Origin of the sequence: Corynebacterium sp. 5QC2CO, from assembly GCF_024580435.1 — a bacterium.
GTDB classification, from domain to species: Bacteria; Actinomycetota; Actinomycetes; order Mycobacteriales; family Mycobacteriaceae; genus Corynebacterium; species Corynebacterium jeikeium_D.
In genome coordinates this window covers 171,061-228,731 of sequence record NZ_JANIKI010000003.1, presented here as the reverse complement: position 1 = coordinate 228,731, position 57,671 = coordinate 171,061, and the positions used below count along the sequence as shown (strand labels likewise).

Annotated in this window: 51 protein-coding genes and 1 tRNA gene (2 of these 52 only partly in view); 21 read left to right on the top strand and 31 right to left on the bottom strand. The window is 59.3% G+C overall.

Features of this window, described 5'->3' with window-relative positions:
* On the bottom strand, window positions 1-343 hold the 5' end (the start) of the coding sequence (locus tag NQ014_RS04660) for an ABC transporter ATP-binding protein (protein ID WP_257073959.1). Its footprint begins 374 nt before the window's first position; the window shows 343 of its 717 coding nt (coding positions 1-343); its start codon is at window positions 341-343; the stop codon falls past the left edge of the window.
* A 126-nt stretch (window positions 344-469) separates the two neighbouring features.
* Here NQ014_RS04660 and NQ014_RS04655 point away from each other — a divergent pair, with 126 nt between their 5' ends.
* From NQ014_RS04655 to NQ014_RS04645, 3 genes are all read left to right on the top strand, one after another.
* Window positions 470-1,264, top strand: a complete 795-nt coding sequence (locus NQ014_RS04655; protein WP_257073958.1) for a sensor histidine kinase — start codon at window positions 470-472, stop codon at window positions 1,262-1,264.
* On the top strand, window positions 1,261-1,986 hold the full coding sequence (locus NQ014_RS04650) for a response regulator transcription factor (RefSeq protein WP_257073957.1): 726 nt from the start codon (window positions 1,261-1,263) through the stop codon (window positions 1,984-1,986). The genes NQ014_RS04655 and NQ014_RS04650 overlap by 4 nt, the downstream gene beginning before the upstream one ends.
* Window positions 1,987-2,107: 121 nt before the next feature.
* The gene (locus tag NQ014_RS04645) at window positions 2,108-3,628 is read left to right on the top strand and encodes an aldehyde dehydrogenase family protein (RefSeq protein WP_257073956.1); all 1,521 of its coding nucleotides are present in this window, start codon (window positions 2,108-2,110) and stop codon (window positions 3,626-3,628) included.
* 183 nt (window positions 3,629-3,811) lie between these two features.
* On the opposite strand, the gene NQ014_RS04640 is transcribed toward NQ014_RS04645, so the two are convergent.
* Window positions 3,812-4,249, bottom strand: a complete 438-nt coding sequence (locus NQ014_RS04640) for a hypothetical protein (RefSeq protein WP_257073955.1) — start codon at window positions 4,247-4,249, stop codon at window positions 3,812-3,814.
* A gap of 431 nt (window positions 4,250-4,680) precedes the next feature.
* Window positions 4,681-4,752, bottom strand: a tRNA-Asn gene (locus tag NQ014_RS04635).
* 295 nt (window positions 4,753-5,047) lie between these two features.
* Between NQ014_RS04635 and NQ014_RS04630 the strand changes: the two genes are divergently transcribed.
* Both NQ014_RS04630 and NQ014_RS04625 read left to right on the top strand, forming a co-directional pair.
* Window positions 5,048-6,205 (top strand): S-(hydroxymethyl)mycothiol dehydrogenase, encoded by a 1,158-nt coding sequence (locus NQ014_RS04630; protein WP_257073954.1) that lies wholly within the window; start codon window positions 5,048-5,050, stop codon window positions 6,203-6,205.
* Window positions 6,202-6,834, top strand: coding sequence for an MBL fold metallo-hydrolase (locus tag NQ014_RS04625; protein WP_257073953.1), 633 nt, complete (start codon window positions 6,202-6,204; stop codon window positions 6,832-6,834). Before NQ014_RS04630 ends, NQ014_RS04625 begins: the two co-directional genes overlap by 4 nt.
* 14 nt (window positions 6,835-6,848) lie before the next feature.
* On the opposite strand, the gene dnaG is transcribed toward NQ014_RS04625, so the two are convergent.
* Window positions 6,849-8,780, bottom strand: coding sequence for a DNA primase (gene dnaG, locus NQ014_RS04620; RefSeq protein WP_257073952.1), 1,932 nt, complete (start codon window positions 8,778-8,780; stop codon window positions 6,849-6,851).
* A gap of 120 nt (window positions 8,781-8,900) precedes the next feature.
* On the opposite strand from dnaG, the gene NQ014_RS04615 reads away from it, so the two are divergent.
* Window positions 8,901-9,407 carry a ribonuclease domain-containing protein gene (locus NQ014_RS04615; RefSeq protein ID WP_257073951.1) on the top strand — a complete coding sequence of 169 codons (507 nt, stop codon included), beginning with the start codon at window positions 8,901-8,903 and terminating at the stop codon, window positions 9,405-9,407.
* A gap of 27 nt (window positions 9,408-9,434) precedes the next feature.
* Here NQ014_RS04615 and NQ014_RS04610 read toward each other — a convergent pair whose 3' ends face one another.
* Window positions 9,435-10,124, bottom strand: a complete 690-nt coding sequence (locus NQ014_RS04610; protein WP_236658601.1) for a GAP family protein — start codon at window positions 10,122-10,124, stop codon at window positions 9,435-9,437.
* 90 nt (window positions 10,125-10,214) lie between these two features.
* Between NQ014_RS04610 and NQ014_RS04605 the strand changes: the two genes are divergently transcribed.
* Window positions 10,215-10,793 carry a TetR/AcrR family transcriptional regulator gene (locus NQ014_RS04605; protein WP_257073950.1) on the top strand — a complete coding sequence of 193 codons (579 nt, stop codon included), beginning with the start codon at window positions 10,215-10,217 and terminating at the stop codon, window positions 10,791-10,793.
* Window positions 10,794-10,805: 12 nt separating this feature from the next.
* Here NQ014_RS04605 and NQ014_RS04600 read toward each other — a convergent pair whose 3' ends face one another.
* A complete protein-coding gene (locus NQ014_RS04600; protein WP_076772228.1) occupies window positions 10,806-12,098 on the bottom strand; it encodes a deoxyguanosinetriphosphate triphosphohydrolase in 1,293 nt (430 codons plus the stop codon).
* Between the two features lie 28 nt (window positions 12,099-12,126).
* Here NQ014_RS04600 and NQ014_RS04595 point away from each other — a divergent pair, with 28 nt between their 5' ends.
* Complete coding sequence (locus NQ014_RS04595; protein WP_257073949.1) at window positions 12,127-14,160, top strand: TPM domain-containing protein; 2,034 nt, start codon at window positions 12,127-12,129, stop codon at window positions 14,158-14,160.
* A gap of 8 nt (window positions 14,161-14,168) precedes the next feature.
* Here NQ014_RS04595 and NQ014_RS04590 read toward each other — a convergent pair whose 3' ends face one another.
* Genes NQ014_RS04590 through NQ014_RS04580 form a run of 3 tightly spaced genes read right to left on the bottom strand, consistent with a single transcriptional unit; the run spans window position 14,169 to window position 16,527 of the window.
* Window positions 14,169-14,585 carry a hypothetical protein gene (locus NQ014_RS04590; protein ID WP_257073948.1) on the bottom strand — a complete coding sequence of 139 codons (417 nt, stop codon included), beginning with the start codon at window positions 14,583-14,585 and terminating at the stop codon, window positions 14,169-14,171.
* A complete protein-coding gene (locus NQ014_RS04585) occupies window positions 14,573-15,142 on the bottom strand; it encodes a hypothetical protein (protein ID WP_005511064.1) in 570 nt (189 codons plus the stop codon). Before NQ014_RS04585 ends, NQ014_RS04590 begins: the two co-directional genes overlap by 13 nt.
* Complete coding sequence (locus NQ014_RS04580; RefSeq protein WP_257073947.1) at window positions 15,142-16,527, bottom strand: glycine--tRNA ligase; 1,386 nt, start codon at window positions 16,525-16,527, stop codon at window positions 15,142-15,144. Before NQ014_RS04580 ends, NQ014_RS04585 begins: the two co-directional genes overlap by 1 nt.
* A 190-nt stretch (window positions 16,528-16,717) precedes the next feature.
* Here NQ014_RS04580 and NQ014_RS04575 point away from each other — a divergent pair, with 190 nt between their 5' ends.
* On the top strand, window positions 16,718-17,212 hold the full coding sequence (locus NQ014_RS04575; protein ID WP_257073946.1) for a Fur family transcriptional regulator: 495 nt from the start codon (window positions 16,718-16,720) through the stop codon (window positions 17,210-17,212).
* Between the two features lie 31 nt (window positions 17,213-17,243).
* Here NQ014_RS04575 and NQ014_RS04570 read toward each other — a convergent pair whose 3' ends face one another.
* The 12 genes from NQ014_RS04570 to NQ014_RS04515 form a co-directional block, all read right to left on the bottom strand.
* On the bottom strand, window positions 17,244-17,966 hold the full coding sequence (locus NQ014_RS04570; protein WP_016423112.1) for an isoprenyl transferase: 723 nt from the start codon (window positions 17,964-17,966) through the stop codon (window positions 17,244-17,246).
* A gap of 28 nt (window positions 17,967-17,994) precedes the next feature.
* Window positions 17,995-18,744 (bottom strand): DNA repair protein RecO, encoded by a 750-nt coding sequence (gene recO / locus NQ014_RS04565; protein WP_016423113.1) that lies wholly within the window; start codon window positions 18,742-18,744, stop codon window positions 17,995-17,997.
* 4 nt (window positions 18,745-18,748) lie between these two features.
* The gene (gene era / locus NQ014_RS04560; RefSeq protein WP_042389423.1) at window positions 18,749-19,690 is read right to left on the bottom strand and encodes a GTPase Era; all 942 of its coding nucleotides are present in this window, start codon (window positions 19,688-19,690) and stop codon (window positions 18,749-18,751) included.
* A gap of 4 nt (window positions 19,691-19,694) precedes the next feature.
* Window positions 19,695-21,023, bottom strand: coding sequence for a hemolysin family protein (locus NQ014_RS04555; protein ID WP_257073945.1), 1,329 nt, complete (start codon window positions 21,021-21,023; stop codon window positions 19,695-19,697).
* Window positions 21,020-21,553, bottom strand: coding sequence for an rRNA maturation RNase YbeY (gene ybeY, locus NQ014_RS04550; protein WP_005511056.1), 534 nt, complete (start codon window positions 21,551-21,553; stop codon window positions 21,020-21,022). The genes NQ014_RS04555 and ybeY overlap by 4 nt, the downstream gene beginning before the upstream one ends.
* A gap of 16 nt (window positions 21,554-21,569) precedes the next feature.
* Entirely contained in the window at window positions 21,570-22,598 is a 1,029-nt protein-coding gene (locus tag NQ014_RS04545; RefSeq protein WP_257073944.1) for a PhoH family protein, read from the bottom strand.
* 12 nt (window positions 22,599-22,610) lie between these two features.
* On the bottom strand, window positions 22,611-23,390 hold the full coding sequence (locus tag NQ014_RS04540) for a 16S rRNA (uracil(1498)-N(3))-methyltransferase (protein WP_257073943.1): 780 nt from the start codon (window positions 23,388-23,390) through the stop codon (window positions 22,611-22,613).
* A 44-nt stretch (window positions 23,391-23,434) separates the two neighbouring features.
* Window positions 23,435-24,565 carry a molecular chaperone DnaJ gene (gene dnaJ, locus NQ014_RS04535; RefSeq protein ID WP_257073942.1) on the bottom strand — a complete coding sequence of 377 codons (1,131 nt, stop codon included), beginning with the start codon at window positions 24,563-24,565 and terminating at the stop codon, window positions 23,435-23,437.
* Window positions 24,566-24,567: 2 nt separating this feature from the next.
* On the bottom strand, window positions 24,568-25,605 hold the full coding sequence (gene hrcA / locus NQ014_RS04530) for a heat-inducible transcriptional repressor HrcA (RefSeq protein WP_016423119.1): 1,038 nt from the start codon (window positions 25,603-25,605) through the stop codon (window positions 24,568-24,570).
* Between the two features lie 9 nt (window positions 25,606-25,614).
* On the bottom strand, window positions 25,615-26,778 hold the full coding sequence (gene hemW, locus NQ014_RS04525) for a radical SAM family heme chaperone HemW (RefSeq protein ID WP_257073941.1): 1,164 nt from the start codon (window positions 26,776-26,778) through the stop codon (window positions 25,615-25,617).
* Complete coding sequence (locus tag NQ014_RS04520) at window positions 26,775-27,461, bottom strand: hypothetical protein (RefSeq protein WP_257073940.1); 687 nt, start codon at window positions 27,459-27,461, stop codon at window positions 26,775-26,777. The genes hemW and NQ014_RS04520 overlap by 4 nt, the downstream gene beginning before the upstream one ends.
* A 205-nt stretch (window positions 27,462-27,666) precedes the next feature.
* Window positions 27,667-29,499: a long-chain fatty acid--CoA ligase gene (locus tag NQ014_RS04515; RefSeq protein ID WP_257073939.1), complete on the bottom strand. Its 1,833-nt coding sequence runs from the start codon at window positions 29,497-29,499 to the stop codon at window positions 27,667-27,669.
* Between the two features lie 154 nt (window positions 29,500-29,653).
* Here NQ014_RS04515 and malQ point away from each other — a divergent pair, with 154 nt between their 5' ends.
* The gene (gene malQ / locus NQ014_RS04510; protein ID WP_257073938.1) at window positions 29,654-31,873 is read left to right on the top strand and encodes a 4-alpha-glucanotransferase; all 2,220 of its coding nucleotides are present in this window, start codon (window positions 29,654-29,656) and stop codon (window positions 31,871-31,873) included.
* A 359-nt stretch (window positions 31,874-32,232) separates the two neighbouring features.
* On the opposite strand, the gene NQ014_RS04505 is transcribed toward malQ, so the two are convergent.
* Both NQ014_RS04505 and NQ014_RS04500 read right to left on the bottom strand, forming a co-directional pair.
* Entirely contained in the window at window positions 32,233-32,448 is a 216-nt protein-coding gene (locus NQ014_RS04505; RefSeq protein WP_257073936.1) for a hypothetical protein, read from the bottom strand.
* A 75-nt stretch (window positions 32,449-32,523) separates the two neighbouring features.
* Window positions 32,524-34,578, bottom strand: a complete 2,055-nt coding sequence (locus NQ014_RS04500; protein ID WP_257073935.1) for a M3 family metallopeptidase — start codon at window positions 34,576-34,578, stop codon at window positions 32,524-32,526.
* 108 nt (window positions 34,579-34,686) lie between these two features.
* On the opposite strand from NQ014_RS04500, the gene NQ014_RS04495 reads away from it, so the two are divergent.
* From NQ014_RS04495 to NQ014_RS04470, 6 genes are all read left to right on the top strand, one after another.
* The gene (locus NQ014_RS04495) at window positions 34,687-35,961 is read left to right on the top strand and encodes a carboxylesterase family protein (RefSeq protein ID WP_257073934.1); all 1,275 of its coding nucleotides are present in this window, start codon (window positions 34,687-34,689) and stop codon (window positions 35,959-35,961) included.
* A 231-nt stretch (window positions 35,962-36,192) separates the two neighbouring features.
* Window positions 36,193-36,681: a PH domain-containing protein gene (locus tag NQ014_RS04490; protein WP_257073933.1), complete on the top strand. Its 489-nt coding sequence runs from the start codon at window positions 36,193-36,195 to the stop codon at window positions 36,679-36,681.
* 60 nt (window positions 36,682-36,741) lie between these two features.
* On the top strand, window positions 36,742-38,061 hold the full coding sequence (locus NQ014_RS04485; protein WP_257073932.1) for a PH domain-containing protein: 1,320 nt from the start codon (window positions 36,742-36,744) through the stop codon (window positions 38,059-38,061).
* Window positions 38,062-38,168: 107 nt separating this feature from the next.
* A complete protein-coding gene (treS, locus tag NQ014_RS04480; protein WP_257073929.1) occupies window positions 38,169-39,980 on the top strand; it encodes a maltose alpha-D-glucosyltransferase in 1,812 nt (603 codons plus the stop codon).
* A gap of 32 nt (window positions 39,981-40,012) precedes the next feature.
* Window positions 40,013-41,365, top strand: coding sequence for a hypothetical protein (locus NQ014_RS04475; protein WP_257073927.1), 1,353 nt, complete (start codon window positions 40,013-40,015; stop codon window positions 41,363-41,365).
* Between the two features lie 58 nt (window positions 41,366-41,423).
* On the top strand, window positions 41,424-43,340 hold the full coding sequence (locus NQ014_RS04470) for an ABC transporter ATP-binding protein (protein ID WP_257073926.1): 1,917 nt from the start codon (window positions 41,424-41,426) through the stop codon (window positions 43,338-43,340).
* 56 nt (window positions 43,341-43,396) lie between these two features.
* Here NQ014_RS04470 and NQ014_RS04465 read toward each other — a convergent pair whose 3' ends face one another.
* Window positions 43,397-44,356, bottom strand: a complete 960-nt coding sequence (locus NQ014_RS04465; RefSeq protein WP_257073925.1) for a diacylglycerol kinase — start codon at window positions 44,354-44,356, stop codon at window positions 43,397-43,399.
* A gap of 224 nt (window positions 44,357-44,580) precedes the next feature.
* Here NQ014_RS04465 and NQ014_RS04460 point away from each other — a divergent pair, with 224 nt between their 5' ends.
* The 3 genes from NQ014_RS04460 to NQ014_RS04450 all read left to right on the top strand — a co-directional run bounded on the left by NQ014_RS04460 (window position 44,581) and on the right by NQ014_RS04450 (window position 49,730).
* Entirely contained in the window at window positions 44,581-46,275 is a 1,695-nt protein-coding gene (locus NQ014_RS04460; protein WP_257073924.1) for an FAD-binding oxidoreductase, read from the top strand.
* 622 nt (window positions 46,276-46,897) lie between these two features.
* On the top strand, window positions 46,898-48,481 hold the full coding sequence (locus tag NQ014_RS04455; protein WP_257073923.1) for a glycerol-3-phosphate dehydrogenase/oxidase: 1,584 nt from the start codon (window positions 46,898-46,900) through the stop codon (window positions 48,479-48,481).
* A gap of 97 nt (window positions 48,482-48,578) precedes the next feature.
* The gene (locus NQ014_RS04450; RefSeq protein ID WP_257073921.1) at window positions 48,579-49,730 is read left to right on the top strand and encodes a MalY/PatB family protein; all 1,152 of its coding nucleotides are present in this window, start codon (window positions 48,579-48,581) and stop codon (window positions 49,728-49,730) included.
* Window positions 49,731-49,738: 8 nt separating this feature from the next.
* Here the strand turns inward: NQ014_RS04450 and NQ014_RS04445 are convergent, their stop codons facing one another.
* From NQ014_RS04445 to NQ014_RS04430, 4 genes are all read right to left on the bottom strand, one after another.
* A complete protein-coding gene (locus NQ014_RS04445) occupies window positions 49,739-51,097 on the bottom strand; it encodes a phosphatase PAP2 family protein (protein WP_257073920.1) in 1,359 nt (452 codons plus the stop codon).
* A gap of 280 nt (window positions 51,098-51,377) precedes the next feature.
* A complete protein-coding gene (locus NQ014_RS04440; RefSeq protein ID WP_016423138.1) occupies window positions 51,378-52,244 on the bottom strand; it encodes a 3-hydroxybutyryl-CoA dehydrogenase in 867 nt (288 codons plus the stop codon).
* Window positions 52,245-52,429: 185 nt separating this feature from the next.
* Complete coding sequence (locus NQ014_RS04435) at window positions 52,430-53,047, bottom strand: hypothetical protein (RefSeq protein ID WP_257073919.1); 618 nt, start codon at window positions 53,045-53,047, stop codon at window positions 52,430-52,432.
* Window positions 53,047-53,370, bottom strand: a complete 324-nt coding sequence (locus NQ014_RS04430; RefSeq protein ID WP_257073918.1) for a putative quinol monooxygenase — start codon at window positions 53,368-53,370, stop codon at window positions 53,047-53,049. Before NQ014_RS04430 ends, NQ014_RS04435 begins: the two co-directional genes overlap by 1 nt.
* A 106-nt stretch (window positions 53,371-53,476) precedes the next feature.
* On the opposite strand from NQ014_RS04430, the gene NQ014_RS04425 reads away from it, so the two are divergent.
* Window positions 53,477-54,031 carry a gamma carbonic anhydrase family protein gene (locus tag NQ014_RS04425; protein ID WP_005510604.1) on the top strand — a complete coding sequence of 185 codons (555 nt, stop codon included), beginning with the start codon at window positions 53,477-53,479 and terminating at the stop codon, window positions 54,029-54,031.
* Between the two features lie 62 nt (window positions 54,032-54,093).
* On the opposite strand, the gene NQ014_RS04420 is transcribed toward NQ014_RS04425, so the two are convergent.
* A complete protein-coding gene (locus NQ014_RS04420) occupies window positions 54,094-54,801 on the bottom strand; it encodes an isochorismatase family protein (RefSeq protein WP_257073917.1) in 708 nt (235 codons plus the stop codon).
* 171 nt (window positions 54,802-54,972) lie between these two features.
* On the opposite strand from NQ014_RS04420, the gene NQ014_RS04415 reads away from it, so the two are divergent.
* Complete coding sequence (locus NQ014_RS04415) at window positions 54,973-55,950, top strand: DUF808 domain-containing protein (RefSeq protein ID WP_257073915.1); 978 nt, start codon at window positions 54,973-54,975, stop codon at window positions 55,948-55,950.
* 12 nt (window positions 55,951-55,962) lie between these two features.
* Here the strand turns inward: NQ014_RS04415 and NQ014_RS04410 are convergent, their stop codons facing one another.
* Together NQ014_RS04410 and NQ014_RS04405 are read right to left on the bottom strand one after the other, a co-directional pair.
* A complete protein-coding gene (locus NQ014_RS04410; RefSeq protein WP_257073914.1) occupies window positions 55,963-56,412 on the bottom strand; it encodes a YchJ family protein in 450 nt (149 codons plus the stop codon).
* Between the two features lie 167 nt (window positions 56,413-56,579).
* A protein-coding gene (locus NQ014_RS04405) for a GuaB1 family IMP dehydrogenase-related protein (RefSeq protein WP_257073913.1) crosses the window boundary here: on the bottom strand, window positions 56,580-57,671 show its 3' portion. The gene runs 342 nt beyond the window's last position; only the last 1,092 of its 1,434 coding nucleotides appear in the window; its start codon lies beyond the right edge, outside the window; the stop codon is at window positions 56,580-56,582.

Sequence of the window (57,671 nt, the reverse complement as noted above, 5' to 3'; positions counted from 1 at the left end):
TCATTGGCAGAGCAACGTTTTCCCTGGCAGTCAGTTCGGGCAGGAGCTGGCCATCCTGGAAAACGAAGCCGAAGTCGTGCAGACGGAGGGCGGAGCGGTCGGCGTCGGAAAGCGAATTGATCTTTGTTTCACCGAAGATGACGTCGCCGTCGTCCGGTAGCAAAACGCCGGACATGCAGTGCAGCAGTGTCGACTTACCAGAACCTGACGGTCCCATGACTGCAACGGTTTCGCCGGGCTCAATGTTCAGCGAAATGCCGGTGAGAACGGGAGCGGAATTGTAGGACTTAGTGATGTCACGAATACAAAGTCGTGCGTTTCTTGGGCTGTTGTTGTCTGTCATGGCACTCATTTCACTCGCACGGAGGCGATTTCAACACCGTGCCCACTTTCCTTTTGCGGTAGTGCTAGGTCTACTATGCCGGAAATTAATTCCTCCGCACACAGAGCTTTCGTACCATAGGAAACTATGGAGCTGAAGGATTATTTCCGCAAATATATCGGCGCGAACCGCCGCGAAAAATCGCATAAACGCAGCTACGAGGAATCCGCCGCCGCTCGCATCGCCGAACTTACCGCTTCACGACGAACAATTGCCGAAGCCTTTGAGATTGAACGTCGCCGCATTGAAAATGACCTCCACGACGGAGCTCAGCAATACATTGTTGCGGCTTCAATGAAATTGGGACTTGCAGAATTGGAGGCATCCAATACTGGCAATGAGGAATTAATGCAGCTCCTGGCGGAAACTCGCGGCCTTTTGGAGGATGGATTACGCGCTTTGCGGCGAACAGTCCACGGAATTCACCCACAGGTGTTGCGTGATCGCGGTCTGCAAGCAGCTGTTGAAGAGATTGCTGAAGGGTACGGCCCTCACGTTGTTGTGCACACTCCCCATCCCCTGCCGGAATTGGAAGAAAGTGTGCTCGCCGCGGCATATTTTTTCTGTGCAGAAGTGCTGACTAATGCGGCGAAATATGCGCCGAATGCTCCTGTTTCTGTGTTGCTCACCTCAGATCAAACACTGAATATTTCAATTACGGACCAAGGCCCTGGCGGGGCAAAATTGGGGCGCGGATTGCGGGGCATGAAAGAGCGACTGGCTACTTTCGACGGTGCGATGACCATGCACTCTCCCGAAGGTGGGCCAACGCAGGTAATAGCCAGAATTCCTCTGATGTTGAACCGCTGGGAATCGGGCATTGGAGAAATGAAAAGCGTGGAAATGAAGGGTGTGAAAAAGAAAGGTGCGGAGAAGAAATGAAAATTGTCATTGCGGATGACTCGGCACTCCTGCGGGAGGGGGTCGCCGGGCTCGTCGAAAAGCGTGGACATGAAGTGATTGCGATGGTCGACACTGCCCACGGCCTGGTGGCGGACATCGATGACCGATTTGATGACACGGGCGAGCTGCCAGACTTGGTGATTACCGATGTGCGCATGCCTCCAAAGATGAGCGATGACGGTCTGCGGGCGGCGGTCGAGTTGCGGGAGCGTTATCCGCAGCTGAATGTGATGGTGCTGTCGCAGTATGTGGCGCCGGCGTATGCGCGTGAGTTGTTCTCGCCGGTCGGTGCTGGAGGTAGTGCTGGGGTCGGTACTGGGGTCGGTTCGAGTGGCAGCAGCTCGAGTGGCGGGACCGGGTATCTGCTCAAAGACCGCGTTGGCCAGGTGCTGGACTTCTTGGGCTCGCTCGAAGTCGTCGCCGGTGGTGGCGTGGTGATTGACCCTGATGTGGCGACGGCATTGATGCAGTCGGGCAAATCGGGACTAGCCAGTTTGACGGCGCGCGAGCGCGAAGTGCTCGAGCTGATGGCACGCGGCAAGTCCAATAAGCAGATTGCCGATGACCTCGTGCTTTCTGGGGCGGCAGTGGCGAAACACGTGTCCAATATCTTTATGAAGCTGCATCTGGAGCCCGGCGAGGAAAACCGCCGTGTGCGGGCAATTCTGGAATTTCTCACGGCGACGTCGGGGCAGATTTAGGGTCGGCAGCAATCGCATCTCTCGCAAAGGCGATGAAAAAATAAGTGTTGATTGTGGCACGAGTCACAAATTAAAGTTGGCTCGTACGTTTGTTGTTTCCCTATCGAAAGGACGTGTCTACATGACTGTTTACGCCAACCCCGGCACCCCCGATGCAGTCTTCACGTACAAGGAGCAGTACGAGAATTTCATCGACGGTAAGTGGACACCTCCAGTAGACGGGCAATACATGGACAACTCCACCCCGGTTACGGGCGAGGTTTTCTGCCGGGTTCCGCGGTCTAACGAGAAAGACATTGAGCTCGCCCTCGATGCCGCACACAATGCGAAGGACTCCTGGGCCTCGGTTCCTGCGGCCGAGCGGGCGCTGATCCTCCACCGCATCGCGGACCGTCTGGAGGAAAACCTTGAGAAGATTGCCGTCGCCGAGACCTGGGAGAACGGCAAGGCCATCCGCGAGACCCTCGCCGCTGACATCCCGCTCGCAATCGACCACTTCCGCTACTTCGCCGGCGCCACCCGCACACAGGAGGGGCGCATCTCGCAGATTGACGACAACACGGTCGCCTACCACTTCCACGAGCCACTTGGCGTCGTCGGCCAAATCATCCCGTGGAACTTCCCCCTCCTGATGGCCGCATGGAAGATCGCCCCGGCCCTCGCTGCCGGCAACTGCATCGTGCTCAAGCCTGCAGAGCAGACCCCCGCGTCGATCCTCATGCTCACCGAGATCATCGCCGATTTGCTTCCGGACGGCGTCCTCAACATCGTCAATGGCCTCGGCACCGAAGCCGGTGCTGCGCTGACCGCAAGCGACCGGATCTCCAAGATTGCGTTCACCGGATCGACTGCCGTTGGCCAGGTGATTAACAAGGCAGTGTCCGACAAGATTATTCCAATTACGCTGGAGCTCGGCGGCAAGTCCCCATCCATCTTCTTCCCCGATGTCATGGATGCCGACGACGCGTTCCGCGAGAAGTGCATCGAGGGCCTGGCCATGTTCGCGCTTAATCAGGGCGAGGTCTGCACCTGCCCGTCGCGAGCCCTGGTCCACGAAGACATCGCTGATGAGTTCCTGAAACTCGCGGTCGAGCGCGTCAAGCAGATTAAGACCGGCAACCCGCTGGATACGTCGGTACAGATGGGTGCCCAGGCCTCCCAGGAGCAGCTGGACAAAATCTCCGGCTACTTGGAGTCCGGGCCGACGGAGGGCGCGGAGGTTCTCACCGGCGGCAACGTCGCCAAGCTCGAAGGGTTGGAGGGAGGCTACTACGTCGAGCCGACGATCTTTAAGGGCAACAACTCGATGCGCTTCTTCCGCGAGGAGATCTTCGGCCCGGTTCTGGCCGTGACAACCTTCAAGACTCTGGACGAGGCTCTCGCGATCGCCAACGACACTATTTACGGTCTTGGCGCCGGCGTCTGGAGCCGCAACCAGAACAACGCCTACCGCGCTGCCCGCGGTATCCAGGCCGGCCGCGTGTGGGTGAATAACTACCACAGCTACCCTGCTCACGCAGCCTTCGGCGGTTACAAGCAGTCCGGTATCGGCCGCGAGAATCACTTGATGATGCTCGAGCACTACCAGGAGACCAAGTGCATGCTCGTCTCTTACGACGAGAACCCGACTGGCCTGTTCTAAGAATCCGTCCCCCTCGGGGCTGGGCAATCTTTCGATTCCGATTCACGCCCGACGAGGGGGCCGACAATTGCCTCTGCCCCCTAAAAACGCCCTCCGCGCCTGGCAGGTTACGATGGTCGGCCTTAACCTGACACACCAGGCGCTGGCGACTCCAAAGGTAGAGGCCTAGCTCACGGCCGACGGCTAGGCCTCTCTTCCTTTCTTCACTTGCCGGTACCACCTACGCATCCGATTAATCGCAGCACTGGCGGCCCATCCGCCTAGAAATAGTAGCGGGACGTAGAAGAACACGACATATGCGACGACCAGGCCGTCCTGCCCGTCGGGCGGCGTGGTGAGAAATAGGAATGTCAGATCGCCAAGCGCGGCAATTCCTGCGCCGGTAGCTGCTGCGACAATGCTCTGCGCGCTGGTCATCCCCCGAGCCAACGACCCATCACCGGCGAAAACGGCAATTGCTCCAACCAACATTACTGAGACCAGCATGGACACAATCCACGACGCAATTCCTTCGTCGTAGGCGAGATTGGGCTCCGGCAAGATTAGCCCACCTAAAACGCTCCACGCGACCGCGGCGAAAAAGGACGCCAGCAAGGGGCGGGTTATATTGTCGAGCCTCATGCGTCCCAGGTTACGTGAGATGACCTCCAAAAATGCTGAATCTCCCCTCCCCAGTGGAGAATCGAGTCACGCCCACAAGAGCAATAATCCTCCGAGCATAAAGTGGGTTAAGTAGAAAAACTGACAACCCGAAAACTTACGGGCTGCAGATGTGAAACTGTGTGAGTTTATGACACTTTCAGGCCATTTTCCGGGCCATTTTTGACATAAACGCAGTCAGTAACTCGGATCGACCGAACGTCACCAGACATAAACGCAGTCAGTAACTCGCACTGGGGTAAGTGGCTAAAGGTGCCCACCGGCGATGCACCGGCCAGACACGCTTTTCCAGCTTTCCTAGGGCTTGGATTATTTTCTGTCCGTTTTTGTCTTCTTCGTCTTCTTAAACGAAAAACCAGGCCAGAGAAAAACTCTCTGACCTGGCCTATTTGCTCCTCCAGCTGGACTCGAACCAGCAACCCTTCGATTAACAGTCGAATGCTCTGCCATTGAGCTATGGAGGAATATCCACCGCGCAGAACCAGCTAAACCAATCTTCGGAATGCCGTTCCTTGCGACGGATAGATACTTTACCCAGACCCCTTGAAACTCACAAATCGCCAGGTCAAAGGTTAATTTAGACCTCTTTTACCCACACGCCATGACATCGCTGTGAGTTCTCGGAGCCACGCAATCCACGCAATCCGCGCAATCCGCGCAACCTCACACAGCCCCCCCACAGCGCCCACAAAGCTCCTACCAGTACTGAAAACGCTTTCCATCATGCACTTTTCATACCGCGTTCATACGATGGGGCTTATGTCTGAACAAACCAACGGAACCGAAAACACCGAGCAAACCGCACGCGTTGTTCGCGGCGTTATCGCACGCGAAAAAGGCGCACCTGTAGAACTTACTGATATCCACATCCCGTCCCCGGGCCCGAACGATGTCATTGTTGACATCCAGGCCTGCGGCGTCTGCCATACGGACCTGGCTTACCGCGACGGCGATATCACCGACGAGTACCCGTTCTTCCTCGGCCACGAGGCCGCAGGCGTGGTCTCCGTGGTTGGCGAAGAGGTCACGCATGTCGCCGTCGGCGATTTCGTCGTCCTCAATTGGCGCGCCGTCTGTGGCGAGTGCCGCGCCTGTAAGCGTGGTAAGCCGCAGTACTGCTTTAGCACTTTCAACGCCTCCAAGCCCATGACGCTTGACGACGGCACCGTCCTCACCCCAGCACTGGGAATCGGTGCTTTTGCGGATGCCACCCTCGTCCACGAGGGCCAGTGCACCAAGGTCGATTCGGCAGCCGATCCGGCCGTTGCGGGCCTGCTGGGCTGCGGTGTCATGGCCGGTATCGGTGCGGCTATTAACACCGGCGAGGTTAAGCGCGGTGAATCGGTAGCCGTCATCGGCTGCGGTGGCGTTGGTACCGCCGCTATCGCCGGTGCCAAGCTGGCCGGCGCTAGCAAGATTATTGCCATCGATATCTCGGCTGAGAAGCTGGACACCGCCCGCGAATTCGGCGCGACCGAGACCATTAACTCTGCGGAGCTGGCTAAGAGCGATAAGAGCACCGGGGAAGAGGATCCCGTCGTTAAGCGAGTGCGTGAGCTGACCGACGGTTTCGGTGCTGACGTCGTGATTGATGCGGTCGGCCGCCCGGAAACCTACAAGCAGGCGTTCTACGCCCGTGACCTGGCTGGACGCGTTGTTCTGGTCGGCGTTCCGGCACCGACAATGGAGCTGGACATCCCGCTGGCGGATGTGTTTAGCCGCGGTGGTGCGCTGAAGTCGTCCTGGTACGGCGACTGCCTGCCGGAGCGCGACTTCCCGATGCTGGTGGATCTGTCGTTGCAGAACCGCCTGCCACTGGAGGGCTTCGTAACGGAACGCATTGGCATTGAGGATGTTGATGAGGCCTTCGAAACTATGAAGGCCGGTAAGGTACTGCGATCGGTGGTGACGCTGTGAACAAGGATTTGAGGGTCGAACACGTTCTCACGTCGGGCACGTTCTCGCTCGATGGTGGCACGTGGGATGTAGACAACAACGTATGGGTGCTCGGCGATGACCGTGAGGTCATTGTCATCGACGCGGCGCATGAGGCGCAGCCGATTATCGATGCGGTGGATGGCCGCAAGGTAAAAGCCATCGTGTGCACCCACGCACACAACGACCACATCACTGTGGCCCCTGAACTGCAGGAGAAGCTCGACGCTCCCCTGCTCGTCCACCCGGGCGACCAGATGCTGTGGGAGCAGTCCTGGCCGGATCTGGCGCACGAGGATCTCGCGCATGGTCAGCGCCTGGAGATTGCGGGCACGGAGGTTGTCATTATTAACACTCCGGGCCACTCCCCTGGCTCGTGCTGTCTGTACGTGCCGGAGGCCGCTGAGCTGTTCTCTGGTGACACGCTGTTTTCCGGCGGTCCTGGAGCGACCGGTCGGTCCTACTCGGATTTCGACACGATCATTAACTCCATCCGCGACAACCTGCTGACTCTGCCTGCGGAAACGACTGTCCGCACGGGTCATGGCGACCACACGACGATTGGTCGCGAGGCTCCGCACTTGGAAGAGTGGATTCGCCGCGGCTACTAGTCGCTAGTCACTAGCTACTCAAACACGACCTTGACCGCCTCTGCTTGCAGTTCGCGGCGGTACTGCTCCATCGCGAGCAGGTCCGCGAACAGCGAGTTGTAGGCGGTTTCGTCGTCTGAGGGGCGCATTCGCGAGAGCATCGCTTTCAGCTGTGCAATCTGGTCACCGACCCACACTTCCTGCAGTCGCGCCAGAATCGCCTGCGCATACGGGCGCAGCGTCTCCGCATCGACGGCGATTTGCTCCACTCCCAGCTCAGTCACGAGATGCTTGACGACGTCCTCCCGCGCCTGATCCATAATTGCGGTCGCCCAACTATGTGGCTGTGTGGCCGCTTCCCCGCAGGCACCACCTGCAGCCATGATGGCGTCGAATACCGCTCGGTAGGTCGGATGCCCAAAGGTCTCGGGTGCGAGCGCATCGAATACCGGGCCGGTGGTGGCGGGCTCTTGAATTGCCAGCTTGAGGGCCTCACGCTGCGCATAGAGCACAGGGTCCCGCGGGTTTGGATACGGCAGTGCCGGGTTGCGCCGGCGCCGCGCTTCCTCCTCCTCTTCGCGGGCACGGGCCTTTTCTTGGCGACGCTGGTAAGGAGTGCGCTTTTCATTCTGTGGCCGGTTGGCCTCCTCGCGGACGCGCTGCACCAGCTCGGCTTCATCATTCCAGCCAATCCAGCCGGCAACTTCGCGGGCATACTCATCGCGCAGCGCCGCGTCCTTGAGCTGGGCCAGGACAGGCACCACGCGGCGCAGCCCGGAAACCCTGCCATTAGCGGTGGTCAGGTCATAGTCGGCCAGAAGTGTGCGGAGGACAAATTCGATCAATGGCCGTCGTGAAGCGACGAGATCGCGCACTGCGGCCTCGCCCTTCTTCTGACGCAGATCACACGGATCCATGCCGTCCGGCGCGACCGCGACGTAGGACTGGCCGGTGAAGTTCTGCTCCCCCTCGAAGGCGCGCATAGCGGCTTTCTGCCCTGCCTCGTCGCCGTCGAAGGTGTAGATGAGTTCGCCGCGGAAGAAGCTATCGTCGAGCATGAGACGGCGCAGCAGCTGGAGGTGTTCCTCGCCGAAAGCGGTACCACAGGACGCGACGGCTGTGGTCACACCTGAGGCATGCATGGCCATGACGTCGGTGTAGCCCTCCACAATTACAGCCTGATGACCAGCGGCAATGTCCTTCTTTGCCAGATTCAGGCCGAAGAGCACCTTGGACTTCTTGTACAGCATGGTCTCGGGCGTGTTCATGTACTTGCCCAGATTGTCATCGTCGAAAAGCTTGCGGGCACCAAAGCCGATGACATCGCCGGACATATTGCGAATCGGCCACATGAGACGGCGGTGGAATCGGTCGATTGGCCCCATGCGCCCCATCTTGGAAAGCCCTGCCTTGTCCAGCTCCTCGAAGCTAAAGCCCAGGCGCTGCAGGTGCTTGGTCAGGGTGTCCCAGCCGGCCGGCGAGTAGCCACAGCCGAAGTGGGCCGCGTGCTCGGCGGTGAAGCCGCGGTTTTCCAGAAACTCGCGCGCGGGCGCTGCCGCTGGCGTGGAGAACTGTTCGCGGTAGAACTTCTGTGCCTCTCGGTTTGCGGCGATGAGACGCTGGCGGGTTCCCGGTTCCTCGCGACGGCCCGCGCCACCGCCTTCATAGTTAATGTGGAAGCCAATTTTCTCCGCACAGGCTTCGACAGCCTCCGGGAAAGACAGGTGTTCCATCTCCATGAGGAAGCTGAATACATCACCGCCCTTGCCGGTGGAAAAGCAGTGGTAGTAGCCATGATTGGGGCGTACGTGGAACGACGGCGTGCGCTCGTCTTTAAAAGGCGAAAGCCCTTTCAGAGAATCAGCGCCAGCCGGTTTGAGGTTCACGTATTCTGCAACGATCTCCTCAATCGGAGTCCGTTCGCGGATTGCCGCGATATCGGAGTCCGGAATTCTTCCCCTAGCCATGAAAATAACCTTACCCAACCCGTCCAATCGACTCCGCCGTAGAGGTTTCGCTTGCCGACGAGCCTCCCGCGCCCAACCCAAAAACGTGCCGGCGGCGACAGATATGGAAAGATACTAGCCATGGCTGAGTGGAAGAAGATTGCGAGCGGCGTAGGCGCTGCCGCCCTGGTGCTGGCTGGTAGCTATCTGGGGCTCGATGGCGGAGATCAGAACTCTACGGCATCCGAGGACTCACAGGGGTCGCAGAATTCCGAATCGCAGAGTTCCACTGCCTCCAGCGCTAAACCTGGACCCAACTCGGGCAGCAACAAGGCTGGTGCCAAGGGTGCCACCTGCGCAGTAGATACCCTGCCAGAGGAGGCCGACGATGTTATCGACCGCATCCTGACCGACCAGGACCACATCTATTCGCAGCACGACGGCAAGCACTTCGGCAACTACGAGGGACGCCTGCCGAAGGAGCGCGGTGACTACTACCGCGAATACACCGTGACCACCCCGGGCAATTCCAGCCGCGGTGCACGTCGCATTGTTGTCGGCGGCGGTTCCGAAAATGACCCGGATATCTGGTACTACACCGACGACCACTACGAGAGCTTCTGCGAAATTCCAGACGCGGAGGACTGAGCCAAGGTAGTACGGCGGCGATTAGCGCTAGCCGATAAAACCGAGTTGATTCGCGCTCCGGGCAATAAGAACGATGCCAATTATTGCTGCCACCCACAAAACAGTGACCTTTGTTTCATATTCCAACCGGGGGATAACGCTCACTACCTGGTTATAGACCTTGTCTCCAAAGGTCGCGAAGAGCACTCCAACAATCACTGCAGGCGCAATCATCACTACGCAGTAGAGCGCGAGGATAAGCAGTTGCACTACGAAAGGCACTGCCATCGTCTCAATGATTCCGATTGCCGCCAAGTACGGCAACATCGTACCGACCTCGACAACTGCTGCCGCTAAGGCTAAACCCACCATCGCAGGGAGGCCGGCAGAACCTTTCTTAGTGTCCTCCGATCGAGATTCAAGTACCTCTTCGACGGTCCGTTTCTTGGGATTCGGTGCCAGGATTCCATAAGCAGCTAACAAAATACCCAAAATCATCATCACCCAACTGAACCAAGTGTTGGATGCAATGCCTGAGACTGCGTCTAAAGCCTGACGCAAGCCGAAAAAGAGCGCGATGCCAACTGCAAAGTAGGACAAGACAATTGTCCCTAAATAGGTAACGTATGCGGCACCCCTCATTCTCCGCCAGACGATTAGCAGAACTACTGGAATCAGCAGGGTTCCAGCACTGAGGCTGTCAAGAAGCGCAAGCCCCACAAGAACAAGATAGTCCATCTCCGTCACTCCCTCGTACATTCGTACAGTAAACTACCATACAGTCGTACGGGAAGTAGCGCGAATGAATCCCCAAAGGAGTTTTAGGACATGAGCACGATGTCACCTCAAGAAAAATCGATTTCCGATGCAGCAATCAAAGTAATTGTTAACCAGGGATTCGACGTCGTAAGCGTTCGAAAAGTGGCTCAACAGGCGGGCGTAGCCCCTGGAACAGTGCAGTATTTTATGGGCACGAAAGACGAACTACTCAGCAGGGCACTCCTGCGCTCGGCAGCACGACAACATGAAAGAGTCTCGTCGCTACGCTTTCCATCAAATACCCCGCCGTTAGAACAGCTCACCCAATCACTGCTCGAACTGCTCCCCATCGGCCCAATACAGCGCGAAGACGCAGCACTGTGGGTTATCCTCGGTGCCGCTGCATCAACACGCAAAGTCCTGGCCCAGGAGTACCAGAACGAACTCAGTAGATTCCAGGACCGTCTCATTTCAGCACTGTCCGCCGCAGACGTCCCTGGAGATACAACTCAGACGGCCCGCCTCGTCACCGCCCTCGTTAATGGCCTAACCCTCGATTACATGCATGCAAAGCCCGACGCAGAAACTACAAAGGCGCTTTCCGCTGACCTCAGCAATGGCCTTCAGCGGATACTGCAAAAATGGTAATCGCCGACCGCACTATCCCCACGCCGCGGCCACACCAGCAATCTGGCGATCAAGCCGTTCTACACGCGACTCCGTCATCGACGCTAGCTGATCAACGATAACCCGCAGCCGCGCTTGGTCACTCTCCGCCCGGGAGTAGAGCCACTGGAACATCGGATCAAGCGTTCCCGGAGCCCCCTCCTGCAGATACTCGGCCACCCGGAAAAGGCGATCGCGCTCACGCTCCTGACGGCGAATATGACGCGGAAGATCCATCACATACAGCACGGCGATGGTCTTCAGCATGGTGACCTCCGCCAAAATAGAGCTGGGCACGGCGAGGTCCGCGTCGTAACGCCCGAGCGGAAGCGTCGATCCGGAGGCAGCACGCGTACCCGCGACGGAAGCAGTGACAAAACGGCCGACCAACTCCGAGGTCATACGTTTCAGCGCAACCAGCGAGCGCAGCGAACCATCATAGGACGCCGCAGCTGATACCACCGGCAAGCTGGCAAGACGCCCGGCAGCTTCGACGAGCTCCGCTGGATCGCCACCAAATGCGGCAGCACCCTTATCAGCGAGCGCGGCCAGTTCCACCGTGTCCCACAAAACGCCCAGATCAACGCGGCCAGAGACGATGCCATCCTCGACATCGTGGACAGAATAGGCGACATCGTCAGACCAGTCCATAATCTGTGCCTCAAGACACTGCTTGCCGTGCGGAACGCCCTGGCGAATCCACTGCAAAATCGCGGCATCCTCCTGGTAGGCCCCGTACTTGCGGCGGAGCTGACCATCGGGACCGATTGGTGTCCACGGGTACTTACAAGCCGCATCGAGCGCCGCCCGAGTGAGATTGAGTCCACAGGGCTCACCCGTACCATCGAGCACCTTCGGCTCAAGGCGAGTGAGAATACGCAGCGTCTGCGCGTTGCCCTCGAACCCGCCGCAACCAGCAGCAATCTCGTTGAGGGCGCGCTCGCCGTTGTGGCCATACGGCGGATGCCCGATGTCATGCGTCAGGCCGGCCAGCTCTGCGAGATCCTCATCCGCACCCAACTCGCTGGCGATTCCACGGGAAATCTGCGCGACCTCCAGCGAGTGAGTCAGGCGTGTGCGCGGAGTATCGCCCTCCCCTGGCCCCACAACCTGAGTTTTGTCAGCCAGCCTGCGCAGCGCTGCGGAGTGCAGGACGCGGGCGCGATCTCGTGCAAACGCCGCCCGGTGAGATTCCAAGGACTGCACCCCGGGCAGCAATGACTGCTTCGGAGACTCCTCGACAATACGAGCGAGTTCAAAAGATGAATACGAAAATTTACCGGCCACGTAATTATTGTTACGTATCCTTGTAGATATGTCTGACAGGAATCGCGTGTTTCGCCCCCTTTACCTTGCCGCATCGGGTGCTTTCCTCGGCCTGAGCATGCCGCTCATCACAGCTGCGCTTCCCACACAGCCGCCAGTTCATGCACCCGTATCGCTGCTGGCACTCGCACCGTCAGCATCCCTAGCGCACGCCGAGGCACCGACAGATGTGTCGGGCGAGGTGGCTGATCTCGCAGGTGTGCTGAGCGGCGGCGATGAGGCTCGACTGAAGGAGCAGATTCAGCAGCTCAAGACAGAGAAGCGACTCCTGTTCTCGGTGTTCTACATCAAGAGCTTTGACGGTATCCAGGGCCAGCAGTGGGCACAGCAGGCCTGGGAGCACCTCGGCGCTGCCGACAACCGCGGGGTCATCGTCGTCGCAGTGGAAGACCGTAACCTCGGAGCCTTTGTAGGTGACTCCTTCCCCAGCAACGCAGAAGCCGTCAACAGAGCCGCTCAAGGGCAACTGTTAGAGGATGACAACTGGGCGGCTGCGGGCGAAGCTGCCATCGCCGAGGCAGGCGGTGGCAGCGGCTCCGCCGGTGGGTGGGCACTCGGCGCCGGCCTCGGTGGTGCCGCCGTTGTCGGTGGCGCCACCTGGGCCGTGGGCCGTCGCAATAAGAAGAAGCGCAATGAGGAGGAGATTGCTCGTGGCCGCAACATCGACCCCAGGGATGTCTCTTCGCTGGACTCGCTGAGCACCAGCTCGCTCGATGTTCTTGCGCACGATGAGATTGTCAGTACCGATGAGTCCATCCGCAAGGCCAGCACCGAGCTCGACCTCGCTCGCGCTGAGTTCGGCACCGAACGCATCCACAGCTTCGACAATGCACTAAAGCACTCTCAGTCCACGCTCGAGCGCGCGTTTGCACTTCGCCAACAGCTTGACGACGGCTCCGTGACCGACGAAATCGAGCGCCGCAGTGTCCTGCTGGAGATTATCTCCACCTGTGGTGTTGCGGACGATCAGCTCGACGGCGAGGCCGCAAACTTCCAGAAACTCCGCCAGGAGTTGATGAATGCTGAAGCGACCATTTCAAAGCTCACTCAGCGAAGTGTCGAGCTGCGCTCACGTATGCCGCGTGCCGGCGAAATTCTCGACGGTCTGCGCGCACGTTACGAAGAGCAGATGCTCAGCTCTGTGACCGACAATATCGATATGGCCACGGAGCACCTGAATCAGGCTGACCAGTCAATGACTGAGGCCCGCCGCATCGCTGACCTGCCCGCCGGTGAGCAAGGCGGTCTGATTGATGCGCTGTCGGCCACCGACTTTGCGCTCACACAGGCAGAAAGTCTTCTGGAGGCCATTGAACACGCCGATAGCGATATTCACGCTGCAGTCGCTGGACTGGCTTCCCTTATCGCCGAGGTCCGGGGTGAAATCGATGAGGCCTCGCACCTGATGTCGGCACCGCAAGGCGCCAACATCAACCGCGAGCGTCTCAATGCGGCCATCGAAGCAGGCCGTGAAGCACTCGGCGTGGCAGCCAATAAGTCCGAGGTGGATCCGCTGAGTTCCTGGACCGCACTGACCGATGCCGATGAGCTGCTCGACGAAGCCCTCGACTCCGCTCGTGATAAGGCCGCGTCGTTCGCCCGCGCTACCGCTACTTTGCAGCACAGCATGCAGGATGCCGACAATCACATTCGCGCCGCGGCTGACCTAATTGCTACCCGCCGCCGTGTGGTTGGCGCTGAGGCTCGCACTCGCCTCGCGGAGGCGCAGCGTGCTTACGGCTCTGCTCAGAGCTTGGCCAACAACGATCCGCGAAAGGCGTTGGCCTACGCACGTCGTGCGCGCAAGCTCGCGGCTGAGGCCGCTGACTTGGCCCGCCGTGACATCCGCCGCTACCAGGATCAGCGCCGCGGTGGCGGCAGCAACGGTTCGATGGTCGCCGGCATGGTGCTGGGAAGCATGCTCAGCAACAACAGCGGCTTTGGTGGCAGCATCGGCGGTTTCGGCGGTTTCGGCGGAGGTTCGAGCCGACCAGGCGGCTCCGGCAGCACAATGGGCTTCTAGATTCCCGCCTAAATTCGCATCTGGCGTGGTCCATCCACAGACCACGTCGCCAAAGCGGCGGCAATCAGCCAGTCTTCGAAACTCCCCCGGAAGTCTCCCTTCTGGGCATAGACACCAAATGCCCCTCGGCCTAGGCCGTCCTCTCGGACGATTCGGGCGAGCTCATAGCCTGGCCGCTCGATGTCGAAGACCGTGCGAATTCCCCGTCCTTCTCTGTTTAGGACGAAAGAATTCCCCTCATCCGGATTCGTCATCACTAGCGCGTTCGTGCTAAAAAAGCGGGCTTTCACCTGCCAGCCACGTCCTTGTGGCGAGGTGATCCAGAAAGCACTAAAGACCCCGTCCTGACAGCTCCAGCCGTCGGACAGGGTCTTTTTGTTCTCGTCGTAAACGACGCCGTCTGCAATAGTTGCTACACGATCCACACCCAAATCATATAGGCAATCAGCAAAAGCAAGCAGACAGTGAGAATCCAGGTCGAGGAAACCATGCGGGACTCCAGCACTCGACGAGCACTGTAGACCAGGAAGATCTTCTCCTCTTCCGGCAGCGCACGGCCCTCATCGGTGTCGAACTGCACCTCTGCGTGGCGCACGCCACGGGACGCACCGGTAAACTGGCCCCACTTCTCGCCGGTCTTCGCATTCTCGATGACGTAGTTCGTCGATCCCTCGCACACCAGCTTGCCTTCAGGACGATTCGGCCCAAAGGTCACTGAAAGCTGCTTGGCTCGCGAAATCTTGTCACGGTCAGCAGCAACGGTCGAGAACACACGGCCGTCGGGAAGCGTGGCGGAAACACGGTGATTAGCAGAGGCGTCAATGACCCACTCCCCTTCCGGGGTGTTGAGGCGATCGCCCTGCTCATCACGGATGTACGTGCCGATTTCGGTGCTTTCCTTCAGAATCGGCCAAGTTTGCTCGGATTTTTCCCGAGAGCCGTCGCCGAGACTATAGGATTCCCAAAAAACTTCTTCGGCCATTAGCAGCCCACCAGGCGAGCTGCGAGGTAGCCTTCCAGCTCGTCAATCTTGACGCGCTCCTGCTCCATGGTGTCGCGGTCACGGACGGTCACAGCGTTGTCCTCGAGAGTATCGAAGTCAACGGTGACACAGAACGGAGTACCGATCTCATCCTGGCGACGGTAACGACGGCCGATAGCACCGGAGGTGTCGTAATCGACGGCCCAGTACTGGCGCAGCTTGTCGGCGACAGCCTCAGCAGTCGGAGTCAGGGTGTCCTTCTTCGACAGCGGCAAAACAGCAACCTTAACCGGCGACAGACGCGGGTCCAGCTTCAGCACAGTACGAGTGTCGGTGCCGCCCTTTGCGTTCGGCACCTCTTCCTCGGTGTAGGCATCACACAGGAAGGCCATCAGGGCGCGGGTCAGACCGAAGGACGGCTCAATGACGTACGGAACGTACTTTTCGCCGGTGACCTGGTCGTGGTAACGCAGGTCTTCCTTGGAGTGCTCGATGTGGCAGCCGAGGTCGTAGTCCGTACGGTTGGCGACACCCATCAGCTCGCCCCACTCGTTTCCCTGGAAGTGGAAACGGTACTCGAAGTCGATCGTGCGTGCAGAGTAGTGAGCGCGCTCGTCCTTCGGAACGTCGAACTGACGCATGTTCTCCGGGTTAACGCCCAGGTCAATGAACCAGTTCCAGCAGGCGTCGACCCACTCATCGAACTTCTCTTCCGCCTGGTCCGGTGCGACGAAGTACTCGATCTCCATCTGCTCGAACTCGCGGGTACGGAAAATGAAGTTACCCGGGGTGATCTCGTTGCGGAATGCCTTACCGGTCTGGCCGATACCGAACGGTGGCTTCATACGAGCCGTGGTCATAACGTTCTTGAAGTTGACGAAGATACCCTGAGCGGTCTCCGGGCGCATGTAGTGCAGGCCCTGCTCATTGTCGACCGGGCCGAGGAAGGTCTTCATCAGACCGGAGAACATCTGCGGCTCGGTCCAGTTGCCCGGCTGACCGGTCTCCGGGTCCGGAACGTCTGCCAGGCCATTGGCCGGCGGGTGGCCGTGCTTGGCCTCGTAGGCCTCCAGCAGGTGGTCAGCGCGGTAGCGCTTGTGGGTGTGCAGGGACTCCACCAGCGGGTCGGTGAAGGTAGCGACGTGGCCGGAAGCTTCCCAGACCTGGCGCGGCAGGATAATGGAGGAATCCAGGCCGACGACATCCTTACGGCCGGTGACGAAGGTCTTCCACCACTGGCGCTTGATGTTTTCCTTCAGCTCCACACCCAGGGGACCGTAATCCCATGCCGAGCGGGTACCGCCGTAAATTTCACCACACGGGTAAACGAACCCCCTGCGCTTACACAGGTTGGCGACGGTATCGACAACTGACTTAGGTGCCACGGTCTAGACCACTCCTTATAAATGGCTTCGCATCGCACACCACACGCCTTTTCCGGGCACACAATTCAGCCCGTTCCGTGCGGCGAACGACATAATGAAAAGCAAAATGTACTGACCCCAACAGGCCAGTTAAAAGTTCCCCTATACTCTAGCGCATCTTGTCCAACCGATACCGGGTAGTGTCGGTTACATGGCTGGCGAAGATATGCACGAAGTTAGTTCTGGCGAAAACCCACGTGGTACGGGCTCCCCCGCTAGCACCGGGACACACGCCTCCGCGCGGCCGGCCGCAACCCGCATCGGCCAGCGCAGTACTCGCCAACGCCGCGCCGTCGTGTCGATTATGAGTGAGGCCCCTAATTTTCGCTCCGCTGCTGACATTCATAAGTCGCTGACGGAACGTGGGGACAAGGTCGGCTTGACGACGGTCTATCGGACGCTCCAGTCCCTTGCAGAAATGGACATTGTCGATGTTCTGCACAATGCCTCCGGAGAGGCTCTCTACCGGCTGTGCGGTGACCACCACCATCATCACCTTGTCTGCACCGATTGCGGCAGCACCGTTGAAGTCGCCGGCGGACCTGTCGAGCAGTGGGCTCACAGCCTTGCGGAGGAGCACGGTTTTAATCTGACCGGGCACACTGCTGAGGTCTTCGGCCTGTGCAGGGACTGCCAGAAGAAGTAGCCTGGGCTCCCCCCCAAAAAAAATACCGGTTCTAGGCCTTGCCGAACCTACGGTCGCGCTTGGCGTACTCCACCACTGCGGCGCGCATGTCATCCCGACCGAAATCCGGGAAAAGCTTGTCCTGATAGACCATCTCCGCATAGGCGGACTGCCAGATCAAGAAGTTGGACGTGCGCTGCTCGCCCGACGGACGCAAGAACAGATCAACATCCGGCATAGTCGGCTCATCCAGGAACTGTGCAAAAGACTTCTCGGTCAAGTCATATTCGCTGAGCTCCCCCGCTGCTGCCTGACGAGCAATCTCTCTAGCAGCATCCACAATTTCAGCGCGACCACCGTAGTTGACGCACATATACAGAGTTAGCGCGTCATTGTCCTTCGTCTGCTCCTCGGCAATCTCAAGTTCCTTAATCACCGAGCGCCACAGTCGCGGACGACGCCCTGCCCAACGCACGCGAACGTTCTTCGAATCCAGCTCATCACGACGTCGGCGCAGCACATCGCGATTAAAGCCCATGAGGAATCGGACCTCATCGACCGAACGGCGCCAATTCTCAGTGGAAAATGCGTAAGCCGACAGGTGCTTGACGCCCATCTCCAAACAAGCATCGACGCACTCCATCAGCACGGCTTCACCACGCTTGTGCCCCTCGGTGCGTTTGAGCCCACGCTGTTCGGCCCATCTACCATTGCCGTCCATCACGAGCGCGATGTGATTGGGCACGAATTGCTGCGGTACAGGAGGATTCAACACGCTTCCTATTGTGCCCCACCGCTACTGTTTACTGCCAAAAAGCATCCACATGTTCCAGCGCCGGCACCCGGCGGCCCAGATAGTACTGCAGGTACTTCGCCGTTAGGGTACGCGCCGTCGCCATCCGTCCCTCGAATTCGCTTGACGACGTATCGATGCCCGCCCATTGCTCATGAGCAAGCTGCCACATCAGATGCAGAACCTCGGTCGGCGGAGTATCTGCACCCGGTGGCCTGCAGTTGGTGCACACTGCTCCACCTAATGCGGGAGAAAACGCGTGGTGAGGGCCGGCTTTGCCGCAGCCTGCGCATTCAAAGAGGCTTGGCTGCCAACCGGCCTGCGCCATTGCTCGCAGAATGTAGGAGGTCAGCAACAAATCGGGGCGATGGCGACCGGCCGCAACGTCGTCGAGCGATTGAGTGGTGAGATCCCACAATTCGGGAGCCGGCACTTGCTCCTCGCCGACAATGCGTTCGGCGACGTCCAGGACTGCACACGCACAGGTGTAGCGCGCATAGTCGTCGACAAGCGGTGCTGCCCACGTGCGCACGGTATCTGCGCCTGCGATAGTGGACAGTCCTCGGCGTGGGTAGATGTTGACATCCACGTCGACGAATGGTGAGAGGCGGGAGCCGAAGCGGCTCTTCGCGCGCCGCACGCCTTTGGCAACACCGCGGACTAGGCCGTGGTCGCGGGTGAAAAGGACGATGATGCGGTCGGCTTCGCCGAGGTCGTAGCGGCGTACGACCAGCGCACGGTCGCGATACGGCTCGACCAACTTTTTAGAATCCCAACTTGCCCAGCTGCTTCGGGTCTGACTGCCAGTCCTTCAATACCTTCACCCGCAGGTCAAGGTAAACATTCTGACCGAGCAGCGCAATGAGTTCCTTACGAGCCTTATGAATGGTGGTGCCCATGCGTCGACCGTCGCGCCCCATGAGGATGGACTTCTGCCCCGAACGCTCGACATAGATAACGGCGTGGACATCCAGGACGCCTTCGCGGTCCTGGTTTGGCAGCACCTCATCAATCTGGACTGCCACGGAATGCGGCAACTCATCGCGCAGACCGCCGAGGGCCGCCTCGCGGATGAGCTCTGCCATCCGGGTGTGCAGATCCTCATCGGTGATGTGCCCCTTCGGGTACAGGCGTGGGCCCTCCGGCAGCTGGGACGCCATGACATCAATCAGTGTGTTGATGTTCTCGCCGGACTTCGACGACAGCGGCACCAGCTCAGCATCTGGACCGAGCAGCTCCTGCAGCTCAATCAGGCGCTCGATAATGGTGTCGCGCGAGACCTTATCCACCTTGGACACAATGCCCATGATGTTCTTGCAACCTTTGGAGACGTTCTCGTAGATCCAGCGGTCACCGGGGCCAATTTTCTCGTCGGCAGGCACGACCATCGCGACCAAGTCCACATCGGAGTAGGTCTCCTGAACCATGTCATTCAGGCGCTCACCGAGCAGCGTGCGAGGCTTGTGCAGACCTGGCGTATCCACGACAACAATCTGACAGTTCTCGCGGTGGACTACACCTCGGACTGGATGACGCGTGGTTTCCGGCTGGTTAGCGGTAATAGCGATCTTCTCGCCCACCAGGGAATTGGTCAGCGTGGACTTACCGGTATTCGGACGCCCCACGATAGAGACGAACCCAGAGCGAAAGCCCTCCGGCGCGCTGTAATCATCAGCATCTCCGCCAAGTCCAGCATTGGCCAGCATGTCATCAAGATTGCCCATCAGTATCTTCTTCCTCGGAGTAAAACTCCGCAGTCGGCTCCACCACCACAGTGCGTACCCGCATACGACCACGACGGTCACGCGAGCCCTCGGCGGTAAACTTCAGTCCTGCATATTCTACGTACGAACCCGGCAGTGGCACACGTCCAAGCGCATAGGCCAACAGACCGGAGACCGTATCCACCTCATCGGTGACCTCATCATCGAAGACGAGTTCGCGCCCGTGGGCCTCGTCGTAAAGCTCAATGAGCTCGCCCAAACTGAGGCGCGCCTGCACACGGTAAGAGGCATCGCCCAGCGGTTCGATGGGGGCCTGCTCGGCCTCGTCGTATTCGTCCGCAATCTCACCGACAATCTCCTCGAGGATGTCCTCAATAGAGATAAGACCGGCGACCGAACCGTATTCGTCGATGAGAATGGCGATGTGATTGCGGGTGCGCTGCATTTCATCGAGCAGATCATCCAGTGGCTTGGAGTCGGGCACAAAAACGCAGTCGCGCATGACCTCGGAGACACGAACACCGCGGCCGCCATCAGTACGCGAGTACGTCTGCTGGACAATGTCCTTCAAGTAAATGACGCCGACGATGTCCTCAACGCTCTCGCCAATCACCGGCAGCCGCGAGTGACCCGACTTTACACATAGGGCCACTGCCTGACCACAGTGCTTATCCGCCTCGATCCACACCATCTCTGGGCGCGGAACCATAACAACGCGTGCCGACGTCTCTGCGAGATCGAACACAGACTGAATCATGCGGCGTTCGTCGTGTTCCACAATGCCGCGCTCCTGCGCGATATCGACCATCTCGCGCAGCTCGACTTCAGTCGCGAACGGACCATCTCGGAAGCCACCACCAGGCGTGATAATGTTGCCGAACCAAATCAGCAGCTTTTCCAACGGCCCCAGTACCTTGGCCATAAAGCTCAGGATGACCGCGGTGGCCAGCGAAATTGAGTACGGATTCTTCCGACCCATCGTGCGGGAAAACACCCCGAGGACCAGGAAGGTGAAAAGAGCCAGCAACGCGACTGCAGCCACAATGGCCCAGCTCTGCGGCTCGAAGTATTTGAGACAGACCGCCGCAAGCGTCACGGCACCGATTGACTCGCACAGCGTCCGCAAAATCACCAGCACATTGACGTGCCGAGCCCGATTCTCTACGACCTTGAGAAGAGCATTAGCACCCGCGACCTCGTCACGCTGCAGCTCTGCCACGCGCGCACGGGAAATGCCTGCGACCGCAGTTTCGACTGTGTTGAGTCCGCCAGCGCAGATCATCGCCACAACGGCGACAATTATCAAAGTGATCATCGCTCGTTAGAACGCTCCGGGAACGCATTGGGGTTAATTGGTTTTTCGGAAAAGCTCACGCCACGACGATCGATGTCGTCGTACCAATCCGCCAACAGGCCATTCTGCAGGGAGAACATCTGGCGCTCTTCCTCCGCCGTGACATGGTCATAGCCCAACAGGTGCAGTACGCCGTGCACGGTGAGCAGAACCAACTCGTGGCTCAGCGGATGGCCTGCACGCTCCGCCTGCCCCGCGGCAAACTCCGGGCACAACACAATGTCGCCCAGCATCGCAGGCCCTGGGCTAGCTGCATCTGGTCGGCCAGAGCCAGGAGTGAGCTCATCCATCGGGAAGCTCATCACATCCGTCGGACCCGGCAGATCCAGCCAGCGCACATGGAGGTCTTCGATCGTCTTCAAGTCGACAATGTGAATGCTCAGCTCGGCTGCCGGATGCACGTCCAGGCGGCCCAGCGCATAACGGGCAACGTCGATAAGCGACTCTTCATTGACGCCCTGACCGGACTCGTTGAAAACTTCAATGCTCATGTAATTTCAGCGTCCTTTATCGCTTTGTGGCGGACTGTCGCTTTTGTGGGGACTCGGCGCCCTGCTCAATGCCTTCGTGATAGGCATCGTAGTCATCGTAAGCCTCGACAATTGCGGTTACCAGCGGGTTGCGCACCACATCCGCAGCCGCCAACGCCGGAAAAGCGATTCCCGGCACGCCGCGCAGCACCTCACGGGCGACGGCCAGACCGGACTTCTGCCCTCGAGGCAGGTCGACCTGGCTGGCGTCACCGGTGATGACCATCTTCGAACCGAAGCCCAGGCGGGTGAGGAACATTTTCATCTGCGCCGGAGTAGTGTTCTGTGCTTCGTCGAGAATGATGAACGCATTGTTCAACGTACGGCCGCGCATGTACGCCAGCGGTGCGACCTCCACTACCCCAGTTTCCATCAGCTTTGGAATCAGCTCTGGCTCAAGCATTTCGCGCATCGCATCGTGCAATGGGCGCAGGTAGGGATCAATCTTCTCGTGCAGCGTACCCGGCAGGAAGCCCAAGTTTTCACCGGCCTCCACTGCGGGGCGAGTCAGAATAATGCGTTCTACCTGCTTATTCTTCAGCGCAGCAACGGCTTTGGCCATGGCCAGGAAGGTCTTGCCCGTACCGGCGGGGCCGATACCGAAAACAACGTTATAGCGGTCGATGGCATCGACGTAGTTCTTCTGCCCCTCGGTCTTGGGACGCACGGTCTTGCCACGATGTGTCACGATGCCGCCACCGAGCACCTCGCTGGCGGACTTCTCCCCGCGATCCACAATGCCCACCGCGTGCCGCACCGACTCCGGGGAGAGCTCATGCCCACGACGGGCCATTGCCTCTAGCTCCTTGAAAGCGCGGACAGCCAACGAAACATCCGCCGGAGCACCCTTGGTTGTCACAACTCCGCCGCGGACATGAATATCCGCTGCCAGCAGAGATTCCAGCAGACGTAGGTTCTGATCCGCATGACCGACCACAATCGGCGCGAGATTGTCATCGAGCTCGACGACGGCAGTGGTACGAGCAGTTACTGAATACTTTGTCATTATGCGTCTATCCTACTGGCCAGGCGTGGGTGCGCCGCCCCAGCGCTTTGTCAACGGGCCCAGTGCGCAAAGAGCAGCAGCTCCCGCGAGGGCGCTGCGGAGAACTGTCGGGCCGAGTACTACCGAGCTAGCACCTGCGGCTCGGAAGGCCTCGAGTTCTCCGGGGCTGACTCCCCCTTCTGGGCCAACGATGAAAAGAACGTTGTCAGCGTTTGCTGCCTGTGCGGCGAAGTCCACGAACGGAGCTGTTTCCTCCTCGTGCAAAACTGCTGCCACACCACCGGCTGATGTGGTTTCCCGGATGAGTTGCTCAATATCGGCGGAGCTATGCAGGTCCGCGACCGGCGGAATCCATGCACGACGAGCCTGCTTGGCTGCCTCGCGCGCAGCCGACTGCCACTTAGCGCGGGCCTTAGTGACCTTCGCGGTACCCTGCCATCGGGCTACACAATTCACGGCTGCCCAGGGGATAATCTCATCGACCCCGGCCTCGGTCATCAAATCGACCGCAAGCTCAGCACGATCTGACTTCGGCAGCGCCTGCACCACAGTGACGTGCGGGCGCGGACGTGGACGTTCCTCGGCGGCGACCACGCGAACGTGGACCTCACGAGGGTCTACGTGCATGAGCTGTGCTCGCACCACCTTGTCCGCACCATTGGCAAGAAGAATCTCCGAGCCCTCCTTCAGCCTGCGAACGCTGATGTGTTTTGCCTCCGACCCGAGGATTCGAATGATTTCTTCCGGGCGCGGCAGCTCGGTGAACTCACCGAGGAATACGGGCAAACTCATGCGTGCTTCACACTCACTGGAGGGGGCTTTGGGGATTGCGTGTTTTAACGTCGGCGGAATCGGGAGAAGAAACCGTTGCGTTCACTCGAGTCTGCCACCTTGGCATCATCATCGCGGTGCTCGCGTAGCTTCTCCAGCAGCTCGCGGGACTTGCGGTCCAGCTTCGTCGGCACTGTGACATCGACGTGTGCGACCACGTCGCCATTGCCCTCGCCGCGCAGATGTGGCATTCCCTTGCCCGACAGGCGAATCTGCTCTGCCGGCTGGGTTCCCGAATCAACCTTGATGGTCATTGGCTCACCGAGCAGGTCGTCGACCTCAAACTCGGTACCAAGTGCGGCATCAGCCATGGGCACCTGCACGTTAAAGTGCAAATCATCGCCCTCACGCTCGAATACAGGGTGCGGGTCCATGGCAACTTCCACGTAGAGGTCACCCGCCGGGCCACCGCCCGGGCCGACCTCGCCCTGCCCTGCCATGCGAATACGCATGCCATCAGAGATACCTGCCGGAACGTTTACCGTCAGATCACGGCGAGCGCGGACGCGGCCGTCGCCACCGCAGTTGTTACACGGATCGGGGATGATCTCGCCGGTGCCCTGACAAGTCGGGCACGGCCGCGAGGTCATCACATTGCCCAGGAAGGAACGCTGGACCTGTTGAATCTCGCCAGTGCCATCACAGCTGGTACACATCTTCGGCTTGGACTTGGACTTCGAGCCGGTTCCCTCGCACTGGTCACACAGCACCGCGGTGTCCACCGTGATGGGCTTGCGGACACCGGTGAATGCCTCATCGAGGCCCAGAGAAATACGCAGCAGCGCATCTGCACCTGGCTGCACACGCGAGCGGCGCTGGCGGGTACCGCCGGCACCGCCGAAGAATGCCTCGAAGATATCGCCGACTCCGCCGCCGCCGAAACCGCCGAAGCCACCGCCTGGCATACCGCCCTGCGGATTGAGAGGATCTCCTCCCATATCCACAACCCGGCGCTTTTCAGGATCCAGCAGGACCTCGTTCGCTTCAGAGGCCTCACGGAACTTCTCCGCAGCTTCTTCATCACCCGGATTACGGTCTGGGTGGTACTTGAGCGCCAGCTTTCGGTACGCCTTCTTAATCTCAGCGTCCGTAGCGTCCTTCTCCACTCCGAGGATGCCGTAATAGTCGCGTGCCAACTTTAGCTACTTCCTTTCAATACCCGGCCAACGTACTGTGCAACAGCAGCAACCGAGGAAATTGTTCCCGGATAATCCATAAATGTGGGGCCAACTACTCCCATGCCACCCAAAATCTCAGTGCCGGTGCCATAGCCAGTTGAAACAACTGAAGTAGCGCGCAGCTCCTCGTCCTCGTTTTCCTCACCGATAGAAACGCGAACGTGGTGCAAATCCTGCGCGGCCGACAGCAGTTTCAGCACGACCACCTGTTCTTCGAGAGCCTCAAGAACCATGGGCAACGTAGAAGGTAAGCGACCGGCCATATTACCACGGGTCAAATTCGACGCTCCGGCCAGGATGAGCCTGTCATTCGGCTTCTCAATCAACGACTCCACCAACACCGTCGAGCAGCGAATAAGCACATCCCGCAAATCACGTGGGGCGTTAGCCGCAAGATCGGAAATCGCAATCGACGCGTCGGCAAGCGTGTGCCCCGACATTGCACGGTTGAAGTGCTCGCGCAACAGCGGCACGAGATCGGGATCCATCGGTGCTGGCAGCTCAACATTGCGCTGCTCCACGCGCCCGGTATCGGTAATAACTACCAGCAGCAATCGCGCGTCGGCGAGCTGGACGACCTCGCAGTGCCGGACGCGTGAGACCTCCAGCGTCGGGACCTGCACCACTGCGACCTGGCGGGTTAGCTGGGCCAGCAGCTGCACACTGCGGCGCAGAACGTCCTCCAGATCAACGCCGCCTTCGAGGAACTCAAGGATAGCTCGGCGCTCAGCTCGCGACAGAGGCTTAATCTGCGAAAGGTTGTCCACAAAAAGGCGGTAGCCCTTCTCAGTCGGGATACGCCCGGACGATGCATGTTCCTGCTGGATATACCCCTCGGCCTCCAGCACAGCCATGTCATTTCTAATGGTCGCCGAGGACACACCCAGATTGTGGCGCTCCACCAGAGCCTTCGAACCAACCGGCTCCTGGGAAGCTACGTAATCCGAGACAATGGCCCGAAGAACTTCCTGCCTGCGCTTATCCGTCTGAGATGACATGCGGATAGTTTAACTAAGGATGTCAACAATTATTGCGTCGGCCAGCAAACGACCGCGATTTGTCAGCTGAATCCGCTGGCCACCATCGACGGAAACAAACTCCACCATGCCCGCTTCCGCTTGCCGACGCGCCTTGCCCAGCTCATCCTCACCGAGCAGATTGGCATCAATGCCCTCAGCCAGGCGGAGGCCCAGCATAATCTTCTCGGTATGCCGATCCTCGGCAGTCAGCCCTTCTGAATCCTTAATCGGCAGCTCGTCGCCGGAAATGGTCGCTGCGTAGCGAGCTGGATGCTTGACGTTGTAAAACCTCGTGCCATCGATGTGCGAATGCGCACCGGGGCCGGCACCCCACCAATTTCCATCGCGCCAGTAGAGCATATTGTGGCGACACTGGCCGCCCGGTTTTGCCCAGTTGGACACCTCGTACCAGGAGAAACCGGCTTGACCCAGTGCAGCATCGATACGCTCGTAGCGGTCGGCGAGATCGTCGTCGTCAGGCATCGGCAGCTCACCGCGACGAACCTTACGTGCCATCGCGGTACCTGGCTCGACGATCAGCGAGTATGCCGAAACATGATCGACTTCCGTGGCCAGAACCGCCTCCAGCGTCGTATCGAGGTCGGCCATCGACTCCCCCGGCGTGCCATAGATAACGTCGAGGTTGATGTGCTCAAAACCGGCTGCGCGCGCCTCCGCCACCGCTGCCGCAGGACGCCCCGGCGTGTGCGTACGATCCAGAGTCGCCAGCACATGCGGCACGGCCGACTGCATGCCCAAGCTCACACGGGTAAACCCTGCCTCGGCCAGGCCTTCAAAGAACTCCGGAGAGGTCGACTCGGGATTCGACTCGGTAGTGACCTCGGCGTCGTCGGCAAGCCCAAAGCTGTTGCGCACACCGTCGAGCAGGCGACGAAGACCGCTCGCCCCCAATATCGACGGCGTACCACCGCCGATAAATACGGTATCGGCGCCACGCGCGAGTTCAGGATGCTTTACGACGGCCATCTCGAGCTCAGCCACGATGGCATCGAGGTAGTCTCCCTGCGTTGCGCCACTGCCCAGCTGACCTGGCGTGTACGTGTTGAAATCACAGTAGCCACAACGAGTGGCACAGAATGGGACGTGTAAGTAGACACCGAAGGAATCGGTGTGTGCGGAGGCTTCGCTCACGCATGCTCCTTGGCTCGACGTTGCTTGACGCGGCGGACAATTTCATCGATGCGGGCGCGCTCCATGAGGAACTCCGGAGGCCTGCGGCCGCGCAGCGCATTGGCAACTGCCGGATGAGTTTCGGGAACAGCAACGCACCAGGCGGCGGCAGCGGACAGTGCACGGCGACCAGACTGCGCGTATAGCTGCGGAAGCACCACACTACCGAGCTTTTCCACGCCTCGAATGTTCTCAGCGGAAACCCAATCGGCGAGTTCCTCCAGGTATGAGGTCACGGCATCGGAACGCGCAATCATGGCCTGCGTAACCGTAGGGACTGCAACCGGGTGCTTCAACGGTGCCGGGATGAGTGACAGCGACTGCACATCCGGTGACTTCGGCGCCGGATGCGGGTGTCGTCGCGGGGTAGAAGCTGAAGAAAGAGTACCGATGCGCCCCGAGCGAATACCGGAGGTGAAAGCTTGGCGTAGCCCATCGAGTTCACCAATCAGGGGGCGGCAGTCTTCAACGGCCTCGTCGACGATGTCAGCGAGCTCGAGGACACATTCGTCCACCAGCTCACGATCTACATCAGCAACCGCCTGAGCGAGGTGCTCGATGTGTTCGGCAACTTCGTCACCAATGTCGTAGAGCTCTTGGGTCACTTCGCGCAGGCGTAGCCGAGCATCGAAGTGGTTAATCATTGCCCGCCCTCCCACGACATCTTCGGTGTCGGTGACATCATTGCAGTTTTCCGCTTTCAAATACCGACGAATGTTGACGAATGCCGACTTTCGAAAACTGAAAACTCCTTAAAAATTTCTAGCGCCCCTCACCTTAATGGGGTGAGGGGCGCTAGCGCGGTAACAACACGCTGCCGTTTTCTACCGACAGCGAGTAGACCGTGAATTAACGCTGGTAGAGAGCCTCAATGTCACGCGAGTAGTTGTCTATGACAATGTTGCGCTTGACCTTCATAGTCGGGGTCAGCTCGCCGCTTTCCTCGGTGAAGTCCTTGTCCAGGATATGGAACTTCTTAATGGCCTCTGCGTGAGAAACCAGCTCGTTAGCGGAGTTGACGGCGTCCTGAATCTCGGCGCGCAAAACTGCGCTGGAGGCAGCGAGTTCACGGATCGAGGTGTGCTCGGGGACGGAGTGCTCAATCTTCCACTTCTCCAGTGCCTCCTCATCAAGAGTGACCAACACGGAGACGAACGGACGACCATCGCCAATGACAACTGCCTGGGACACCAGCGGGTGCGCACGCATGCGGTCTTCCATCGGCCCCGGTGCGACATTCTTACCACCGGCGGTGACAATGAGGTCCTTCTTGCGGCCGGTAATCTTCAGGTGGCCTTCTTCGGTCAGCTCACCGAGGTCACCAGTCTTAAACCATTCGCCGTCGATGAAGGCTTCCTTGGTTGCCTCTTCGTTCTTCCAGTAGCGGTCAAACACAACCGGACCACGCAGCAGAACTTCACCATCATCAGCGATAGCGGCGGAACAGCCACCGACCGGACGGCCAACGGTGCCAATGATTTGCTCACTCGGGTTGTTCACGGTGACGGCTGCCGTGGACTCGGTCAGACCGTAGCCTTCATAGACAGGCACACCGAGACCACGGAAGAAGTGCCCGAGGTCAGAGGACATAGCCGAACCACCGGAAATGGTGTACTGCACGGCATCACCCATAGCTGCGCGAATCTTCGAGAACAGCAGGCGATCGTAGAGCTGGCGACGCAGCTTCAAGACACGCGACGGACCTGCCGGAGTATCCAGCGCCTTGGAGTACTCGATGGCGGTGGCCTCAGCACGCTCGAACATGGCCAGACCGAATGCACCCTTCTCCTTAGCGGAGGCGTAAGCGGAGTCACGGACCTTCTCGAACACGCGCGGCACACCGAGAATCAGGTGCGGACGAGAACGCTGGAACTCCAGGGTGACAGTCTTGGTATCAGCCCAGTGAGACTGGGTAGCACCCGCGATCATCGAAGCCAGGGACACTGCGTGAGCCAACACGTGCGCCAATGGCAGGAAGGTCAGAATGCGGTTACCCGGACGGGCAATCAGGCCAATCTCGTTGGTGAGGATGGCGCGAGCCTCCGCCAGCCAGTTGCTGTGCAGGAGCACGCAGCCCTTCGGGCGGCCAGTGGTACCGGAGGTATAGATCACGGTTGCCAGGTCGTCGGCCTTGGTGTCCTTGATGCGGCGCTCGACCTCGTCGCCGTCAATGTCACGGCCTTCGTAGCTAATGGTGTCAGTAGCGGAAGCGTTAATCTCCAGCACACGACGCAGCTGGGACTCGCCCTCCGGGTTCTCGGTACCCTTTTCGACCAGCAGAGGCTTCATGCGGTCGGTGTGCTCACGCGACTCAGTAAATGCGAAAACAGCACCGGAGTTTTCAATAATCCAACGAATTTGGCCAGACGAAGAAGAGCCGTAAATCGGGACAACAGCAGCGCCTGCCATCCAGATAGCGGTATTGATCAGGTTCCACTCGTAGCGAGTCTCACTGAGCAGCGCTACGCGGTCGCCCGGCTGCACACCGTTGGCAATTAGCCCCTTAGCGACCCCCTTTGCCTCGTCATAGAACTCCTGAGCGGTGACATTTACCCACTCAAAGTTCTTGGGGCGGGTGAAAAGCACCAGCTTCGGGCGCTTCTGCACCAGCTCCTGCAGCGAGGTAATAATCGTTTCGTCCTCGCCGATGACGTATTTCGCCTCGGTAGTATATTCACGCATCGAGTTACAAACCCCTACTTTCGGTAGTTCTGCCTGTCGTTGGTTTCGTTAGGAATCAACTTAGAACATCAAACCCGGCGACGTTGTGATTTCAGTAAATATTTCGATAACGAAGTGATTTACCTTACTACTGGCAAAGTTTTTCTAAACTGGCATGATGGAAAGCGTGACACAGGCAGCTTCCAATCCTCCCCTTCCCTCTCCACTCGCAGACCTCGCTAAAGATGTCGGAGTTGGGGTTTCCTACTACTCCACCGAGGGTCAACTAGTGCACGTCTCTCGTGAGACAGTGCTGAAAACTCTCGCTGCCCTCGACATCGATTTGGGCCCAAACCCCAGCGATGACGAAATCAACGACGCCCGTCGTGAGTGGGCGGACACGCAGTGGTCTCGACTTCTGCCACCCGTGGTAGTTACCCGCCGGGGTATCTTCCACCGAGTTCTGGTTCATGTACCGCACGGCAGCAATGTCAGCGTGACTGTGCAACTGGAGGACGGCGCAGAATGGCCCTGCGCACAGGTGCACCACTTGGTTCCACCTCGCCAGGTCGGCGATGCGTTGATGGGAGAAGCCGCCTTCGCAATTCCAGAGGATCTGCCACTTGGTTGGCACCGGTTGCGGGCAGTCAACGACGACCACGTCGCTGAGTGTGATTTGGCCGTAACCCCCAACCGTCTCGCCACTGCCGACAAGTACGTGCAGAATCCTGCGCATGGTGTCATGGCACAGCTGTACTCGGTACGCTCCAGCCGCAGCTGGGGTATCGGCGACTTCGCCACCCTCGGCGACTTGGCACAGGTCAGTGCAGAGCACGCGGGCTCTGATTTCGTCCTCATCAATCCGTTGCACGCCGCCGAACCACTGCCTCCGGTAGAAGATTCGCCTTACCTGCCCACCACGCGTCGCTACGTCAATCCGCTGTACGCTCGTCCAGAGCTTATAGACGAGTTCGGGTACCTGGACAAGGACGAGGCCGATGAAGCCCGTGCGTTGGCGGACTCTTTCCACCAGCTCAATCACAGTTCTGATGAGATTGACCGCAACCCCATCTACGCTGCAAAGCTCAAGGTATTGCGGGCAATTCACAAGATCCCCCTGTCCAGCGCACGCCAGGCGGAATTTGACCGTTGGCTGGTGGCCGAGGGCCGTGGCATTTACGACTACGCGTCGTGGTGCACCGAGCGTGAGCTCGCAGACCGCACTGCTGCCCGCGATGCTGCACGCGCTACCGCTTCTGATTCTGGTGCCGCAACCGCAAACGGGATCGAGTTGGTTCCACCGTTGGGCAACCACGCCAATGTCGAATCGCTGCGGGAGGAAATCTTCCAGTTCCACCTCTGGGTGCAGTGGATTCTCGATCAGCAGCTCGGTCAGGCGCAAGAGGCCGCACTGGATGCGGGTATGCGCATCGGCATCATGGCCGACCTTGCTGTCGGCGTGCACCCCGGCGGTGCGGATGCCGAGAACCTCGCTGATTGGCTCGCTCCGGCTATCTCTGTTGGCGCACCGCCAGACGGTTTTAACCAGCGCGGTCAAGACTGGTCGCAGCCGCCGTGGAACCCGCACAAGCTAGCCGAGGCCGGCTACCGCCCCTGGCGCGACATGCTGCGCACAATCCTTCGCCACGCAGGTGGCATTCGTGTTGACCACGTGCTGGGTATGTTCCGCCTCTGGGTCATGCCGCGGATGGAGTCCCCTGTCAACGGCACCTACTTGTACTTCGACCACGAGGCAATGGTCGGCATTCTCGCGCTTGAGGCCGAGCTCGCTGGGGCCGTCGTCGTAGGTGAAGACCTGGGCACTTTCGAGCCGTGGGTGCAGGACTATCTGGCTTCGAGGGGCATCATGGGCACCTCGATTGTGTGGTTTGAATCCGAGGGCGACCAGCCGAAACCACCGAGCGCTTACCGCAGCCTGTGCCTGTCCTCCGTCACCACGCACGATTTGCCGCCGACGGCAGGCTACCTCGCAGGCGAGCACATCAAGCTACGGGAACGCCTGGGGCTATTGCTTTCCGACGTCGCGGAGGAAGATCGCCGGGACTTCGAGTGGATTCGAAAGGTTTTGGGCGCTGCCAAGGAAGCTGGGTGCTTTGGTGACACGGCTGCTGCGGACATGGATGTTCAGTCCCTTACTCGCGATAATCTGCCACCAATTGACGCACTGGTCACGGGCCTGCACCGCTTCCTCGACCAGACGCCATCCGCGCTGAAGTGTGAGGCCCTGGTGGACATGGTCGGCGATCGTCGTACTCAGAACCAGCCGGGCACGAGCCACGACCAATACCCGAACTGGTGCATTCCGCTAACCGATGCCGAGGGCAAGGCCGTGCTTGTCGAGGACCTGCCTCGCTTCCCCGGATTCAAGCGTTAATTGGTTCGTGAGCGATTAATCCCTCATTTTTGCTGTTCACCGATCTTTCAGGTTATGTGCCCGGCACTAAAACCGAGGCTAAAACTGGAAATCGGTGACTGCACCAGCGATGAGGATGAGAAGAAGCAAAACGATTAGGGCAAGTAGGACCTTCGAGTGCCTCGACCGATGCATGCTAACTCAGCTCCCTACTGCGAAATATTTGCGAACTACCCAACTCTAGCCTGTTGGGCAAATTTCCTAATACTTTAAGACATACCTTAGGGCAGCGATAGCGACCCAACACTTAAAGGGGGCTCGTCCCAGCTCAATTCATCGGGCCTCCCGGTGAGCTATCCGCAAGGCCACTACCTCATCGGCTAGCTCTCGCTGTCCGCTCCTCGACGCTCCTGCGAGCGCTCCCGCCGGCGCACCGACCTCTGCCACAGATGACCGCTGACAACATCGATTGCGCCAACGAGAACGAAAGCAACAAACCCTCCGACTACCAGCAGAACCGCGCATAGCACGCTGACCTGCGCAAGCAGTGGCAATTGAATAAGCCACTGCCCTACCCTGTCGAATGCTTCTGCCATGAGTGTCAACCTACCCTGCCGGTGACCGGAATAACCAGTGGGCGGCGGTCGCGGCGCTCGTCGTAAAGCGTGAAGCTAGGCATCAGTGCCCGACAGCCCGCGGCGTTCGAGGAGCGGCTGGATGTCCTTGTCGCGGCCTCGGAAGGCACGGTAGGCGGCCATAAAATCGATGGCGCCACCACGGGAGAGAATCTCCTCGCGGAAGTGGCTACCGCCGCTGATTGTGGCACCGCCGTTGTCGGTGAACCAACCGAAACCGTCCGCGTCGAGCACCTCTGCCCACAGGTAGGAGTAATAGCCCGCCGAGTAACCGCCGGCGAAGATGTGGTTGAAGTAGCGGGAGCGGTAACGCGGAGCCAGGTGGGGAACGTCGAGGCCGAGTTCGGCGAGTGCTTCCGCTTCGAAGGCATCAACATCAGTGACCTGAGCTGCTTCCTCCTCGGTGAGGCTGTGCCAGGCCAGATCGATGGCGCACGCGGCGAGGTACTCAACCGTGGCAAATCCCTCACCAGCGGTGCGGGCCTTCTTCACCGACTCGACTAGCTCGGCCGGGATCGGCTCACCGGTACGAACGTGGACGGCGTAATTGGCCAGAATGGACGGCTCAAGCGCCCAGTTCTCGTTGATCTGGGAGGGGAATTCCACGAAGTCGCGCGGGACGTTAGTGCCCGAGAAGGTCGGGTACGTGACATCGGAAAGCAGACCGTGGAGGGCGTGCCCGAACTCGTGGAATGCAGTGGTGACCTCGTCGAGCGTCAGTAGCACCGGGGTTCCCGGCTCGGTTTCGGCGATGTTCATCACGTTGACCACGACTGGCAGGCGCCCCAGCAGACGGGACTGATCCCTAAACGAGCTCATCCACGCACCACCGCGCTTAGTCGGGCGCGAGAAGTAGTCCGTAATAATCAGGCCGATGGTCTCGCCTCCGCCCTGGCGTACCTCCCACACGGTCGTGCCCGGCGCGTATCCCTGCAGGTCCTCGCGCTTAACTACCTCAATGCCGTAGAGCTTGCGGGCAGCGTAGAACACGCCGTCTTCGATGACACGGTGCAGCTCGAAGTAGTTCTTGAGTTCCTCCGTATCGACTGCGAATTCTTCCGCTTTACGACGGCGCTCCCAATACGGCCAGTCAGCGCCCGTGACCGTCTCATCGCCAGCCAGATCAGCGACCCGCTTGTACTCGCCTTCAGCATTGGCAATTGCAGCTGGCGCCAGGTCTGCAATGAGCTTTCGAGCAGCCTCCGCAGTGGTTGCCGTCTCCTTGGCAATGACGTAATCCGCATGCGTGTCGTAGCCGAGCAGCTTGGCACGGCGGGCACGCAGGCGCGCCATTTCCAGCACAATGTCGGAGTTGTCGAACTTGCCGGAGGCAGCACCCGCGCGCCCCAGCGAGGCTTCGTAGAGCTTGGCACGAGTAGCTGGATTATCCAGGTCAGCCAGCTGTGCCGGAGTTGATGGTAGATCCAGCGGAATCAGCCACGGCGCATCTGTGTCTGCCTTTTTCGCGTAGGCGGCGAAGGACGCAATGGCGTCGTCGGAAAGCCCGGCGAGCTCCTCGCGGTCGTAGATTTCCACGGCGCGCGCGACGGTGTCCTTCAGCAGGTTTTCGCCGAAAGCCGTGGAGAGCTCAGAGAGGCGGGAATTGATGCGGCTGAGCTCCGCTTTGTCCTCGTCGCTGAGGTCCGCACCGGCGCGCTGGAAGTCTTCGCGGACCTTCTTCAGCAGCAGCTTCGCCTCTTCCGGATTGGCGGCATCGTCAACGCTGTCAATGGCATTGATGCGCTGCCACAGGTCACTGCGCATGCGAATCTGATCCAGGTGTGCTGTGAGCTGCGGGGCAATCTCGGCTTCAATTTCCATGCGGACATCGGTGGCGTCCGTACCGGCAACGTTGAAGAAATAAGCAGCAACGCGGTCCAGATCCTGGCCCGCCTTCTCCATTGCCTCGATGGTATTAACAAAGGTCGGCGCCTCCGACGACGTGGCGATGGCGTCGATCTCGCGTGCATGGCTGCGCATTGCTTCGCTAAAGGCCTCGCGAACGTGACTGTCATCGATTGCCGCAAAATCTGGCAATTCGCAGAACAATTCCGACGGTGTCAACAGTGGATTTCGTGCATCATTGGTCATAGTGAATTCAACTGTAGCGTGCTCGAAAAACCAGAGTGAGCCTACCGTCTGAAACAGACTCCCCGCCCTTCTGGCAGGACCAACCGTGACGAGGAGGCGTTTTCCGCCATGACAGAGACGACTATTTCCGCTCCCTGCGGGAGGCTAACCGGCCGTATTCACGATGGCGCAATACAAGTTTTCAATATCGATTACGCAGATGCTGCTCCGTTTGCCGCGTCGGCACCGGTAGCCGACGGCCCGCAGTCGGGCACTCGGCGCTGTGAGCCCGAGCGCGAGTTAGTTCTCACCGTCACCGCACCGGCTGGACCCGCGGACGCTTCCTATCCCGTATTGCTGTGGATTCACGGTGGTAGCTACGAGTTTGGGCATCCCTCCGAGCCCTGGACGGACGCGACGGCCTTCGCACAGGCAGGCATCATCACCGTTTCGCTCGGATACCGCAAGGGCCTCGAGGGATTCTGGCGCGACAGTCAAACAGAGACCTACCGGGCCATTGATGACCTGTATCTGGGGCTGCAGTGGGCTCGTCGTAACGCGCCTGCCTTCGGCGGCGATATCGACAACATCACTATCTCGGGGCAATCGGCGGGTGCGGCGCTGGCGCTCACCCTCGCAGCCGACGAACGCACGCGCGGCCAGATCCAACGCACCATTGCCATGTCGCCGGCCTTCTCGCTGCTGTCCGGCTCACGCCTCCGCCGCACGTTGGCAGGCATCGGTGTGGGACGTGCGCCGTCCACCGACGTCTTTTCGCGTGCCGACGAACGCAGGGTCGCTCGGGCCCAGAAATTGGTGTCGGCATCCTCGCCTTCGGATCCCGCAATTGGGCCTCGCTTTGACAGCTTTGCTCCCACACTGCCAACGATGGTGACTGCCACCAGCGAAGAGTTCTTCTCAGAACCGCCGGTTGTGGCGATGGACAAGTTGCCCATGCGGGAGTGGATGGCTCGGCGCTACGCCAAGGGGCATCGCGGCCACGGCGAATTTCCGGCCACCGCCTATGCCGAGCGTCCGATGGGGAATGTCATTTCTGACTCAGCGATTCGCTCATACGCTGTTAAAGTCGCCGAACGGTCCGTGGCGGCTGAGCTGGATGTGTGGGCGGCACAGTTCGAACCGGGAGAGGGGTTGGGCTATGCACCTGCTGGCCGCACCAGTGGCGCTCCGCACTGCATCGACATTGCACGCTTCTTCGGTATGAAAGAGCCCAACCATCCATTCCACCAAGTGGCGGTCGAGTTCATCCGCGAAGGCACCTCACACATGCCCCGCTACAACGACGACCGCAAGGTGACTACCTTTACCGGCGCTGACGCCCAGGCAGTCGAGGGCATTGCCATCGATGCGTGGGCGGCTCCGCGCCAGCTCTTTGGTGCATAGGGAATAAGGCGGGTGAAGCTTGCGCTGGTTAGCGCTGTGCTGTTGCGCTCAACAACTGAGCCCAGCAACTTAAGCCGGCAGAGTCTGCATGTACCGATAAATCTCTACGCAGACCAAAATGGTAATCAGCGTGATGAGTACTGCTATGAGTTTCCTGCGATCCATAGCCACCGTTCTTACCGAAGCACCAGGCCAGACGCAAGCTTTACCCTCTGTGTTTAACTGTCAACTATGGAGCCACTTGATTTACTAGTCCCCGAGAATTCCGCGCTGCAGCCGGTCGACCCCGCGCTGGCTAAGGTGAAGCGAATCGCGCACGCCGCTCCCCTGCTAGTTATCACGATTGCAGCCGTCGTCGCCGCTGTGATGTGGACTCCGTGGATGTGGTTGGGTGTCCTCGCCTGCGTGCTCTACTTCGCATATATCTACTGGCTCATCGGTCGACGAGTTCGTGCCCACCGATACTTCGAAGAGGACAACGACTTCATTGTTGCGTCCGGACGCTGGTGGCGCTCGGTCACTGTCGTCCCTTACGGACGAATCCAGTTCATCGACATCGATGAAGGACCTCTCCTTCGACTATTCGGACTGGCAACGCTGAAGCTCAACACCGCATCGGCGAGCTCGGATGCAGCCGTCCACGGTTTGCCACGTGAAGAAGCGCTCGCCCTGCGCGCTCGTCTATCTCAGCGCGCCCACGACCGGATGGCGGGTCTCTAAATGAGGCATAGAGTTCATCCCCTATCTCCGCTGCTCAAAAGCTTTGCCACAATCGCTGCGGTGACTGCATTCGCAGTCGCGAATCAGTGGCAGTTGGCCGTTGCGGTCGTGACTCAGCTCTACGACTGGGCATGGCTCGGTCTCCTTGTCGGTACCGGTGCGGTCGCCATAATTATTGGTCTGATTGCATTTTTCTCGTGGCTGTCCTGGCGGTATACGTTCTACGAGCTCACCGACGATGAGGTTCGCTACGGCTCCGGATGGCTACTGCGTTCTCGACGCGCGGCACGGCTCGACCGCGTGCAGGCGGTGGATATCAACCAACCATTGTTGGCGCGCATTTTCGGGCTCGCCGAAATTGTCATTGAAACAGCCGGCGGCTCCGATTCACACTTCACAATCAAATACCTCACTCCCCCGCAGTGCGAACAGTTCCGCGCTGACGTGTTGGGTGAGGTAGAAAAGCTGGACACCGAGCTGGCACGTTCGCTTTACGACGGCGACAGCTCCACCGCGCCCCTCGACTCCAGCGCTCACATGTCCTCTCGCATGCCCGAAGCGAAGACCATCTTTGGCCCGGTCGATGTCGGACGGCTGATTACATCCGTGGCCATTGGACCCGGTCTTTTCGTCGGCATAGCTCTCATCCTCCTGGCCGTTGTCTCTGCGCTGTTCACCGACTTCATCGTGGAAATCCTCAGCGGAGTAACCATTACTACTCTGATTGTGATTGGCAGTTTCGCGCTCGGCCTTTTCGGGGTACTAAATCACTCGTGGGATTTCACGCTGAAGATGTCGTCGGAAAGCAGACGTCTGGCGATTACCGCCGGACTGTTGTCGACGCGCGCTCAGACCATTCCTATCGATCGCATTCATGGCATGAAAGTGGTGCAACCCCTGTGGTGGCGCCCATGGAAATGGTCTCGTGCGGATGTCTCGGTAGCGGGTTATGGCCTGGACGCCACACAGTCGAACAATGCGCTGGTGCCCGTGGCGCCGGCGGCGGAGACGGATACGATCGTCGATTACCTGATGACTGAGATTGCGGGACCGGCCTCTGCCGATGACCTGTTGGGCTCCTGGCAGACTCCGCGTGCAGCATGGTGGCTCAGCCCAATTGACTGGAAATTTCAAAAGGTGCAGGCCACACGCCGGGGACTGTTGGTGACCAAGGGTCGGTTCTGGCATACGCGGTTCATGGTCCCCTGGCAGCGCATCCAAGGGCATACGCTAACCATTTCTCCACTGAAGAAAGCAGCGGGCGTGGCGAACGTGCGGGTCGACATGGTGCCAGGAACTGTCACACCGGTGGCAATGGAGTTGGCACTGGCAGATGCGTATCAGCTCGCCGCACTGATTCAGGAACACAAGGCTGTTTAAAAGGTGTTTCATGAGATCTCCCAAGACGGCCGTCTCGCGCGGTTTTGTCGGATCTCGCAGGAAAACTCTCTCTGCAGGCTAGTGGCATAGTCATTACGCTGGGATGCATGACTATCGCCAAGGAAGATTACGAGTGGTACCGCAGCGCGGTGTTCTATGAAGTGCTCGTCCGGGCCTTCTTCGACTCCGACAACAACGGCTCCGGCGACCTCAAAGGGCTGACGGAGAAGCTCGATTATCTGCAATGGCTGGGCGTTGACTGCCTCTGGCTGCCGCCTTTCTACGACTCCCCGCTGCGCGACGGCGGTTACGATATCCGCGACTTCCGCGCCGTTCTCGGCGAGTTCGGCACGGTCGAGGACTTCAAGGTGCTTCTCGACGAGGCCCATGCGCGCGGTATCCGCGTTATTACTGACCTGGTGATGAACCACACCTCCGATAGCCATGAGTGGTTCCAGCAGTCGCGCACTGACCCCGATGGCCCCTACGGTGACTTTTATGTCTGGACCGACGACCCGGACACCTACTCGGGCGCACGCATTATCTTCGTCGATACCGAGGACTCCAACTGGACCTACGACCCGGTACGCGGCCAGTACTACTGGCACCGCTTCTTCTCCCACCAGCCGGATTTGAACTATGACAATCCGGCGGTGCAGGAAGCGATGCTCGATGTGCTGCGCTTCTGGTCCGATCTCGGCATCGATGGCTTCCGCCTCGACGCCGTTCCCTACCTCTTCGAGCGGGAAGGTACTAACTGCGAGAACCTGCCCGAGACCCACGCTTTTCTGAAGCGCTGCCGCAAGGTCATGGATGAGGAATACCCGGGTCGCGTCCTGCTGGCGGAGGCCAACCAGTGGCCCTCCGATGTGGTGGAATACTTCGGCGACCCAGAGGTCGGTGGCGACGAATGCCACATGGCTTTCCACTTCCCACTCATGCCACGCATTTTCATGGCGGTGCGCAAGCAGTCCCGCTTCCCCATCTCGGAGATCCTGGAGTCCACGCCGGAGATTCCGTCTTCGGCTCAGTGGGGCATTTTCCTGCGCAACCACGATGAGCTGACGTTGGAAATGGTCACCGATGCCGAGCGCGACTACATGTACGCCGAGTATGCGCATGATCCGCGGATGAAGGCCAACATCGGCATTCGCCGTCGTCTAGCGCCACTGCTGCAAAATGACCGCACTCAGCTCGAGCTTTTCAATGCCCTGCTACTCTCCCTGCCGGGTTCGCCGGTGCTCTACTACGGGGACGAAATTGGTATGGGCGACAACATTTGGCTCGGCGACCGCGATGGCGTGCGCACACCGATGCAGTGGTCGCCCGACCGCAACGCCGGGTTCTCTAAGGCCGACCCGGGTCGGCTCTATCTGCCGACCATTCAGGATGCGACCTACGGTTACCAGGCGGTCAATGTCGAAAACCAAGCAAGCTACTCTAACTCCCTGTTGAATTGGGTGCGTCGACTGATTCAGGTCCGCAAGCGCTATGAGGCTTTTGGTCTCGGCGATTTCCGCGAGTTAAACAGCGACACGGCCTCTGTTCTGACCTATCTGCGCACATTCGGCGACGAAGTATTGCTGTGCGTCAACAACCTGTCCTCCTACCCCGCGGCCGTCTCACTGGATCTGTCCGAGTTCGCCGGTGCCACCCCGGTAGAGCTCACAGGTTCGGTGCCCTTCCCTACGATTGGCACTGATCTCTACCAGATCACGCTTCCTGGTCACGGTTTCTACTGGTTCGAAATCCAGTTGCCGCCAGAGACAAACCTCGAATCGAGCGCCTCCATGTCGGCGCCGACAATCCCGGTTGCGCAGGCGATATCGGACGCGCCGGTGACGTCATCACGCGAGCACTCAGGCACCGCCGCCGATGCCGCAGCCGATGCCGTCACAAACGCCGATAATAGAGAGTGATCTTTTAAGTCCCGAAAGGCGAATGAACTGAAATGACTATTCCCACCGCCGATTTCATTGCCGAAGAGCTGGCAGACACACTGGTCAAGATGCGCTTTTTCGCTGACAAGGTCTCTGACATCGACCACGTCGAGATCCTCGCGCTTGACCCCGTACTGCGCGACAATCCCGGCAGTCCCGATGTCGATATCGCATTGGTGAGGGTGCACACCGCACATTCCGCACCGACCTATCAGCTGCCCATCGCTTGGGCGGAGGACGTCCCCGAGGGTCACGAGCAGTCCCTACTGGTTCGCGCCGAGGGCATCGTCGGCTACGACGCTCTGATCGATTCGGATGCCATCACGGCACTCGGCCAGAAGCTTTCCGACGAAGGCAAGCTCGGCCGCATGGAACTGCGGCGTGTGCCGGGCTCTGAGCAGCCCCGACCGGAATCCGGCCGCCCCATGGGAGTAGAGCAGTCGAATACCTCGGTCATTTTCGACGACCGCGTGATGTGCAAGTTCTTCCGTCGCCTCTACCCCGGCACCAATGCCGATGTGGAGCTGCTGGCCGCACTCGCCCAAGCGGATTGCAAGTTCGTACCTGAGCTCTATTCCTGGGTAGAGACCACCATTGGCGAGGACACCTACACCACCGCAATGCTGCAAGAGTTCGCACCGAACTCGGTCGATGGCTGGGAGCTGGCTCTCGGCGCGGTGCGCGATGCCATCCGCGACGCCCAGACCCCGTTGGAAGATTTGGGCACCGACTTTACCTCCGAAGCCCGTGCGCTCGGCGAAGCAGTGGCCTCGGTGCACAGCAGCCTCGCCGCCGCTGTCGCGGTAAAGGAACGCCTGACCGGTGCGGAGCTGGTGGCTCCCCTGCGCGCTCGCCTGGACTTCGTCGCTGGTGTGGTGCCACAAATTGCTGAGGTCAAGGATAAGGCGCAGGCTATCTTCGATCGCGCAGAGGCTGCGGTGCCGGAAGGTGGTGCCGTCGTCCAGCGAATCCACGGTGATCTGCACTTGGGGCAGGTATTGCGCACGCCGAGCTCATGGCGCTTGATTGACTTCGAAGGCGAGCCGTCGCGCCCGTGGGAGGAGCGCCGTCTGCCGGATCACCGCCTGCGCGATATCGCCGGAATGATTCGCTCTTTCGATTACGCCGCTCACTACCCACTGCTGACGGGACGTGAGGACACCGAGGCAGCGACCGAACGTGTTGAGCAGTGGGCTCGCCGTAATATCGATGCCTTCCTGGAGGGCTATGGCGACAGCAGTGACACGGTGCTGTTGGAAGCGTTCGTGCTGGATAAGGCCATCTACGAGTGCCTTTACGAAGCCCAGAACCGCCCCAACTGGCTGCCGCTGCCACTTGGTGCTGTGCGCTCGCTGTTAGGATAGGGATTTCGTCGCAGTAAATTCATAGCGGGGGCACCACCCCGTAAGATAGAGGTCTTTCGTGCGTCTGCTCAGCAGAATCCTATCCACCACGCGAGTGCTCTGGCCTTTCTATATCGGGGTCATCGTCTGTTCGCTGGCCACCGCCGCCGCGTCGTTGATTAGCCCCTTCCTCATCCGCGATGCCACCGACGCCATCGTCGGCGCGGTGTCCAGCGATGAAGGCTTGAGCCAAGCGGCGATGTCCGACACCACTCGCACCGTGATTTGGCTGGTCATCGGGCTGCTGATTGCCGATCTGACGCAAACCATCGTGCATAACATCGGTGGTTACCTAGGCGATGTGATGACTGCGCGCATGCGCGAGATTCTGTCGACCCGTTACTACGCGAAGCTGCTGTCTCTGCCGCAGCGCTATTTCGACAGCCAGGTCACCGGCACAATTATCGCCCGCCTGGAACGCTCGATTACCAATATCACGCAGTTCCTCCAGGCGTTTTCCAACAACTTCTTCCCGATGCTGTTGACCGTCGGCGCGGTACTGGGCATCACCGCCTGGCACTACTGGCCCCTGGCGGTGCTATTAATTATCGTTTTCCCGGTCTACACCCTGCTGACCGCGCTGACCTCGAAGCGCTGGCAGAAGATTGAAGCGAAAAAGAACGAACAAATCGATATCGCCGGTGGCCGTTTTGCCGAGGTCATCGGCCAAGTCAAGGTTGTCCGCTCCTTCACTGCGGAGCTGCGCGAAATCGCTTTCTTTGGTTCCCGCTTCCGCCGCACCATCTCCCTGACCCGCGATCAGTCAACGTGGTGGCACCGCATGGATGCCCTTCGCGGGGGCATTTTGAACATCATCTTCGCAGGCATCTACCTGCTGCTTTTCCTGCGTACGCTGTCGGGAGAATTCTCCATCGGCACCATGGTCATGCTCATTCAGCTGATTAACATGGCGCGCCAACCAGTGACCATGATGAGCTTCCTGGTCGACGCTGCCCAGCGCGCAGTCGCCGGTTCGCGCGATTACTTCAAGGTCATGGAGCTTACTCCAGAGGCCCGCACGCAGCCGGAGCTGCTCAGTGCAGCGACCGCGAATAACGGCGACTTCGACTCCGCGTCCGTTGGTTCCACCTCAGACGCAGAGTCCGTCGACAGCGCCCACCGTTCCTCCCTGGAACGCGCAGCCGAACAGGAGGCAATTGGCGCTCCCATTGTCGACTTCGACGCAGTGGATTTTGCCTACGAAGAGGACAAGACGGTGCTCTCCAATGTCAGCTTCCAGGCGTACTCGGGCCAGAAAATCGCCCTGGTCGGCGAGTCGGGTGGCGGCAAGTCCACCATCGTCAACTTGCTGCTCGGCTTCTACGCCCCGACCGCAGGCCGCTTGAGCGTGCTGGGGTCGGATGTCTCCGAGGTTTCCGGTTCCACTCTGCGTGCTGGCTCTGCCGTCGTGTTCCAGGACTCGTCACTGTTCTCCGGCACGATTCGGGAAAACATCGCCTACGGCAAACCCAATGCCACCGACGAAGAAATCATTGCCGCCGCGAAGAAGGCCAACGCCGACGACTTCATCCGCAGCTTCGCCGACGGCTACGACACCACTATCGGCGAGCGAGGTCTGAAGCTCTCGGGTGGCCAGAAGCAGCGCATCGCCATCGCGCGCGCAATTTTGAAGGATGCTCCCCTGCTCATCCTGGACGAGGCCACTTCGGCACTGGACACCAAGGCAGAACGCGAAGTTCAGCGTGGCTTGGACAAGCTGATGGAGGGGCGCACCACGGTCATCATCGCCCACCGCCTGTCCACGATTTCCGATGTGGACACCATCGTTACGCTGCGAGACGGTCACGTCGACGAGGTGGGCGCACCCGCCGAATTGGCACAGACTGACGGTATCTACGCCGAGCTGCTGCGCCTGACGGCCTCAGCTTCTGCGGCGGATCGTCTGCGCCTGAAGAGCTACGGAATCAAGGGGTAACGCGCCGTCGTCAAGCATGCGGGAAAGCTTGACGACGAGAACCTCCTTGCGCTCTTTTACGGACGGCGAACAATGTAGCGGCCGGCGCCTGGGACAATTTCCACCGTGACCGGCATCGGGAACATGAGGTCGCCGTCGGCGTAGGCATTCATCTGGCGTGGCGGGCCAATGTATTCCACGTAGGCCTTCTTAGCGCGATAGGTGCTGACCTCACCGATTTTTTCAACGGTGCCGTCGAATACGGACTTGAAAGCAAGGGCGGCCTTAATCCGTCCGGCCTTGCCAATGACGGTGATGTCCATCAAGCCATCGGAGTGGTCTGCCGACGGGCAAATTTTCATACCCCCGCCGTAGGAACGAGTGTTACCGAAAGCGGCCAGCGTGATCGGGTCTTCGAGAACCCGATCGTCATCCAGCGTGATGCGGAACGGCAGCGAGTGAAAAGCCAAGAACTCGCGGACGATGGCCAAGTTGTAGCGGTTGCGGCCGTGTGGCCAGGTCATCTGATTGACGCGGTCGGAGACAATGGAGTCGAAGCCGGCACACATGATGGTGCCGAACCAGCGCTGGTCCCCTGCCTCATTGGTGATGCGGCCGAGGTCAGTGGTTGTCCAGAATCCATCGGCGATGACGTGAGCTGCATCGCGAGCGTTGCCGCGCGGCAGATTGTATTCGCGGCCGTGGTCGTTTCCGGTGCCGGCCGGAATAATACCGAGTGGGATGCCGGTCTGTGCCTGCTCCTGCAGTGCGAGGTTAATCATGCCGTCGCCACCACAGACTGCCAGGGCATCAATTCGACCGTCGGCGATGACCTCACGGATGAGCTTGCGCGCGTCGTCGGGGTTAGCACCTTGAAGAGCGATGACATCGATGCCGCGATCCGCGAACACCCGGCTCGCCCGGGCGGAGGCGATCTGCGAGGCGCCATGACCGGCGTGGGGGTTAGTGACCAGAGCGAGGGTACGAATCTCAGTTGTTCCCAGCGGGTAGTTGAGATCCTTGTCGTTAGCGTTCATCGAAGAATTACCTACTTTTACGTGGGCTTTTGACCGGCCGAATCTGGCCTTTATGCGGTTTTGCTTCCGCATCTAACTAAAGTCTACCAAGATTGATTGACATTTTTTGAGAAAACGTAACGCAATACCGCTATAATAAAAGATGTAAAGATGTGCTTCTGCGCAAGTTACATATAATTCCGCAGTTCAGGCTCGCAGCACCGATGCCTAAGGAGAAGCTCAGGATGTCTAACAAGCTCACGATTCCGTACCGCATGCGCTGGTGGGGCTGGGGTGTTGACGGCAACGACAAGCCAATCACCGCGGCCAGCGAGAAGCTACTGCAGCGTGAAATCGGTATGTCGTTGGACGCAAACAACCCGCCGCGCAATATCGCCGACGTCACCATCCCCGATAGCCGCCTCAGCACCGAGGATATCGAAGCCCTGGGCGCTATTGTTGGCGAGGATGCCGTCGCCACCGACCATGACACCCGCGTCAATCACGCGGTCGGCCGCTCCTACCCCGACCTGGTTCGCCTTCGCGCAGCCAAGCTCGATGTCGCCCCAGATGCTGTTGTACTACCGAAAACTGAAAAGCATATCGAGGACCTGTTCAAAGTATGCGCTGAGCGCAAGATTTCAGTCATCCCCTTCGGTGGTGGCACCTCGGTCGTCGGCGGCGTGGAGGCTGTTGACGGAGGCATGGGTAAGGCCATCGCGGTCTCCATGACCGCCTTTAACAAGATTATCGACATCGACAAGGTCGCTGGCACCGTCACCGTTCAGACCGGTGTTTTCGGCCCCGACCTGGAAAAGGAGCTGTCCAAGGCCGGCTTCACCGCAGGTCACTTCCCGCAGTCCTTCGAGTACTCCACCGTCGGCGGTTGGGTTTCCTGCCGCTCGGCAGGCCAAGAATCCTCTGGTTACGGTCGTATCGACCGCAACGTGATTGGCATGCGCGTCGTCACGCCAGCCGGCACCATGGAATTCCGCGACATGCCGTCGTCGGCATCCGGCCCAAACCCGCGCGAGCTTTTCCTGGGCTCGGAAGGCACCCTGGGCATTATCACGCATGTGACGATTGCCCTGAATCAGCGTCCGCAAAAGGAGATGCTCTTCGACACCTACTTCTTCAACTCCTTTGAGGAAGCCGCCGAGGAGCTGCGCAAGCTGGAGCAGAGCGGAAATATCCCACACCTAGCGCGCATCTCCGACGAGAAGGAGACGCTGTTCGGCCTCACTCAGCTTGGCTCTGCCAGCATGTCCGAGAAGGTCACAAAGTACCTGAAGCTGCGTGGCATCAACACCCCGTGCATGGTGATTTTTGGCTTCGCGCAGACTGATCCGGTCGGCGCCCGCGTCACCCGTGAGCGCCTGGCCGCTCGCCTGCTGACCAAGAAGTGCGTCCGCATGGGCTCCATCCCGGGCATGGCTTGGGTTAACCACCGCTTCTCCTCGCCGTACCTGCGTGATGTCATGATGACTCGCCGCGTCGGAGTCGACACCCTGGAGACCGCCACCACCTGGGATAACGCCGCTACACTGCGCCGCGAAATCGCCTCCGCGATGGAAGCCGCTGGCGAGAAGCACGGCACCCCGGTGTACGTCTTCTGCCACATTTCACACATGTACGAATCCGGCTGCTCGCTGTACTTCACGTACTTCTTCCGCGAGACCGAGGGCGAGATCCTCCAGCAGTGGATGGACATCAAGACTGCGGCATCAGAAGCCATGATGAACTTCGGCGGCACCATCACGCATCACCATGGCATTGGCCAGGATCACAGCCCGCAGTACTACGAGGAGAACACCGAGTTGTTCGCCAAGGTCATGCGCGCAATTAAGGACGAACTCGACCCGGCTGGCATCCTCAACCCGGGCAAGTTGGCTACCGGTCCGCGCTCCTTGGAAGAGCGTTACGACGGCAACATGATTTAACCCTGTTGCCGCCGGCTTCGGCTAGCGAGCTAGACTGACCAGTTCGCTGGCGTAGATTTCCGGCGACGTTGGGCCGTCATAAATAAACAGTGAAACGTAATCGTCAAGGGTAAAAGATTCAAGTGCTGCGGTCATTGTCGCTGTCGCTTCTTCCTGGGATTCCAAGCAAAGATGCCCGGATAGTGGGATGGTCGGCTCAATCGGTGCGATTTCGTCCGTGCGACCGCAAACAGCGTGGCGTTTTACATGCCTAAGCGCGCTTTTCTAGTTACGACCTGTCTGGGGTGGCACGGACTGGAGACAGCAGCAACACATCTGCAGTGATGGTGCAATAGCAGCGAAAGCTCGGTTCATGGACTCAGAGCGGTTGGACGCTGGGTGCATAGCCATCGAGGTGTCTCCTTCCTTGTAATCCCGGGAAATGATTCGCAACTAAGAAAGACTTCTTGAATCAATATCCGTGCCGATCGTTGATAATGAACAACTTAGTCTATTTCTAAGCGCCTTGCAATGGGGTACGCCCGAAATAGTTCACGCTCACTACGCACTCCACAACTTCATCACTTACGCCAGATAGTTTCATCACTATTACCGTCTTCGGGAAAGTCGAGGAAGAAAGACTATGACTGCCACACACGCTCCTCAGCGCGATCGCTCAGCGGCGGTTTTGAACAAAGCTCGTCGGCAAGCGGACTTGAATCGTCTACGCGAGGAAACCGTTAAGGGCGACATCCCTGATCTGCTGGTCATCGGCGCCGGTATCACTGGTGTCGGCATCGCTTTAGATGCGGCGTCGAGGGGTTTGAAGACCGTTCTCGTCGAATCGAAGGACCTCGCTTTCGGCACCTCTCGGTGGTCATCGAAGCTCGCCCACGGGGGCTTGCGCTACCTTGCCAGCGGCAATGTCGGCATCGCTCGCCGCTCAGCTATTGAACGTGGTGCGCTGCTCGACGTCACCGCTCCGCACCTGGTACATAACCTGCCGCAGGTCGTGCCGGTGATGGATAAGTTCGCACCGCTGACCCGAGTTTTGCCGCGTTTAGGCTTTTTGGCCGGTGACTTCCTGCGCATTATCGCTGGCACCTCCGCCACTACCCTGCCGTTGTCCCGCACTGTCAGTTCCCGCCGAGTCAGCCAGCTTTCGCCGACCGTCCGTAAGCGCGACGTGCGATTCGGCTACGTCAACTACGACGGTCAGCTGCGTGACGACGCACGTCTGGTCACCGCTATCGCTCGAACCGCCGCTAGCTATGGTGCAACTATCCTGACCCGGGTCCGCTGCGAGACTGCCTCTGGAACGAGCGCCACACTAATCGACGAGCTCACTGGCGATTCCTTCGAGCTGCCGGCTCGCGCTGTGGTCAATGCCACTGGTGTGTGGGCCGCAGACCTAGCGACGAACATCAAGATTCGCCCATCTCGCGGCACGCATCTGGTTCTTGACGCCGCGAAGCTAGGCAACCCTACCGGCTCTCTCACGGTACCGGTTCCTGGTCACACCAACCGTTTCTGTTTTGTCCTGCCCGCAGAGCACAACCGCGTCTACATTGGCCTGACCGATGAGGATGCACCGGGCCCGATCCCGGATGTTCCGGAGGTACCGGAGGATGACATCGTTTTTCTGCTCGATGTCATCAACCAGGCACTCGAGGTTCCGCTCACTCGCGACGATGTCATCGGCGCTTTCGCCGGTCTGCGTCCGCTCATCGACGCCGGCGAGGCGCACACCGCGGACCTCTCCCGCGAGCACGCCTTGTTGGAAGCTCCGAACGGCCTGATTTCCATTACTGGTGGCAAGCTCACCGAGTACCGACTTATGGCTGAACAAACCGTGGACAAAGTGGCAGAAAAGCTCGGTGTTTCGCTTGCTCCGTGCTCCACCCGCACCATCCCTGTGCTGGGCTCCGAGCCGGAGGAGCTCGACCGCGCTCGCACCGCTGCCGCTGCCGGACGTATCCCGATGCCGCTGTTTAACCGCTACGGTGCCGAATCCTTCGAGGTCATCGAATCTTGTCCGCTCGACCGACCGCTCGACCCGGTAGCGGAGGGTCTCGATGTCACCCGCGCCGAGTTCGCCTGGCATGTGACGCACGAGGGAGCTCTCAGCGTCGACGATATTCTCGATCGCCGCACACGCCTGGGGCTGGTCAAGGCTGATCGCGAAGCTGCCCTGCCAGCTGCTGAGGAGGCACTGGGGCTGGCCTAGCGCTGGTCGTTGCCGCGGCTGCTTCTGATGTGGCCGTAGCTACTGGATAAAGCGGGGAGTCTTCGGACTTCCCGCTTTTTCTGTATACACGGGAATTATGAGTGTAAATAACGCTGTCACTTTCCCCTCCCTCGATGAACTCCGCTCCCGCAGGACGGTCAAATGGACCGCATATTCCCCGGACGTGCTGCCACTGTGGGTCGCCGAATCCGATGCCACAACCTGCCCTGCGGTCAGTGCTGCAATCGACGAGGCCTGTCAGCGCGAACAGTTCGGATACCTCTCGCAGGACATCACCGCGCTTACGACCGCAACCGCGGACTTCTCTGCAGCACGCTACGGTTGGCGCCCAAACCCCGACAATATCTTTGCAGTCGCCGATGTCGTCCGCGGTGTCACGCTCGCAATTGAACGCTTCACCCGCCCCGATTCCGCAATTGTCGTCCCCACTCCCGCCTACATGCCGTTTTTCCAGGTAGGTCCCGCGCTGGGACGCGAGACCGTGTGCATTCCCACGCTTGCCGACGGCCCGGATCTCGGCGCCCTCGAACGCGCCTTCGCCGACGGTGCCGGTTGCCTGATCTTGTGTAACCCGAATAACCCTCTCGGCTTTACCTACTCCCCCGAAAAACTGCGGGAGATTACCGATTTAGCAGCACGATTTGATGCGCGCGTTATCTCAGACGAGATTCACGGCCCAGTTGTTCTAGATGGCACTCACACTCCAACCGCGTCGGTGTCGGATACTGCAGCGGCCGTGACTATCACGGTGACTGCTACCTCGAAGGGCTGGAATACCGCCGGCCTCAAGTGTGCGCAAATCATCTTTAACGACGAAGATGCCAAAACCTGGCTGGAGCTGCCCTTCATTGTGCGCGAAGGGGCTTCTATTCTTGGTGTCGCCGCTGCCACCGCCGCCTACCGCGATGGTGTGCCCTGGTTGGATAATTTTGTCGATGTCCTGCGCACCAACCGTGAGACTCTGCGTACACGTTTGTCCACTATTGCGCCACAGGCTCGCTTTACCCCACCGCAAGCATCATTTTTGGCGTGGTTGGACTTGGGTGACGTGCCTGGTGTTGACAGTGAGGACCCAGCTGCGTGGCTGGTTGAAAACGCCAAAATAGCACTCAACCCCGGCTTCGCATTCGGCGAAGGCGGGGTTGGGCATGTGCGGCTTAACTTTGCGACCTCCCCGGAAATCCTCGGGGAGGCCCTGGACCGTCTTGACGCGGCCCTGCGCTTGTAGTTGACGCTTTAGTTGGTGACAGTGACGCTGCCATCGGCGTTGACAACAACGTTGGCGGCCAGAGCGCGAGCCAGGTTCATGCGAACGTGCTGGCCCTCACCGTCAGTGCGGTCGAGCGGGTAACCGGATGGGATTGCAGTCTGAGCGAGGATGGAGCTGCGCTGTTCCTCAGTCAGCTGCGGGAAGCGGGTCTCCAGCAAACCTGCGTAACGCTTCGGTACAACAACTGGCTCGTTAGCCGGGCCAACCTGCTTAAAGTCGTAGGTCATGCGTTCGGTGTACTGCTGAACGGCAGCTGCGGTGCTCATGTACGGAGTGTCCTTGGCAACGCAGTTGGCGATGGTGTCGCCACAGCGGTACTCGAGCTCCGTACGCAGCTCATCCATGGCTTCTTCGATGAGTGGGCGGAACTCTGGGTCTGCCCAACGGTCAGCTGCGGCCTGGTTGCCCATCATGCGGCCGCCCATGACGTCCAGCGGGTAGTGGACGCCCATGACAAGGCGAGAATGACCGGCCTCGGACGCACGCGCCTGAATCTGCGGTGCAACCTCCGGCAGCATCATGGCCAGCATGGTTGAAGTCCATGCAGCCTTGTTGGTGTGGCCCGACGGGTAGGACGGGGTGGTCGAGTACGGGTCGTCCTGACCTTCGCGGTAGTAGCGCTCGATGCGCTCCGGTGCCACCACAAACGGGCGATCGTAGCCGTAGACGTACTTCTCGAAGAAGGTCGAACTGACCAGACCGCCACCGCGAGCAAGGTTGCCGGACAGCAGTGCCTTCACCTTCGGCAGGCGTCCCTCATCGAAAGCATCACGGAAGTGCTGGCCCAGGTTTGCACCGAAGGCAGTGGAGATGTTGATCAGTGGATCCAGGTAGTCGTCATCGAGAGCGAGTTCCTGTGCCTGCGGGTCATTCTTGGCAGCGTTGTTAATGCGGACGACCGTTTCGAGGTTCTGGTCCATAACCTCTGGGTGGCTCTTCTCCAGCTCCACGAATGGATGCACAACGTAGAAGTAGAACCAGTTATCGGTGGCGGCATCCGACGGGTACGCGCGTGCAATCTGGTCCGGGCGATACGAGGTTGGCTTCGGCGCATTCGGGTCGGTGTTTTCATCGGAAGATGATGGCAGCGAGATGGAATCCGGGACCTCGAAGCCACCGCCGGGCAGCTCAATGCCTTCTGGAGCGGCCACATTAGCTGGAAGATCAGAAACAGAGTCCAGGCGGTTGCCGAGCTCGGCCAACGGGTTGACCGGAGCTGCCACGGCCGTTGCCGGTGTAAGCCCCATTACAACTGCCATTGCTGCGGTAGCAGCGCCGACGCGAGTACGTGTTGCAGTGCGCTTGTGCGGCTTCAAAGAAGACACTGAAGCATTCCTTTCCAGATTGCTGCGTGGGAGGCACCAGTTGTGAAGTGCTCTATAAGCCAAGGTCTGACAAAATCTTCACTTATGTTAAGCGCACTGTGAGGTTTCGGCGCGTTGAAAAGAAACAAGCTTTCAAAATGCTAGGGCCAATCGTGGGAACTTTCCCCCTCAGACTCCGGGTTTTCACTGATAAATGCATAAAAGAAACCGGTTGGCGGGATAAACGCCCGTCAACCGGTAAGAATTCAATACTCGCCCCAAACGGGGCTAAAAGCGTGGACTACTTGGAGTAGTCGTAGAAGCCACGGCCGGACTTGCGGCCGAAGTGACCCGCCTCAACCATGCGCTTGAGCAGTGGAGGTGCCGCGTAAGTCGGCTCCTTGTACTCATCGAACATGGCATCGGCAATGAACTTGATGGTGTCCAGACCAACCATGTCGGCCAGAGTCAGCGGACCCATCGGGTGCGCACAGCCATTGACCATGCCGGCATCGATGTCTTCTGCAGTAGCAATGCCGTCCTGCAGCATGCGAATAGCGCCGAGGATGTACGGAACCAGCAGGGCGTTAACAATGAACCCCGAGCGATCCTTAGCGCGAATGACGGTCTTGCCCAGCGCCTCGGAAGCGTACTCGTACGCACGCTCCGACTGAACATCACCGGTCGTCAGAGTAACGACATGCTCTACCAGAGGCAGAACCGGAACCGGGTTGAAGAAGTGCAGACCCATGACGCGCTCCGGGCGCTTGGTAGCTGCGGCAATAGACTGAATCGGCAGCGAGGAGGTGTTGGAAGCCAGGATGGCATCTTCCGACTCAACAATTTCATCGAGCTGCGAGAATACGCTGGCCTTTACTTCCGGGTTCTCCACGATGGCCTCGATGACCAGCTCACGGTCAGCGAAGTCTTCCAGCTTGGTGGTGAAGCTAATACGCCCCAGAATCTCATCACGTGCAGACTGCTCTAGCTTGCCACGGGAAACGGCCTTATCCAGCGACTTTTCAATACGGGCGCGACCGGACTCAAGGAACTCCTCCTTGGCCTCCCAGACCTTGACATCGCTACCGGCCTTCGCACAGACCTCAATAATTCCGGAGCCCATCTGACCGGCGCCGACGATACCTACTCGCGAGATACTATTTGCCATTGGCGTGTTTTCCTACCTTCTACTCTGGGTTATTAGTCAGCATTGTGCTTCATCCGAGTGCGCATTCGCTTGACGACGATCACAGCGCACTGGCTTTATTTACACGCTACTCACTTCCCCGGTTCCCCGGGCACGCTTTGCAGGACTTTTTACTTGAATTTCCCCCCACGAGCTTTGGGCAGCGGCTAGAACTGCATACGTTTTTCCAGCGCCTGCTGAATATCTTCCAGCTGCTGCTGAGAAGAGCGTGCCAACTCTTGCAGGTCGTTTCCGCCATGCTTTTCCAGTTCTTCCCACTGGCCGAGCACCTTATCCAGGCTGCCTTCCATCAACGTCAGATAAGCCATATCTGCGTGCGGCCCCTCCTCGTTTTCGAGGCGAGTCATGGTGGCGGTGTCGAGCTTGGTCTCAGACGAATCGACATCGACGCCGAGGGTCTTGACTAGCTGTGCTTCCTCTTCGGCAAAGATTGGCTCCGCCTGCTGCGCAATCTTTCGGGTCTCTTCCGAGACCGTTTCCTTCGCAATTAGCGTCTGCGATGCTGTCTTCAGCGCCGCAGTATCTGCCGCCAGCTGAGCCAAGTTATCCCGAATGGCGGCGGTGGAGGCAACAGCACTCTGCTCCTGGCTTGACTGATTCTGGTTGCTCTCCAGGGCTGCCTCATCGCTATCCCCACAAGCACTGAGACCAACGACGAGAGCAGAGGCCAGCACAGCGGAGCCAATACGCAGGCCACGTCCAATCAGGGAATAGGTGTCGCTACTGGAAGCGGCTGCGCTATCGCGAATGGTGTCTGAGGACATTAGTCGACCTGCAGCTCGCCCATGCGATCCCAGTCCTGCTTATCTGGCAGTCCCTGCGAGACAATCTTCGGGGTCTCAGCGAGCAGCGGCTTCATCGCCTCCAGGCCCTTGGCGAAGTGCTCGGAATTGACGTGGGCTTCACCAGCGTCATCATCGAACGCCTCGACGAGGATGTACTGGTTGGGGTCTTCTACGCTGCGAGACCATTCAAACCACTTGTTGCCAGCCTCTGCGCGGGTGGCAGCGGTGAACTCAGCGACGTGGTCCATCCATTCGTCGGCAAACTCCGGCTTAACTTGGTAATTCACAACGATAAAAATCATGTCGCCCACTGTAGGCGCGTCCAAGCAGAATTGCACCCTTCGACGAATAGAGTTTCGCTGAGAATTTTTCTTACGCTGACCTCAGGTGACAGTTATATTGGTTTGTATGATGAACACTCCGCTCATTCTCACCTACCAAGATAAGACCCCACGCATTCACTCCAGCGCCTGGATTGCGCCCGGCGCGGTCATTATCGGCGATGTCGAAATCGGTGCGGATAGCTCCGTGTTCTACGGTTCTGTTCTCCGAGGAGACGTCGCACCGATCCGCATCGGCCAGCGCACCAATATTCAGGACAACTCCACAGTCCATGTCGACCGAGGTGTGCCCACAATTCTCGGCGATGATGTCACCGTCGGACACATGGCCTTGGTCCACGGCACCACGGTTGAAAATGGTTGCCTCATCGGCATGAAGTCCACCCTGCTTTCGCGTTCCCGTATCGGCGCTGGCAGCCTCATTGCTGCAGGTGCCGTGGTGTTGGAAGATCAGATTATCGACCCCAGGTCGCTGGCTGCAGGCGTTCCCGCCAAGGTGCGTCGTGAACTCTCCGCCGAGGAAGCAGAGGGTTTCATCGCCCATGCAGGGCGTTATGTGGAAACAGCGTCCAACCACCGCCACCTCCGCGAGGTCGACCTGGATATGGTGACTTTCAACTAGGCGGCTGCCGCGGCGCCTAGCTAAGCGGCTAGGCGGATTGTTTGACGGTCAACGTCGCAGCACTACACCACTGTCGCGCCAGCCGCGGCCATTTCGGCCAGTGCAGCCTTGCCGCGCTCCGGGTCCACCGCCGCGACCTGATTGCTCAGAACACGAACGGAAAAGCCCTCCTTGAGGCCATCGAGCACTGTGGCGCGGACGCAGTGGTCAGTCGCTACTCCCACCACGTCGATTTCTTCGATTTCAGAGGCGCGGAGAGCGTCGGCAAGCGAAACGCCAGCCTCCGTTGTTCCCTCGAAACCGGAGTAGGCGGCGGCGTACTCCCCTTTTGTGACATCGATACGCACAGCCCCGGGGTTGAGCTGCTCAAAAAACGCGATGGCGCGCTGCATGCCGGGGTGAATTTCCGCGCCCGGGGTACCTGCAACACAGTGTTTCGGCCAGGTATCGACAAAATCTGGCGTCTCAGAGAAATGCGTGCCTGGGTCGATGTGATTGTCACGGGTGGTCGCAAGAACCGAGTATTTGTTAGCTGTGCCTGCAACATGCAGATATGTAGCGGTGTACGCTGCCTCAGCACCGTCGACGGCAAGTGCGCCACCCGCGGAAAAATCATTCTGAGCGTCGACGACTACCAGCGCCATGCGAGGACGCGCCGGGCGCTGTTGTTCCTCGGAGTGGGCGTCATTGCTGGTGTCTGCCCCGGTGCCGGTGTTGTCCGAGTTGTCCGCATTGACCTGTCGGTAGATTTCGGAGAAGGAAGCGTTCATGGCCTATATCTTGCCACGTACCCACGTTCAGAGGAGCACGTGAACTATCGACCGGACATCGACGCCCTAGCGACAACACAGAGTCAATCCGGGAAAGCGGTTAAAATTGCTCCGGTAATTCTTTGATACGACGACGGCTCCTGGTCGCGTCCTCCAATACGGGAGGTTTTTATGGCAGGCGGACTTGTCGCGCTGCTTGACGACGTTGCCACGATTGCACGCGCTGCAGCGGCAACAACAGACGATATTGCGGCTGCGGCCGGCAAAGCTAGCGCTAAAGCCGCCGGTGTTGTGGTTGACGACGCTGCGGTGACGCCTAAATTCGTCGAGGGTGTCTCGCCGAAACGCGAGCTGCCGATTATTTGGCGTATCACCAAGGGCTCCTTGGTCAATAAAATTGTCATTATTCTGCCGATTGCGCTGCTGCTCAGCCAGTTTCTCCCCTGGGCACTGACACCGATTTTGATGCTCGGTGGCTCATACCTGTGCTTTGAGGGCATGGAAAAGGTCTGGGAGAAGATTAAGCATCGATTCTCTCCCGAGCAGACTGAGCAGGAGCGGATAGAGGCGGCGACCAATCGCACACCACAAAATGAAGATTCGCTGGTGAAGTCTGCAATTTTCACAGACTTGATTCTCTCTGCGGAAATCATGGTGATTTCTCTCAATGAGGTCGCTGATCAACCACTACTCAATCGCGCGCTGATTCTTATTGTGGTGGCACTCATCATCACGCTTGCGGTCTACGGCGTAGTGGGCTTCTTGGTCAAAATTGATGACATTGGCCTGCACCTGCAGTCCAAGAAGTCAGCCGGTATCAGCAAGTTTGGTACGGCACTGGTCAAAGCCATGCCAATCGTTCTGAACACAATCGGCATTATCGGCACGTTTGCCATGTTGTGGGTCGGTGGCCACATCATGGTGGTCGGCCTCGACGAGCTGGGCTGGCATCTCCCCTACCAGCTGGTCCACAACCTTGAGCAGCTGTTTACCGGCGGCTTCCTCGGCTGGTTGGCCAACACCACCGGCTCACTGATTTTCGGCACCATCTGGGGTGCAATCATTGTGGCGATTGTCGCCGTGCTGCCATTCGGCCACGGCAAGCACAACAAGTCTGACCAGGAAGATGCAGCCGAGGCCTCTGTCTAACAAGTCTGACGCTTAGGAGTACGTGACCTCGCCGTCGACGTAGACCCAACGTCGCGCACGCCGAACAAAACGGGAACGCTCGTGCATCGTGCCGACACCTTCATGGTCATGAAAGGCCGCTTCAAATTCCACGATGCCTTCGCGGTCGTCCTCACCACCATCGACAGCATTGATGATGGTGAGTCCTTCCCATTCCACACCGTCATCGACATTGATAACTTCCGGGCGGTAGCGCGGATGCCACGTCCGCCAGATGTAGTCCGCCTCGTGGGCAGCGTAAGCGCTGTACCTCGCGGCCATCAGCTCAGCTGCGGTCACCGCCTCCCGCTCACCGCGGTGTAGCGGGCCACAGCACTGCCCGTAGAGTCCCCCACCACACGGGCACAAATCGGAATCAGTAACGCGGACACGGGCGAAAAATGCGTTCCCGCTTCCTGCTCTAGCACCGTTTCCTGCTAACAATACGGACTCCGTTACAGCACTGTTTTCTCTTACCTGCCGACCCATAATCGCCAGCCCCTCCCCAATCTCGCACGTGGTACTAAACACGTCCTAACAACGTCTTTACATACCTACCAATTGGCCCGCGGCACCGCTAGTCGGTTTAGCCCCGAGAGGCTTGACGACGGCTACCGCGTCGCCCTCGGCATTCCTTCCGCAAAGCCCGCAGCGGATTGAATTCCCACCACTGCACGCTCAGCGAACTGCTCGATGGTGGCCGAACCCGCGTATGTGAAGGAAGAACGTACGCCCGAGATAATGCGATCGATCTGGTCCTCCACGCCTTCGCGGCCGGGCTCCAAGTAGATCTTCGCAGTCGAGATACCCTCTTCAAACATCTCACGCCGGGCCTTCTCAAAGGCCTCTACCTGCGCATTTCGACTCTCCACTGCACGGTGTGAAGCCATGCCAAACGACTCCTTGAACATGCGCCCGTCGACGTCCTTTTGGACATCACCTGGGGACTCGAAGGTACCGGCAAACCACGAACCAATCATCACGTTGGACGCACCCGCAGCCAACGCAAGCGCAACATCGCGAGGGTCCTTCACTCCACCATCAGCCCAGACATGCACGCCGCATTCACGGGCGGCTGCAGCGCATTCGAGCACGGCGGAGAACTGTGGACGCCCAACTCCGGTCTGCATTCGGGTTGTGCACATCGCACCCGGACCGACGCCGACCTTAATAATGTCGGCTCCCGCCTCCGCCAGGTCGCGAACACCATCAGCGGTCACGACATTGCCAGCGGCAATTGGCACAGGTGGGTTGAGCGCGCGGACTCGTCGTAAAGCACGGAGCATCGATTCCTGATGACCGTGCGCGGTATCGACCACGAGCACGTCGGCACCTGCGTCGAGCAGTGTCTTCGCGCGCCCTTCAACATCACCGTTGATGCCGAGCGCCGCACCGACGCGCAGCTTGCCCTCAGCGTCGACAGCCGGCTTGTAAAGCGTCGCCCGCAGCGCGCCCTTACGCGTGAGAATACCCACCAGCGCGCCATCGGCGTCCACCACTGGAGCGAGTTTGCGCCCGGATGCGGTGAGCTGGTCGAAAGCGTCACGGGGCTCAATATCGGCCGGAAGCGTAAATAGCGAAGTGGACATGAGCGTCCCCACCTGCGCAAAGTTGTCAACGCCCGCCAGATCACGGCCGGTAATCAGCCCAACCGGTTTGTTGTCTTCCACCACCACTGCCGCACCGTGCGCGCGCTTCGGCAG

Coding starts and splice junctions, on each gene's coding strand:
- NQ014_RS04415 (WP_257073915.1), top strand. CDS start 54,973: ATGGCAGGCGGACTTGTCGCGCTGCTTGACGACGTTGCCACGATTGCA.
- NQ014_RS04465 (WP_257073925.1), bottom strand. CDS start 44,356: ATGAACGCTAACGACAAGGATCTCAACTACCCGCTGGGAACAACTGAG.
- NQ014_RS04655 (WP_257073958.1), top strand. CDS start 470: ATGGAGCTGAAGGATTATTTCCGCAAATATATCGGCGCGAACCGCCGC.
- NQ014_RS04420 (WP_257073917.1), bottom strand. CDS start 54,801: ATGAACGCTTCCTTCTCCGAAATCTACCGACAGGTCAATGCGGACAAC.
- NQ014_RS04610 (WP_236658601.1), bottom strand. CDS start 10,124: ATGGACTATCTTGTTCTTGTGGGGCTTGCGCTTCTTGACAGCCTCAGT.
- NQ014_RS04515 (WP_257073939.1), bottom strand. CDS start 29,499: ATGCGTGAATATACTACCGAGGCGAAATACGTCATCGGCGAGGACGAA.
- NQ014_RS04585 (WP_005511064.1), bottom strand. CDS start 15,142: ATGGCCGAAGAAGTTTTTTGGGAATCCTATAGTCTCGGCGACGGCTCT.
- NQ014_RS04540 (WP_257073943.1), bottom strand. CDS start 23,390: ATGAGTTTGCCCGTATTCCTCGGTGAGTTCACCGAGCTGCCGCGCCCG.
- ybeY (WP_005511056.1), bottom strand. CDS start 21,553: ATGAGCATTGAAGTTTTCAACGAGTCCGGTCAGGGCGTCAATGAAGAG.
- NQ014_RS04500 (WP_257073935.1), bottom strand. CDS start 34,578: ATGACCAATGATGCACGAAATCCACTGTTGACACCGTCGGAATTGTTC.
- NQ014_RS04640 (WP_257073955.1), bottom strand. CDS start 4,249: ATGAGGCTCGACAATATAACCCGCCCCTTGCTGGCGTCCTTTTTCGCC.
- NQ014_RS04650 (WP_257073957.1), top strand. CDS start 1,261: ATGAAAATTGTCATTGCGGATGACTCGGCACTCCTGCGGGAGGGGGTC.
- treS (WP_257073929.1), top strand. CDS start 38,169: ATGACTATCGCCAAGGAAGATTACGAGTGGTACCGCAGCGCGGTGTTC.
- NQ014_RS04460 (WP_257073924.1), top strand. CDS start 44,581: ATGTCTAACAAGCTCACGATTCCGTACCGCATGCGCTGGTGGGGCTGG.
- NQ014_RS04545 (WP_257073944.1), bottom strand. CDS start 22,598: ATGACAAAGTATTCAGTAACTGCTCGTACCACTGCCGTCGTCGAGCTC.
- era (WP_042389423.1), bottom strand. CDS start 19,690: ATGCTGGCCAATGCTGGACTTGGCGGAGATGCTGATGATTACAGCGCG.
- NQ014_RS04605 (WP_257073950.1), top strand. CDS start 10,215: ATGAGCACGATGTCACCTCAAGAAAAATCGATTTCCGATGCAGCAATC.
- NQ014_RS04450 (WP_257073921.1), top strand. CDS start 48,579: ATGAGTGTAAATAACGCTGTCACTTTCCCCTCCCTCGATGAACTCCGC.
- NQ014_RS04555 (WP_257073945.1), bottom strand. CDS start 21,023: ATGATCACTTTGATAATTGTCGCCGTTGTGGCGATGATCTGCGCTGGC.
- hrcA (WP_016423119.1), bottom strand. CDS start 25,605: ATGTCATCTCAGACGGATAAGCGCAGGCAGGAAGTTCTTCGGGCCATT.
- malQ (WP_257073938.1), top strand. CDS start 29,654: ATGATGGAAAGCGTGACACAGGCAGCTTCCAATCCTCCCCTTCCCTCT.
- NQ014_RS04455 (WP_257073923.1), top strand. CDS start 46,898: ATGACTGCCACACACGCTCCTCAGCGCGATCGCTCAGCGGCGGTTTTG.
- NQ014_RS04645 (WP_257073956.1), top strand. CDS start 2,108: ATGACTGTTTACGCCAACCCCGGCACCCCCGATGCAGTCTTCACGTAC.
- NQ014_RS04440 (WP_016423138.1), bottom strand. CDS start 52,244: ATGGCAAATAGTATCTCGCGAGTAGGTATCGTCGGCGCCGGTCAGATG.
- NQ014_RS04435 (WP_257073919.1), bottom strand. CDS start 53,047: ATGTCCTCAGACACCATTCGCGATAGCGCAGCCGCTTCCAGTAGCGAC.
- NQ014_RS04490 (WP_257073933.1), top strand. CDS start 36,193: ATGGAGCCACTTGATTTACTAGTCCCCGAGAATTCCGCGCTGCAGCCG.
- dnaG (WP_257073952.1), bottom strand. CDS start 8,780: ATGGCTAGGGGAAGAATTCCGGACTCCGATATCGCGGCAATCCGCGAA.
- NQ014_RS04520 (WP_257073940.1), bottom strand. CDS start 27,461: ATGATTAACCACTTCGATGCTCGGCTACGCCTGCGCGAAGTGACCCAA.
- NQ014_RS04505 (WP_257073936.1), bottom strand. CDS start 32,448: ATGGCAGAAGCATTCGACAGGGTAGGGCAGTGGCTTATTCAATTGCCA.
- NQ014_RS04575 (WP_257073946.1), top strand. CDS start 16,718: ATGGCTGGCGAAGATATGCACGAAGTTAGTTCTGGCGAAAACCCACGT.
- NQ014_RS04430 (WP_257073918.1), bottom strand. CDS start 53,370: ATGATTTTTATCGTTGTGAATTACCAAGTTAAGCCGGAGTTTGCCGAC.
- NQ014_RS04595 (WP_257073949.1), top strand. CDS start 12,127: ATGTCTGACAGGAATCGCGTGTTTCGCCCCCTTTACCTTGCCGCATCG.
- NQ014_RS04425 (WP_005510604.1), top strand. CDS start 53,477: ATGATGAACACTCCGCTCATTCTCACCTACCAAGATAAGACCCCACGC.
- NQ014_RS04615 (WP_257073951.1), top strand. CDS start 8,901: ATGGCTGAGTGGAAGAAGATTGCGAGCGGCGTAGGCGCTGCCGCCCTG.
- NQ014_RS04495 (WP_257073934.1), top strand. CDS start 34,687: ATGACAGAGACGACTATTTCCGCTCCCTGCGGGAGGCTAACCGGCCGT.
- NQ014_RS04630 (WP_257073954.1), top strand. CDS start 5,048: ATGTCTGAACAAACCAACGGAACCGAAAACACCGAGCAAACCGCACGC.
- NQ014_RS04475 (WP_257073927.1), top strand. CDS start 40,013: ATGACTATTCCCACCGCCGATTTCATTGCCGAAGAGCTGGCAGACACA.